Source organism: Streptomyces sp. DH24, assembly GCF_029813775.1.
Lineage (GTDB): Bacteria > Actinomycetota > Actinomycetes > Streptomycetales > Streptomycetaceae > Streptomyces.
The window spans coordinates 1-56,033 of the sequence record NZ_JARVKW010000036.1 but is presented as its reverse complement, the minus strand read 5'-3'; the positions used below and the strand labels follow the sequence as shown (position 1 = coordinate 56,033).

Annotated in this window: 55 protein-coding genes (1 of these 55 running past the window's edge); 34 read left to right on the top strand and 21 right to left on the bottom strand. The window is 72.8% G+C overall.

Annotated features, from left to right (window positions below; all coding sequences use genetic code 11):
* From QC282_RS25160 to QC282_RS25125, 8 genes are all read left to right on the top strand, one after another.
* A protein-coding gene (locus QC282_RS25160) for a DNA translocase FtsK (protein WP_279551835.1) crosses the window boundary here: on the top strand, positions 1-755 show its final stretch. It extends 2,056 nt beyond the left edge of the window; only the last 755 of its 2,811 coding nucleotides appear in the window; the start codon falls outside the window, past its left edge; it ends in the stop codon at positions 753-755.
* A 261-nt stretch (positions 756-1,016) separates the two neighbouring features.
* Positions 1,017-1,856: a helix-turn-helix domain-containing protein gene (locus QC282_RS25155; protein WP_279551834.1), complete on the top strand. Its 840-nt coding sequence runs from the start codon at positions 1,017-1,019 to the stop codon at positions 1,854-1,856.
* Positions 1,857-1,951: 95 nt separating this feature from the next.
* Positions 1,952-3,424, top strand: coding sequence for a 30S ribosomal protein S12 methylthiotransferase RimO (gene rimO, locus QC282_RS25150; RefSeq protein WP_279551833.1), 1,473 nt, complete (start codon positions 1,952-1,954; stop codon positions 3,422-3,424).
* Positions 3,421-4,176, top strand: a complete 756-nt coding sequence (gene pgsA / locus QC282_RS25145) for a CDP-diacylglycerol--glycerol-3-phosphate 3-phosphatidyltransferase (protein ID WP_279551832.1) — start codon at positions 3,421-3,423, stop codon at positions 4,174-4,176. Before rimO ends, pgsA begins: the two co-directional genes overlap by 4 nt.
* Entirely contained in the window at positions 4,173-4,718 is a 546-nt protein-coding gene (locus tag QC282_RS25140) for a CinA family protein (RefSeq protein ID WP_279551831.1), read from the top strand. The genes pgsA and QC282_RS25140 overlap by 4 nt, the downstream gene beginning before the upstream one ends.
* A 109-nt stretch (positions 4,719-4,827) precedes the next feature.
* A complete protein-coding gene (locus QC282_RS25135; protein WP_030616674.1) occupies positions 4,828-5,208 on the top strand; it encodes a helix-turn-helix domain-containing protein in 381 nt (126 codons plus the stop codon).
* A gap of 227 nt (positions 5,209-5,435) precedes the next feature.
* Positions 5,436-5,906, top strand: coding sequence for a DNA starvation/stationary phase protection protein (locus QC282_RS25130; RefSeq protein WP_279551830.1), 471 nt, complete (start codon positions 5,436-5,438; stop codon positions 5,904-5,906).
* Between the two features lie 159 nt (positions 5,907-6,065).
* Entirely contained in the window at positions 6,066-6,359 is a 294-nt protein-coding gene (locus QC282_RS25125; RefSeq protein ID WP_279551842.1) for a hypothetical protein, read from the top strand.
* A gap of 112 nt (positions 6,360-6,471) precedes the next feature.
* Here QC282_RS25125 and QC282_RS25120 read toward each other — a convergent pair whose 3' ends face one another.
* Both QC282_RS25120 and QC282_RS25115 read right to left on the bottom strand, forming a co-directional pair.
* Positions 6,472-7,314 (bottom strand): Fpg/Nei family DNA glycosylase, encoded by an 843-nt coding sequence (locus tag QC282_RS25120; protein ID WP_279551829.1) that lies wholly within the window; start codon positions 7,312-7,314, stop codon positions 6,472-6,474.
* Positions 7,315-7,430: 116 nt separating this feature from the next.
* Positions 7,431-12,443: an ATP-dependent helicase gene (locus QC282_RS25115; protein WP_279551828.1), complete on the bottom strand. Its 5,013-nt coding sequence runs from the start codon at positions 12,441-12,443 to the stop codon at positions 7,431-7,433.
* A gap of 181 nt (positions 12,444-12,624) precedes the next feature.
* Between QC282_RS25115 and QC282_RS25110 the strand changes: the two genes are divergently transcribed.
* Genes QC282_RS25110 through QC282_RS25100 form a run of 3 tightly spaced genes read left to right on the top strand, consistent with a single transcriptional unit; the run spans position 12,625 to position 14,596 of the window.
* A complete protein-coding gene (locus tag QC282_RS25110; RefSeq protein ID WP_279551827.1) occupies positions 12,625-13,509 on the top strand; it encodes an AraC family transcriptional regulator in 885 nt (294 codons plus the stop codon).
* Positions 13,488-14,291 (top strand): AzlC family ABC transporter permease, encoded by an 804-nt coding sequence (locus QC282_RS25105; RefSeq protein WP_279551826.1) that lies wholly within the window; start codon positions 13,488-13,490, stop codon positions 14,289-14,291. The genes QC282_RS25110 and QC282_RS25105 overlap by 22 nt, the downstream gene beginning before the upstream one ends.
* On the top strand, positions 14,288-14,596 hold the full coding sequence (locus QC282_RS25100) for an AzlD domain-containing protein (RefSeq protein WP_279551825.1): 309 nt from the start codon (positions 14,288-14,290) through the stop codon (positions 14,594-14,596). The genes QC282_RS25105 and QC282_RS25100 overlap by 4 nt, the downstream gene beginning before the upstream one ends.
* A 227-nt stretch (positions 14,597-14,823) precedes the next feature.
* On the opposite strand, the gene QC282_RS25095 is transcribed toward QC282_RS25100, so the two are convergent.
* Complete coding sequence (locus QC282_RS25095) at positions 14,824-15,768, bottom strand: hypothetical protein (protein ID WP_279551824.1); 945 nt, start codon at positions 15,766-15,768, stop codon at positions 14,824-14,826.
* A gap of 77 nt (positions 15,769-15,845) precedes the next feature.
* Between QC282_RS25095 and QC282_RS25090 the strand changes: the two genes are divergently transcribed.
* From QC282_RS25090 to recX, 4 genes are all read left to right on the top strand, one after another.
* Positions 15,846-16,040 carry a DUF3046 domain-containing protein gene (locus QC282_RS25090; protein WP_279551823.1) on the top strand — a complete coding sequence of 65 codons (195 nt, stop codon included), beginning with the start codon at positions 15,846-15,848 and terminating at the stop codon, positions 16,038-16,040.
* A 126-nt stretch (positions 16,041-16,166) separates the two neighbouring features.
* On the top strand, positions 16,167-17,465 hold the full coding sequence (locus tag QC282_RS25085; protein ID WP_279551822.1) for an AI-2E family transporter: 1,299 nt from the start codon (positions 16,167-16,169) through the stop codon (positions 17,463-17,465).
* A gap of 224 nt (positions 17,466-17,689) precedes the next feature.
* Positions 17,690-18,814 carry a recombinase RecA gene (gene recA, locus QC282_RS25080; protein WP_279551821.1) on the top strand — a complete coding sequence of 375 codons (1,125 nt, stop codon included), beginning with the start codon at positions 17,690-17,692 and terminating at the stop codon, positions 18,812-18,814.
* A gap of 3 nt (positions 18,815-18,817) precedes the next feature.
* Positions 18,818-19,651 carry a recombination regulator RecX gene (gene recX, locus QC282_RS25075; protein ID WP_279551820.1) on the top strand — a complete coding sequence of 278 codons (834 nt, stop codon included), beginning with the start codon at positions 18,818-18,820 and terminating at the stop codon, positions 19,649-19,651.
* Positions 19,652-19,713: 62 nt separating this feature from the next.
* Here the strand turns inward: recX and QC282_RS25070 are convergent, their stop codons facing one another.
* The 8 genes from QC282_RS25070 to QC282_RS25040 form a co-directional block, all read right to left on the bottom strand.
* A complete protein-coding gene (locus QC282_RS25070; RefSeq protein ID WP_279551841.1) occupies positions 19,714-20,157 on the bottom strand; it encodes a rhodanese-like domain-containing protein in 444 nt (147 codons plus the stop codon).
* A gap of 29 nt (positions 20,158-20,186) precedes the next feature.
* On the bottom strand, positions 20,187-20,720 hold the full coding sequence (locus QC282_RS25065) for a cysteine dioxygenase (RefSeq protein ID WP_279551819.1): 534 nt from the start codon (positions 20,718-20,720) through the stop codon (positions 20,187-20,189).
* Between the two features lie 77 nt (positions 20,721-20,797).
* Complete coding sequence (locus QC282_RS32365) at positions 20,798-20,884, bottom strand: putative leader peptide (RefSeq protein WP_316731559.1); 87 nt, start codon at positions 20,882-20,884, stop codon at positions 20,798-20,800.
* 307 nt (positions 20,885-21,191) lie between these two features.
* A complete protein-coding gene (locus QC282_RS25060) occupies positions 21,192-22,802 on the bottom strand; it encodes an FAD-dependent monooxygenase (RefSeq protein ID WP_279551818.1) in 1,611 nt (536 codons plus the stop codon).
* Positions 22,803-22,977: 175 nt separating this feature from the next.
* Positions 22,978-23,880 (bottom strand): amino acid ABC transporter permease, encoded by a 903-nt coding sequence (locus tag QC282_RS25055; RefSeq protein ID WP_279551817.1) that lies wholly within the window; start codon positions 23,878-23,880, stop codon positions 22,978-22,980.
* Positions 23,877-24,545: an amino acid ABC transporter permease gene (locus tag QC282_RS25050; RefSeq protein WP_279551816.1), complete on the bottom strand. Its 669-nt coding sequence runs from the start codon at positions 24,543-24,545 to the stop codon at positions 23,877-23,879. Before QC282_RS25050 ends, QC282_RS25055 begins: the two co-directional genes overlap by 4 nt.
* Before the next feature lie 130 nt (positions 24,546-24,675).
* Positions 24,676-25,518, bottom strand: coding sequence for a glutamate ABC transporter substrate-binding protein (locus QC282_RS25045; protein WP_279551815.1), 843 nt, complete (start codon positions 25,516-25,518; stop codon positions 24,676-24,678).
* A gap of 59 nt (positions 25,519-25,577) precedes the next feature.
* Positions 25,578-26,354: an amino acid ABC transporter ATP-binding protein gene (locus QC282_RS25040; RefSeq protein ID WP_279551814.1), complete on the bottom strand. Its 777-nt coding sequence runs from the start codon at positions 26,352-26,354 to the stop codon at positions 25,578-25,580.
* A 289-nt stretch (positions 26,355-26,643) separates the two neighbouring features.
* On the opposite strand from QC282_RS25040, the gene QC282_RS25035 reads away from it, so the two are divergent.
* Together QC282_RS25035 and QC282_RS25030 are read left to right on the top strand one after the other, a co-directional pair.
* Positions 26,644-27,330, top strand: a complete 687-nt coding sequence (locus tag QC282_RS25035) for a response regulator transcription factor (RefSeq protein WP_279551813.1) — start codon at positions 26,644-26,646, stop codon at positions 27,328-27,330.
* Positions 27,331-27,339: 9 nt separating this feature from the next.
* Positions 27,340-28,731 carry a HAMP domain-containing sensor histidine kinase gene (locus tag QC282_RS25030; protein ID WP_279551812.1) on the top strand — a complete coding sequence of 464 codons (1,392 nt, stop codon included), beginning with the start codon at positions 27,340-27,342 and terminating at the stop codon, positions 28,729-28,731.
* Between the two features lie 18 nt (positions 28,732-28,749).
* Here QC282_RS25030 and QC282_RS25025 read toward each other — a convergent pair whose 3' ends face one another.
* The 3 genes from QC282_RS25025 to QC282_RS25015 form a co-directional block, all read right to left on the bottom strand.
* Entirely contained in the window at positions 28,750-29,745 is a 996-nt protein-coding gene (locus QC282_RS25025; protein WP_279551811.1) for a TAXI family TRAP transporter solute-binding subunit, read from the bottom strand.
* A gap of 326 nt (positions 29,746-30,071) precedes the next feature.
* Complete coding sequence (locus tag QC282_RS25020; RefSeq protein WP_279551810.1) at positions 30,072-31,292, bottom strand: cation:proton antiporter; 1,221 nt, start codon at positions 31,290-31,292, stop codon at positions 30,072-30,074.
* A gap of 4 nt (positions 31,293-31,296) precedes the next feature.
* The gene (locus QC282_RS25015) at positions 31,297-31,782 is read right to left on the bottom strand and encodes a cation:proton antiporter regulatory subunit (protein WP_279551809.1); all 486 of its coding nucleotides are present in this window, start codon (positions 31,780-31,782) and stop codon (positions 31,297-31,299) included.
* A 227-nt stretch (positions 31,783-32,009) separates the two neighbouring features.
* Here QC282_RS25015 and QC282_RS25010 point away from each other — a divergent pair, with 227 nt between their 5' ends.
* The 4 genes from QC282_RS25010 to QC282_RS24995 all read left to right on the top strand — a co-directional run bounded on the left by QC282_RS25010 (position 32,010) and on the right by QC282_RS24995 (position 36,088).
* Positions 32,010-32,960, top strand: coding sequence for a sensor histidine kinase (locus QC282_RS25010; protein WP_279551840.1), 951 nt, complete (start codon positions 32,010-32,012; stop codon positions 32,958-32,960).
* Positions 32,957-33,610 carry a response regulator transcription factor gene (locus QC282_RS25005; RefSeq protein ID WP_279551808.1) on the top strand — a complete coding sequence of 218 codons (654 nt, stop codon included), beginning with the start codon at positions 32,957-32,959 and terminating at the stop codon, positions 33,608-33,610. The genes QC282_RS25010 and QC282_RS25005 overlap by 4 nt, the downstream gene beginning before the upstream one ends.
* A gap of 56 nt (positions 33,611-33,666) precedes the next feature.
* Positions 33,667-35,187, top strand: a complete 1,521-nt coding sequence (gene miaB / locus QC282_RS25000; RefSeq protein ID WP_279551807.1) for a tRNA (N6-isopentenyl adenosine(37)-C2)-methylthiotransferase MiaB — start codon at positions 33,667-33,669, stop codon at positions 35,185-35,187.
* A gap of 184 nt (positions 35,188-35,371) precedes the next feature.
* Positions 35,372-36,088: a class III extradiol dioxygenase subunit B-like domain-containing protein gene (locus QC282_RS24995; protein WP_279551806.1), complete on the top strand. Its 717-nt coding sequence runs from the start codon at positions 35,372-35,374 to the stop codon at positions 36,086-36,088.
* Positions 36,089-36,248: 160 nt separating this feature from the next.
* Here the strand turns inward: QC282_RS24995 and QC282_RS24990 are convergent, their stop codons facing one another.
* Positions 36,249-36,572 carry an antitoxin gene (locus QC282_RS24990; RefSeq protein WP_279551805.1) on the bottom strand — a complete coding sequence of 108 codons (324 nt, stop codon included), beginning with the start codon at positions 36,570-36,572 and terminating at the stop codon, positions 36,249-36,251.
* 129 nt (positions 36,573-36,701) lie between these two features.
* Between QC282_RS24990 and miaA the strand changes: the two genes are divergently transcribed.
* From miaA to hflX, 6 genes are all read left to right on the top strand, one after another.
* Entirely contained in the window at positions 36,702-37,640 is a 939-nt protein-coding gene (gene miaA, locus QC282_RS24985) for a tRNA (adenosine(37)-N6)-dimethylallyltransferase MiaA (RefSeq protein ID WP_279551804.1), read from the top strand.
* Between the two features lie 107 nt (positions 37,641-37,747).
* Positions 37,748-38,251 (top strand): hypothetical protein, encoded by a 504-nt coding sequence (locus QC282_RS24980; protein WP_279551839.1) that lies wholly within the window; start codon positions 37,748-37,750, stop codon positions 38,249-38,251.
* A 34-nt stretch (positions 38,252-38,285) separates the two neighbouring features.
* Positions 38,286-39,164, top strand: a complete 879-nt coding sequence (dapF, locus tag QC282_RS24975) for a diaminopimelate epimerase (RefSeq protein WP_279551803.1) — start codon at positions 38,286-38,288, stop codon at positions 39,162-39,164.
* 249 nt (positions 39,165-39,413) lie between these two features.
* The gene (locus QC282_RS24970; RefSeq protein WP_279551802.1) at positions 39,414-41,618 is read left to right on the top strand and encodes a bifunctional (p)ppGpp synthetase/guanosine-3',5'-bis(diphosphate) 3'-pyrophosphohydrolase; all 2,205 of its coding nucleotides are present in this window, start codon (positions 39,414-39,416) and stop codon (positions 41,616-41,618) included.
* 160 nt (positions 41,619-41,778) lie between these two features.
* Positions 41,779-43,257, top strand: a complete 1,479-nt coding sequence (locus QC282_RS24965) for a M1 family metallopeptidase (RefSeq protein WP_279551801.1) — start codon at positions 41,779-41,781, stop codon at positions 43,255-43,257.
* Positions 43,258-43,488: 231 nt separating this feature from the next.
* A complete protein-coding gene (gene hflX, locus QC282_RS24960; RefSeq protein ID WP_279551800.1) occupies positions 43,489-44,982 on the top strand; it encodes a GTPase HflX in 1,494 nt (497 codons plus the stop codon).
* A 105-nt stretch (positions 44,983-45,087) separates the two neighbouring features.
* Here the strand turns inward: hflX and QC282_RS24955 are convergent, their stop codons facing one another.
* Positions 45,088-46,293, bottom strand: a complete 1,206-nt coding sequence (locus QC282_RS24955) for a hypothetical protein (protein WP_279551799.1) — start codon at positions 46,291-46,293, stop codon at positions 45,088-45,090.
* Between the two features lie 82 nt (positions 46,294-46,375).
* Entirely contained in the window at positions 46,376-47,596 is a 1,221-nt protein-coding gene (locus QC282_RS24950) for a hypothetical protein (protein ID WP_279551798.1), read from the bottom strand.
* A gap of 456 nt (positions 47,597-48,052) precedes the next feature.
* Here QC282_RS24950 and QC282_RS24945 point away from each other — a divergent pair, with 456 nt between their 5' ends.
* Positions 48,053-48,271 (top strand): MbtH family protein, encoded by a 219-nt coding sequence (locus QC282_RS24945; RefSeq protein WP_279551797.1) that lies wholly within the window; start codon positions 48,053-48,055, stop codon positions 48,269-48,271.
* 7 nt (positions 48,272-48,278) lie between these two features.
* A complete protein-coding gene (locus tag QC282_RS24940; protein ID WP_279551796.1) occupies positions 48,279-49,061 on the top strand; it encodes a thioesterase II family protein in 783 nt (260 codons plus the stop codon).
* Positions 49,062-49,176: 115 nt separating this feature from the next.
* Here QC282_RS24940 and QC282_RS24935 read toward each other — a convergent pair whose 3' ends face one another.
* From QC282_RS24935 to QC282_RS24925, 3 genes are all read right to left on the bottom strand, one after another.
* Positions 49,177-50,058, bottom strand: a complete 882-nt coding sequence (locus QC282_RS24935; RefSeq protein ID WP_279551795.1) for a hypothetical protein — start codon at positions 50,056-50,058, stop codon at positions 49,177-49,179.
* A 147-nt stretch (positions 50,059-50,205) separates the two neighbouring features.
* Complete coding sequence (locus QC282_RS24930; RefSeq protein ID WP_279551794.1) at positions 50,206-51,183, bottom strand: beta-ketoacyl synthase N-terminal-like domain-containing protein; 978 nt, start codon at positions 51,181-51,183, stop codon at positions 50,206-50,208.
* A complete protein-coding gene (locus tag QC282_RS24925; protein ID WP_279551793.1) occupies positions 51,180-52,343 on the bottom strand; it encodes a beta-ketoacyl synthase N-terminal-like domain-containing protein in 1,164 nt (387 codons plus the stop codon). The genes QC282_RS24930 and QC282_RS24925 overlap by 4 nt, the downstream gene beginning before the upstream one ends.
* A gap of 274 nt (positions 52,344-52,617) precedes the next feature.
* Between QC282_RS24925 and QC282_RS24920 the strand changes: the two genes are divergently transcribed.
* The 5 genes from QC282_RS24920 to QC282_RS24900 are packed head-to-tail and all read left to right on the top strand — an operon-like array spanning position 52,618 to position 55,037.
* Positions 52,618-52,869 (top strand): acyl carrier protein, encoded by a 252-nt coding sequence (locus QC282_RS24920; protein WP_279551792.1) that lies wholly within the window; start codon positions 52,618-52,620, stop codon positions 52,867-52,869.
* Positions 52,869-53,228 carry a DsrE family protein gene (locus QC282_RS24915; RefSeq protein WP_279551791.1) on the top strand — a complete coding sequence of 120 codons (360 nt, stop codon included), beginning with the start codon at positions 52,869-52,871 and terminating at the stop codon, positions 53,226-53,228. Before QC282_RS24920 ends, QC282_RS24915 begins: the two co-directional genes overlap by 1 nt.
* Positions 53,228-53,638, top strand: coding sequence for a hypothetical protein (locus QC282_RS24910; RefSeq protein ID WP_279551790.1), 411 nt, complete (start codon positions 53,228-53,230; stop codon positions 53,636-53,638). The genes QC282_RS24915 and QC282_RS24910 overlap by 1 nt, the downstream gene beginning before the upstream one ends.
* Complete coding sequence (locus QC282_RS24905; protein ID WP_279551789.1) at positions 53,638-54,051, top strand: hypothetical protein; 414 nt, start codon at positions 53,638-53,640, stop codon at positions 54,049-54,051. Before QC282_RS24910 ends, QC282_RS24905 begins: the two co-directional genes overlap by 1 nt.
* Entirely contained in the window at positions 54,048-55,037 is a 990-nt protein-coding gene (locus QC282_RS24900; protein ID WP_279551788.1) for a hypothetical protein, read from the top strand. Before QC282_RS24905 ends, QC282_RS24900 begins: the two co-directional genes overlap by 4 nt.
* An 84-nt stretch (positions 55,038-55,121) precedes the next feature.
* Here QC282_RS24900 and QC282_RS24895 read toward each other — a convergent pair whose 3' ends face one another.
* Entirely contained in the window at positions 55,122-55,922 is an 801-nt protein-coding gene (locus tag QC282_RS24895) for a hypothetical protein (RefSeq protein ID WP_279551787.1), read from the bottom strand.
* Positions 55,923-56,033: the final 111 nt, after the last annotated feature.

Genomic DNA, 56,033 nt, shown 5'->3' with positions numbered 1-56,033 from the left:
ACTTCAACCAGGCCGTCCGCTCCGGCAAGGTGAAGGCGCCCGAGGGCAGCGAGCGCGAGCTCCAGCCCTATCCGTACCTGCTGGTCATCGTGGACGAGCTCGCCGACCTGATGATGGTCGCGCCGCGTGACGTCGAGGACGCCATCGTGCGCATCACGCAGCTCGCGCGCGCCGCCGGCATCCACCTGGTGCTCGCCACGCAGCGCCCCTCCGTCGACGTCGTCACGGGCCTGATCAAGGCGAACGTGCCGTCCCGGCTCGCGTTCGCCACCTCCTCGCTCGCCGACTCCCGCGTCATCCTCGACCAGCCCGGCGCCGAGAAGCTGATCGGCAAGGGCGACGGCCTCTTCCTGCCGATGGGCGCGAACAAGCCGACCCGTATGCAGGGCGCCTTCGTGACCGAGGAGGAGGTCGCGGTCGTCGTCCAGCACTGCAAGGACCAGATGGCGCCCGTCTTCCGGGACGACGTCGTCGTCGGCACCAAGCAGAAGAAGGAGATCGACGAGGACATCGGCGACGACCTCGACCTGCTGTGCCAGGCCGCCGAGCTGGTCGTCTCCACCCAGTTCGGCTCGACGTCGATGCTCCAGCGCAAGCTGCGCGTCGGCTTCGCGAAGGCCGGCCGGCTGATGGACCTCATGGAGTCGCGGAACATCGTCGGACCGAGTGAGGGGTCGAAGGCTCGTGACGTTCTTGTGAAGCCTGACGAGCTGGATGGCGTGCTCGCGCTGATCCGGGGGGAGTCTGAAGGGTAGGGAAGCGGTACACGATGACGGCCGTACGTTCTGTACGGCAATCGGGTGTCCGATCGTGACGCATCCGTAAGGGATCATTGAGCAACCGTTTCCCTTTGACGTACGTCAAGTTGAGGGAAGCGCAAGCGACCTGCCCCACCATCGGGATGTCGGGCCATTCCGATGGCGTACAAAGTCCGACCGCCCGGTTGCCCCACCCTTTCGCACCCCCCCTAGACTGAACCCCCAGCACAGGCGGCTACACGCTCGAAAGGCGCCCCCGTGTCCAACGGCAACTCCCCTGAAGACGAGCGTCCGTTCGAAGACGTTTCCGAGGAAGCCCGCCCCTCCATCGGCCGTGCCCTGCAGCAGGCACGCATCGCGGCCGGGCTGACCGTCGACGACGTCAGTACCGCCACCCGCGTTCGCCTCCCCATCGTCCACGCCATCGAGGCGGACGACTTCGCGCCCTGCGGCGGCGACGTCTACGCCCGCGGCCACATCCGCACCCTGGCCAAGGCCGTCCACCTCGACCCGGCGCCGCTGCTCGAGCAGTACGACGCCGATCACGGCGGCCGACCGGCCCCGACCCCGGCCGCACCCCTGTTCGAGGCGGAACGGATCCGTCCCGAGCGGCGCGGGCCCAACTGGACCGCGGCCATGGTCGCCGCGATCGTCGTCGTGATCGGTTTCGTGGGATTCACACTCGTCAACGGCGGCGACGGCGACGACTCCACGGCCCAGGTCGCCGAGGGCGCCACGTCGTCCACCGGCAAGACCGCCTCGCCCACGCCCCGCGACAGCAAGCCCACCGACCCCAAGCCGGAACCCTCCGACAGCGCCATCGCCGCCGCGCCCCAGGACAAGGTGACCGTCCAGGTCAGGGCCACCGACGGCCGCAGCTGGATCTCCGCCAAGGACCACAACGGCCGGCTCCTGTTCGACGGACTGCTCAAGCAGGGCGAGACGAAGACCTTCCAGGACAGCTCCAAGATCAACCTCGTGCTCGGCGACGCCGGCGCGATCCAGCTGTACGTGAACGGCAAGAAGATCAACGACGACTTCCGCCCGGGCGCCGTCGAGCGGCTCACCTACACCAAGGGCGACCCCGAGGTCGGCTAGGCGTTCGGCCGGCGGGAAGCGCACGGACGGGGCGGGCCGGGATCGGCCCGCCCCGTCGACGTGGGGTGTCGGCGGGACGAAGTAGTCTTGAGCCCATGCCTGAACGCCGTACCGTCGCACTTGTCACCCTTGGCTGCGCCCGTAACGAGGTGGACTCGGAGGAGCTCGCAGGCCGTTTGGAGGCGGACGGCTGGCAGCTCGTCGAGGACGCCGAAGAAGCGGACGTCGCCGTCGTCAACACCTGCGGATTCGTCGAGGCCGCCAAGAAGGACTCCGTCGACGCCCTCCTGGAGGCCAACGACCTCAAGGGCCACGGCAGGACCCGGGCCGTCGTCGCCGTGGGCTGCATGGCCGAGCGGTACGGCAAGGAACTCGCCGAGGCCCTCCCCGAGGCCGACGGCGTGCTCGGCTTCGACGACTACGCGGACATCTCCGACCGCCTGCAGACCATCCTGAGCGGCGGCATCCACGCCGCCCACACCCCGCGCGACCGGCGCAAGCTGCTGCCGATCTCCCCGGCCGAGCGGCAGTCGGCGACCGACGTGGCCCTGCCGGGGCACGGCGCGCCCTCGGACCTGCCGGAGGGCCTGGCTCCGCGGTCCGGCCCCCGCGCGCCCCTGCGCCGCCGCCTGGACGGCTCCCCGGTCGCCTCCGTGAAGCTCGCCTCCGGCTGCGACCGGCGCTGCTCCTTCTGCGCCATCCCGTCCTTCCGCGGCTCCTTCATCTCCCGCCGCCCGAGCGACGTGCTCAACGAGACGCGGTGGCTGGCCGAGCAGGGCGTCAAGGAAATCATGCTGGTCTCCGAGAACAACACCTCCTACGGCAAGGACCTCGGCGACATCCGCCTGCTGGAGTCGCTGCTGCCCGAGCTCGCCGAGGTCGACGGCATCGAGCGGGTGCGCGTCAGCTACCTCCAGCCCGCCGAGATGCGGCCCGGTCTCGTCGACGTCCTCACCTCGACGCCGAAGGTCGCGCCCTACTTCGACCTGTCGTTCCAGCACTCCGCGCCCGACGTGCTGCGCGCGATGCGCCGCTTCGGCGACACCGACCGCTTCCTGGAACTGCTCGACACCATCCGCGGCAAGGCGCCCGAGGCGGGTGTGCGCTCCAACTTCATCGTGGGCTTCCCCGGCGAGTCCGAGGCCGACTTCGCCGAGCTGCAGCGGTTCCTGAACCACGCGCGTCTGGACGCCATCGGCGTCTTCGGCTACTCCGACGAGGAGGGCACGGAAGCCGCGACCTACGACAACAAGCTCGCCCAGGACGTCGTCGACGAGCGGCTGGCCGAGGTCTCCCGGCTCGCCGAGGAACTCGTCTCGCAGCGCGCCGAGGAGCGACTCGGCGAGACCGTGCGCGTGCTGGTCGAGTCGGTGGACGAGACGGAGGGCGTGTGCGGCCGTGCGGCGCACCAGGCGCCCGAGACCGACGGCCAGGTGCTGCTCACGAGCGGCGCGGGCCTGAGCGTGGGCCGTATGGTCGAGGCGAAGGTGGTCGGTACGGAGGGTGTCGACCTGGTGGCCGAGCCGCTGCAGGGCTCGCTCGCGTGTGGTGAGGAGGCGGGCACATGACCGGAGCACCGGCGTCCGCGGCGGGCGGCTCCCCCGGCACGCCGAGGGCCGCGGGGAACACGCCCGCGCGGGAAGAGTCCGGTGCCGCCGGTGGACGTGCCGCCGCCGAAAGCGGTGGGGCGCAGCCGGCGCGGGGCGGGAAGCTGGCCGCCGCGGCCGTCAACCAGGCCAGCGTCTGGAACATCGCCAACCTGCTCACGATGCTCCGGCTGATCCTCGTGCCGGCTTTCGTCGCGCTGATGCTCGCCGACGGCGGATACGACCCGGCGTGGCGCTCGCTCGCCTGGGCCGCGTTCGCCGTCGCCATGATCACCGACCTGTTCGACGGTCACCTGGCGCGTGCCTACAACCTCGTCACGGACTTCGGGAAGATCGCCGACCCCATCGCCGACAAGGCGATCATGGGTGCGGCGCTGATCTGCCTGTCGGCGCTCGGCGAGCTGCCCTGGTGGGTGACGGGCGTGATCCTCGGCCGGGAACTCGGCATCACGCTGCTGCGTTTTCTGGTCATTCGCTACGGCGTCATCCCGGCGAGCCGCGGAGGCAAGCTCAAGACCCTCACCCAGGGCGTGGCCGTCGGGATGTACGTGCTGGCACTGACCGGGTGGCTCGCCACCCTGAGGTTCTGGGTGATGGCGGCGGCGGTCGTGCTGACCGTCGTGACCGGGCTGGACTATGTGAGACAGGCCATTGTGCTGCGGCGGCAGGGAATCGCGGAGCGCAAGGCGGCGTTGGAGGAGAAGGAAGCGTGAGTTCCCCGGCCGCTCAGGCGGTGCGACTACTGACGGTGAGGGGCGAGACGCTCGCCGTCGCCGAGTCGCTCACCGGTGGGCTGGTGGCAGCGGAGATCACCTCGATCCCCGGGGCGTCCAAGGTCTTCCGTGGTTCGGTGACCGCCTACGCCACCGAACTGAAGCAGGAACTGCTGGGGGTCGACCCCGCCCTGCTGGCGTCGCACGGAGCGGTGGACGCGCAGGTGGCGGCCCAGATGGCGACCGGAGTGCGCAAGGCGCTCGGCACCGACTGGGGCATCGCGACCACCGGTGTCGCCGGCCCGGAACCCCAGGACGGCAAGCCCGTCGGCACGGTCTTCGTGGCCGTCGACGGTCCCTTCGGCGGAGGTTCGGGCGCCGCCGGTGGCGGGAAAGTGACCTCCCTGCGGTTGAACGGCGACCGCGCGGAAATTCGTATGGAGAGTGTACGGAGCGTACTCGCACTCCTCGTCGGGGAGCTTGCGAGCGAACAGACCGGGAATGAGCGGGCACAGGATACGGAACGGAACGGGGGGTTTTGATGTTTGCAGCCCTGAGTGAACACGACATCGCTCCCCGCACGGCCGCGGCGCGAGGCGGTACGGTGGGGCGAGAAGGATGCGGCTACGCGGTCCGAGGAGGGAGCCACCGATGATTCTGCTCCGTCGCCTGCTGGGTGACGTGCTGCGTCGGCAGCGCCAGCGCCAGGGCCGTACTCTGCGCGAAGTCTCCTCGTCCGCCCGAGTCTCACTCGGCTATCTCTCCGAGGTGGAGCGGGGGCAGAAGGAGGCTTCCTCCGAGCTGCTCTCCGCCATCTGCGACGCGCTGGACGTACGGATGTCCGAGCTCATGCGGGAAGTGAGCGACGAGCTCGCCCTCGCCGAGCTGGCCCAGTCTGCTGCGGCCACCCCCAGCGAGCCCGTGCCCACGCCGGTCCGTCCGATGCTGGGCTCCGTGTCAGTGACCGGTGTGCCACCGGAACGGGTGACCATCAAGGCGCCCAGCGAAGCCGTGGACGTCGTCGCCGCGTGAGCCGCGCCCGCGTGTGCGGGTGACCCGCCTGGCGTCGGCCCACGCCGGCAGAGAAGTCCGAGGCCCCGGCCGGGGTCCTTCCGCAGTGATCCAGCGGTCACACGGTGCGGAGGGCGCGGTCGGGGTTTTCGTTTGCCTGAGCGTGCCGATATCTCCCATTTGCCGGTATCGGTCGTGGCCGTCATCGTGGAGAGGACATCGCGGGGGTTGAGCCGACGGAGGTGCGGATGTACGTCGTGAAGAGCCCGTTGTCCGACGCGAACCTGAAGACCGTGTCCGAGGCGCTGCAGGGCGCCCTCGTGGACCTGGTGGATCTCGGCCTGGTGGCCAAGCAGATCCACTGGAACGTGGTCGGGCCGCGCTTCCGTTCCGTGCATCTCCAACTGGACGAGGTCGTGGGCCTCGCCCGTACGCACTCCGACACCGTCGCCGAGCGCGCCGCGGCCCTGGGTGTATCGCCGGACGGTCGGGCCGCCACCGTGGCCGTCGGCAGCGGCATCGGCGTCACGCCGGAGGGCTGGGTCGACGACACCGCCGCCGTGCGGGCGCTCGTGGACGCGCTGTCGGCGGTGATCGAGCGAATGCGGGCGCGCATCGCGGCGACCGCCGAGCCGGACCCCGTCAGCCAGGACATCTTCATCGGGATCACGGCCGATCTCGAAAAGCAGCATTGGATGTTCCAGGCCGAGAACGGGTGACGGTGAGGGCTGCCGGGCTCGCGGTGCTTGCGTCGCTTGCGGTGCGTGCGGTGGTTCATGTGGTGGCTCGTGTAGTGCTTGCGGTGCGTTCGTGTGCCCTCGGTGCGCCCTTCCGGCGGGTTGCGGCGGCCCTTTAGCGTCGGGCTGGAGGTGGCTGCCATGGCGGGGCGGACGGTGCGCTGGGGGGCCGGGCTCGGAGCCGGGGCGCTGTGGTGGTGGGCCGTGCTGCGGCTTGCGCTGGCGCCCGACGCGGGGGTGGTCGAAGGCGCGGTCGCGGCGGGTGGCTGGGGCCTGAGCCTGCTGCCGGTGCACTGCGTGCCGAAGACGCGGGCGCCGGGGGCGCTGGGCGCGGGGCGGTGGCGTGCGGCTTGGCGTGGGAGCGCGGGGTGGGGTGCTGCTGGTTCCGCCGGTCGTGAGGGTGGTGCGTCAGCTGAGGCAGACGCCGGGCTCTAGGGTGGGCTGCGGGTTACGGGCTGCGGACACTTTCCTCGGGCGGCGCCGTGAGATCAGCGCGGTTGGGGCGGCAGGGCTACGGGGCGCCCGGCCCGGCGTATGAAGCGTGTCGTCAGCGCGGCGGACGTGGGCGGGTGCGGAGTGCCGAGGGGGCCACGGGGCGCGGCGTCGGGCCCGCCTGGCAGGCGGGGCACCAGTACGTGGGGCGCTCGCGCGAGCCGTCGCCCTGGTCGGCCACGCGGACCGGTGTGCCGCAGCGCAGGCAGGGCCGGGGCGCCCGGCCGTACACGAACAAGTCCTGGCCCCGGCGGCCCGTCGTCGCACGGATCGGACGGTCGCGGTTCACCTCAAGGAGCCGTTTCGCCAGCTCCGGGAGGTTCGCCGTCCGCTCGGCGGGCAGCTCGCCGACGGGGAGCCACGGGGTGACGCCGAGCAGGAAGCAGAGCTCGCTCTTGTAGACGTTGCCGATGCCGGCGAGATTGCGCTGGTCGAGCAGCGCCTCGCCGAGGGGCCGGGCCGGGTCCCGCAGGAGGTTGGCCAGGGCTCGCTCGGCGTCCCAGTCGGGGCCCAGCAGGTCCGGGCCGAGATGGCCGACGGCGCGGTGCTCGTCGGTGGTGCGCAGCAGTTCGAGGACGGGGAGGCGGTAGCCGACGGCCGTCCGGTCGGCGGTGCCGAGGATCGCGCGGATCTGGTGCGAAGGGCCGCCGCTCCAGCGCTCGCCGGGGGCGTACACCTTCCACGAGCCGTCCATCCGCAGGTGCGAGTGCAGCGTGATGCCGCCCTCGACGCGGGTGAGGAGGTGCTTGCCGCGCGGGGTGACGTCCAGGACGGTACGGCCCGTGAGGTCGGCCGTGGCGTACTTGGGCACGCGGAGGTCGCTTCGGGTCAGCACCTTGCCCGCGAGGGCGATGTGCAGCCGCCTCGCGGCCTGCCAGACCGTGTCACCTTCGGGCATGGGTCAAGGGTGGCACGGGCACGGCGGAACCCGGTGCGTGTCGTGTGCGGCCGGTCCGGAGCGCTGTCCGGGGTCGGCCACGGTTCGGGCCGGGACGGTCCGCTGGGGGAACACGGTCACGCCCGTAGCCGTAGTCCGCGCGGGGTGGCGATGAAGCCCGCCGCCTCCAGCAGGGTGCCGAGCGGGGACGTCAGGGCCGAGGCGCCGTTGACCCGCTCCACCGTGACCGTGCCGAGGGAACCCGCGCGGGCCGCGGCGGCCAGGGCCTCCGCCGCGGCGTGCAGCCGGGGGTCGTCGGTGGCGTCGCCGTCGGGGTCGGCGAGCCAGGCCAGCAGGGTCTTGCCGCCCCGCTCCATGTAGAGCGTCAGCTCACCGTCGACCACGACGACGAGCGCGCCCGCCTTGCGCCCCGGCTTGTGCCCGGCGCCGGTCGGCGGCTCGGGCCAGGGGAGCGCGGCGCCGTACGCGTTCGCCGGATCGGCGGCGGCGAGGACGACGGCGCGGGTGCCACCGCCGGTGCGGGTACGGCGGTCACCGAACCCGAAGCCGGAGCCGTACGGGCCACCGCCCGGTCCCGACCCGTACGGCCGGCCGGTGCCTCCGCCCCGTGGGCCGCCGGCGCCCGGGGTGTCGAAGTCCCGGGGGGAGACGTAGTCGCCGGGGGCCGGGGGGAAGTCCGGGATGTCGAAGCCGCCGGACGGGTCGAAGGCGGCGAAGGGATCGGCGGAGTCGGTGGAGTCGGTGGAGTCGGTGGGGTCGGCGGGGTCGAAGCCGTCGGGGGAGGTGGACGCCGTGGGACCGAAGGCATCCGTCGGGAGTCCGGACCCTGCGCCGTGGCCGCCGTGGCCGCCGGTGGTCGTGAATGGTGCGGTCGGGCCCGTCTCGCCGCGTTCGCGGGCGTTCGCCACCGCGCGCAGGCGGTCCACCGCGCCGTCCATCGCGAACTGCGCGGCACCGAGGCCCTCGACCACGTAGCCGCGGCGGGCCTGACCGCTGTCCTCGAAGGCGGAGAGGATGCGGTACGTCGCCGAGAAGCCGCCCTCGACACCCTCCGCCGACACGGCACCCCGCGTCACCACGCCGTGCCGGTCGAGGAGCGTGCGGGCGAGGGCGTGGGCGCGCACGGTGGGGTCGGGTTCGCGGTCCGGCAGCAGGGACCAGCGGCCGGCGACGGTCGGCGGGCCGCTGCGGGACGCGGGCCGGGCGGCGGCCGTGAGAGAGCCGTAGCGGCCGCGTGGGACCGCCCGCTTGGCGCGGTGGGCCGTGGAACCGGCGGTGCGGCCCGAGCCCAGCAGGGAGCGCAGCGGGGTGAGCGTGTCGTTCGTGAGCCGTCCCGACCAGGCCAGGTCCCAGACGGCGTCCGCCAGTTGGGGGTCGGTGACGTCGGGGTGGGTGGTGGCGCGGACCTGGTCGGCGATCTGACGGAAGAACAGGCCGTAGCCGCCGGACAGCGCGTCCAAGACGGACTGGTGAAGGGCCGTCAGCTCCAACGGGTGCGGGGGCGGCAGGAGCAGGGGTGCCGCGTCCGCCAGGTACAGGGAGATCCAGCCGTCCTTGCCGGGCAGCGCGCCCGCCCCGGCCCACACCAGCTCCCCGGCCGCGGTGAGCTCGTCGAGCATCGCCGGGGTGTAGTGCGCCACGCGGGACGGCAGGACCAGCTTCTCCAGGGCCGACGCCGGTACGGACGCGCCCTGCAACTGCTCGACGGCACGCACCAGTCCGTCGACGCCCCGCAGAGTGTGCCCCTTGCCGATGTGCTGCCACTGGGGGAGGAACTGGGCGAGCGCCTGTGGTGGCACCGGCTCCAGCTCGTGCCGCAGGGCGGCCAGTGAACGGCGGCGCAGCCGGCGCAGCACCGCCGCGTCGCACCACTCCTGCCCGATGCCGGCCGGGTGGAACTCGCCCTGGACGACCCGGCCCGCCGCCGACAGGCGCTGAAGCGCGCCCTCGGTGACGGCCACGCCCAGGCCGAAGCGGGCCGCCGCCGTGGCCGACGTGAACGGGCCGTGAGTGCGGGCGAAGCGCGCGAGGAGGTCGCCGAGCGGGTCCTTGACCGGCTCCGTGAACGCCTCGGGCACGCCGACCGGCAAGGCCGTGCCGAGCGCGTCGCGCAGCCGTCCCGCGTCCTCGATCGCCGCCCAGTGGTCGGCGCCCGCGACCCGCACGCGGATCGCGCGGCGGGCGGCGGCCAGCTCCCTCGGCCACTGCAGATCGGCGCCCCGCGCGGCGAGTTCGGCGTCGGTGAGCGGGCCCAGCATCCGCAGCAGGTCGGCGACGCCCTCGACGTCCTTGACCCGGCGGTCGTCGGTGAGCCACTGCAGCTCACGCTCCAACTCGGTGAGCACCTCGGCGTCGAGCAGCTCGCGCAGCTCCGCCTGGCCCAGCAGCTCGGCCAGCAGCCGCGAGTCCAGCGACAGGGCGGCGGCGCGGCGCTCGGCGAGCGGCGAGTCGCCCTCGTACAGGAACTGGGCGACGTATCCGAACAGGAGCGAGCGGGCGAACGGGGACGGCTCGGGGGTGGTGACCTCGACGAGGCGCACCTTGCGGGCCTCCAGGTCGCCCATCAGCTCCACGAGCCCGGGGACGTCGAACACGTCCTGGAGGCATTCGCGCACTGCTTCCAGGACGATCGGGAAGGAGCCGAACTCGCTGGCGACCTCCAGGAGCTGGGAGGCGCGCTGGCGCTGCTGCCACAACGGGGTGCGCTTGCCTGGGTTGCGGCGCGGCAGCAGCAGCGCGCGGGCGGCGCACTCGCGGAAGCGGGCCGCGAACAGGGCCGAGCTGCCCACCTGGTCGGTGACGACCTGGTCGACCTCGCCCTTGTCGAAGACGACGTCCGCCGCGCCGACCGGGGCCTGGTCGGCGTCGTACTCCGTGCCGGCCTTCCCGGGCTCCTGATGGAGCAGGTCCAGGCCCATCAGGTCCGCGTCGGGCAGGCGCAGCACGATGCCGTCGTCGGCGTGCATGACCTGGGCGTCCATGCCGTACCGCTCGGAGAGCTTGGCGCCGAGGGCGAGCGCCCACGGGGCGTGCACCTGGGCGCCGAACGGGGAGTGCACGACCACCCGCCAGTCGCCCAGCTCGTCGCGGAACCGTTCGACGACGATCGTGCGGTCGTCCGGAATGTGGCCGCAGGCCTCGCGCTGTTCGGCCAGGTACGACAGGACGTTGTCGGCGGCCCAGGCGTCGAGCCCGGCGGCCAGCAGGCGCAGCCGGGCGTCCTCCTTGGGCAGGGAGCCCACCTCACGCAGGAAGGCGCCCAGCGCGCGGCCGAGTTCGAGCGGGCGGCCCAGCTGGTCGCCCTTCCAGAACGGCAGCCGGCCCGGCACGCCCGGGGCCGGGGAGACCAGGACGCGGTCGCGCGTGATGTCCTCGATGCGCCACGAGCTGGTGCCAAGCGTGAACACGTCCCCGACCCGGGACTCGTACACCATCTCCTCGTCCAGCTCGCCGACCCGGCCGCCGCCCTTCTTCGGGTCGGAGCCGGCGAGGAACACCCCGAACAGGCCGCGGTCGGGGATCGTGCCCCCGGAGGTGACGGCGAGGCGCTGCGCCCCCGGGCGGCCGGTGACCGTGCCGGCCACGCGGTCCCACACCACGCGCGGGCGCAGCTCGGCGAACGCGTCGGACGGGTAGCGGCCGGCGAGCATGTCCAGGACGGCCGTGAACGCCGACTCCGGGAGCGAGGCGAAGGGCGCGGCGCGGCGGACCGTGGCGAGCAGGTCGTCGACCTGCCAGGTGTCCAGCGCCGTCATGGCGACGAGCTGCTGGGCCAGCACGTCCAGCGGGTTGGCCGGGACCTTCAGGGACTCGATGGCGCCGGTGCGCATCCGCTCGGTGACCACCGCCGCCTGCACGAGGTCGCCGCGGTACTTCGGGAAGACCACACCCGTGGAGACCGCGCCGACCTGGTGTCCCGCGCGCCCCACGCGCTGCAGGCCCGAGGCGACGGACGGCGGCGACTCGACCTGGACGACCAGGTCGACCGCGCCCATGTCGATGCCCAGCTCCAGGCTGGAGGTGGCGACCACCGCCGGGAGCCGGCCCGCCTTGAGGTCCTCCTCCACGAGGGCGCGCTGCTCCTTGGAGACCGAGCCGTGGTGCGCGCGGGCGATGACGGGCGGGGCGCCCTGGGCCGCCCCGGAACCGCCCAACAGCTCCGCGGGGGCGTGGTGTTCGTCCAGGGTCTCGCCGGTGGCGCGCTCGTACGCGATCTCGTTGAGCCGGTTGCACAGGCGCTCCGCGAGGCGGCGGGAGTTCGCGAACACGATCGTCGAGCGGTGCGACTGGACGAGGTCGGCGATGCGCTCCTCGACGTGCGGCCAGATCGACGGGCGCTCCTGGCCCTCGGAACCGTCGGCGACCGGGGAGCCGCCCAGCTCGCCGAGGTCCTCCACCGGGACGACGACGGACAGGTCGAACTCCTTGCCCGACTTCGGCTGGACGATCTCCACCTTGCGGCGCGGGGACAGGAAACGGGCGACCTCGTCCACGGGCCGCACCGTCGCCGACAGGCCGATGCGGCGCGCCGGCTTCGGCAGGAGCTCGTCCAGCCGCTCCAGGGACAGCGCGAGGTGCGCGCCGCGCTTGGTGCCCGCCACCGCGTGCACCTCGTCCAGGATCACCGTCTCGACGCCGGTCAGCGCATCGCGCGTGGCGGACGTCAGCATCAGGAACAGCGACTCCGGCGTCGTGATCAGGATGTCCGGCGGACGCGTGGACAGGGCACGGCGCTCGGCGGGCGGGGTGTCCCCGGAGCGGATGCCGACCTTCACCTCCGGCTCGGGCAGGCCCAGGCGCACCGACTCCTGGCGGATGCCGGTCAGCGGGCTGCGGAGGTTGCGCTCGACGTCCACGGCCAGGGCCTTGAGCGGGGAGACGTACAGGACGCGGCAGCGCTTCTTCGGGTCGGCCGGCGGCGGGGTCGACGCGAGCTGGTCCAGGGCGGCGAGGAACGCGGCGAGCGTCTTGCCGGAGCCGGTCGGGGCGACGACCAGCACGTCCGAGCCCTCGCGGATGGCCTGCCACGCGCCCGCCTGGGCAGCGGTGGGCGCGGAGAAGGCCCCCGAGAACCAGCCGCGGGTCGCGGGGGAGAAGCCGTCCAGGGCTCGGTGTGCGGAGCTGACCATGCGTCCATCGTGCACCCGACCACTGACAAAGGGCGTGAGCTGGGCGAACGCCGGGTGATCGGCGGTGGCGGCGGCCGACGGCCGTGGCGCGGCTCGGGTGCGGTCCCGCGGCGCGGCGGCGGTGGACCGCGGGCGGTCGAGCGGCCCGGCGGTGGTGCGGCCGGTGGCGGACAATACGACCATGGCGGGAACCGGCGAGCGGGCGCGGCACTGGCAGTACGCCGACCTGCCCGGCGTCGACCTGCTGCGCGCCCGCTACATCCGCAAGACCTTCGTGCGGCACACCCACGAGCACTTCGTGATCGCCGCCATCGCCGACGGCGTCGAGGTGTTCCACCACGGCGGCGGCGATCAGTACGCCGGGGCCGGTGCGCTCGCGCTGGTCAATCCGGACACCCCGCACACCGGCCGGGCCGGGGTGCCCGAGGGCTGGCGGTACGGGGCGGTCTACCCGTCGCCCGAGGTGGTGGCCGCGATAGCCGCCGAGACGACCACGCTGCGGGGCACGCCCGGTTTCGTGCGGCCGGTGCTGGACGATCCGTACGCGGTGGCGCTGGTGCACCGGGTGCTGCGGGCCACCGACGAGGGCAACGCGCTCGCCGCCGACACCCTGCTGCGGGTCGCCGTGACGCGGCTGCTGCGGCTGAACGGCGGGCCGCTGCCCCAGCGGGAGGTCCGGACGGCCGGGGCCCGGCTCGCCGCACGCGCGCGTGCGGTGCTGGAGGACCGGATGGCCGGCCCGCCCACCCTGGAACAGCTCGCCGCGGACCTCGGCACCAGTCCGTTCGCCCTGCTGCGGGCCTTCCGCGACGCCTACGGAATGCCGCCCCACACCTGGCTGACCGACGCCCGCGTCCGGCACGCGCGTCGGCTGCTCGACGCCGGGACGACGCCCGCGGAGGCCGCCCTCGCCGTCGGGTTCACCGACCAGCCGCACCTGAACCGGCACTTCACCCGCATCGTCGGGGTGCCCCCGGGCGCCTACCGGCGGGAGCGCAAGAACGTACAAGACGCGCGGCGACGGCTCCTCGTATCGTCCGACGCGTGGCAGAACAGACAGCAGTAGCGGACATAGGTGAAGAAAACGGCGGCAAGTCGGACAGGGCTGTCGTGCGGGACGCCCTCGGCGTCGGGGTCGCCGTCGGACTGTCCGGGTTCGCCTTCGGCGTGACCTCGGCCGGCGGCGGGCTCTCGCTGTGGCAGACCTGCGCGCTCAGCCTGCTCGTGTTCACCGGCGCCTCCCAGTTCGCCCTGGTCGGCGCGCTCGCGGCCGGCGGCAGCCCCTTCACGGCGGCCGCCGGGGCCTTCTTCCTGGGCGTGCGCAACGCCTTCTACGGGCTGCGCCTGTCGCAGGTGCTCGCCCTCCCGCGCGCGGTGCGGCCGTTCGCCGCCCAGTGGGTCATCGACGAGACGGCCGCCGTCTCGCTGGCCCAGCCGACCCGCCGTGGCGCCCGGCTCGGGTTCGCCGTGACCGGGCTCAGCCTGTACCTCCTGTGGAACCTCACCACCCTGCTCGGCGCACTGGGCGCCGAGGCCATCGGCGACACGGACGCGTGGGGCCTGGACGCCGCCGGACCCGCCGTCTTCCTGGCGCTGCTCGCGCCGATGCTCAAGAGCGGGACGGAACGGGCCGTCGCCGGGCTCGCCGTCCTGCTGGGGCTTGGCCTGCTGCCCCTGCTGCCCGCCGGAGTGCCCGTCCTGGTGGCAGCCCTCGCCGCCCCGGCCGTCCTGTGGGCGCACGGGCGGCGCGGCGCGCACGACGACCTGTCCGGCGCGCCCCACGCCGTGCCCCAGGCCCCCGACCACCCGTCCGGCCACGCCGGCGACCCGTCCGAGGAAGACCGTTGAACATCTGGATCGCGATCGGCGTCACCGCTCTCGGCTGCTACGCCGTCAAGCTCGCCGGGCTGCTGGTGCCCGCGGGTGCCCTGGAACGACCGCTCGTGCGGCGGCTCGCCGCGCTGCTGCCCGTCGCCCTGCTCGCCGCCCTCACCGCCCAGCAGACCTTCGCCGACGGGCGGACGCTGGTGCTGGACGCGCGTGCCGCGGGGATCGCCGCCGCCGCCGTCGCGCTGGTGCTGCGGGCGCCGTTCCTGGTCGTCGTCGCGGCGGCCGTGATCGTGACCGCGGGGGTGCGGGCGCTGGGCGGGTGAAGGGGCTGTGTGCGGCAGGGCGGAGGGCCGCCCGCGCGCGTACGCCCGGGCGGGGCGAGGCGGGCAGGCAGCGCAGCGCCAGGAGAGGCCGCCCGCGCGCGGACGCGTATGTCCCGTGCCCAGGGACCAGGTGCCGCGCAGCCGCGCGAGCGGGGCCGCCCGCGCGCGTACGCCCGGGCGGGTGGCAGCGGCGCGCGCCCGGGCGGGTGGCTGCGGCGCGACCGCCGTCAGCCGATGTCGCGGCCGTACGCCCGCAGGGTGCGCAGCGCCTCCAGCGTGACCAGAGGGCGCGCTTCCAGGGCGGGGGCCGGTGCCCACTGGCGCCAGCGGACCGGCCAGCCGCCGTCCTCCTCCTGCTCGGCTGCCAGGAAGTCCAGGGAGCGTGCCACCTCGTCGTCCGTGAACCACGCGCGTGCGAGGCTGTCCGGCGTCCGCGCGTAGTCGTGCGGGAAGTGGTGCTCGCGCGGCGCGTAACCGGCGGCCACGGGATACGCGTCCAGGTGGTCCGGGTCCAGGGCGGCGAGGCGCTGCTCGCGCACCAGACGGCCCAGGCGGTCCGCCGCCGCCTCCGCGCGCGTGCGGTCGGGCGCGGAGTCCAGGAAGGCGACGGCGGCCTCGACCTCGTACGGGTGGGACCTCTCCAGCGACTCGACCGCCTGCCAGCAGAAGTCCGTGGCCCGGAACAGCCAGGCGTGCCACACCTCGTTCCGGTGCAGCAGCCCCACCACCGGCCCGGTGGCGAGCAGGGCGCCGGGCGGGTCGTCCACGACCGGCACGAAGGGCGCCGCCGGGTAGCCGCGCTGGCTGGGATGGATCGCCGGAAGGGCGCCGTCCGCCGTGGAGACGGACGTCAGATAGCGGCACACGCGCTCGACGCGCAGACCGCCGCAGCGCCCCACGGCGTCCAGCACGCGCAGGGCGTGGGCGGCGTGCAGGGGCTGGCTGACGGGGCCGCGCAGATCCGGCTCCAGCCCGTGGCCGTATCCGCCGTCGTCGTTGCGGTATGCGTCCAGCGCGGTCTCCACCGGGTCGGCGGGGCCGTCCCGGAAGTGGTGGGCGAAGAGGTGCTGCTCCAGCACGCGCGCGGTGAGCCACACGAAGCGTTCGGCGCGCGCGAGCGGGGACCGCGCCGGGGGCGTCGGGGGGAGTGCGGAAGCTCCTGTTTCGGCCATGCGTCAGACCGTAGGCGGAAAGCGGCGCCGGTGAGCGGTCCCGCCGTAGGCTCCCCCGGGGGCGGGATACTGATGGCATGCGGTTGACGGTCTTCTGGGAGCGGATGGCGGATCACTTCGGTCCGGGCTACGCCGAAATGTTCGCGCGCGACCACGTGATGTCGGAGCTCGGCGGGCGCACGGTGCACGAGGCGCTGGCCGCCGGCTGGGAGGCCAAGGACGTGTGGCGGGTGGTCTGCGCGGTGATGGACGTGCCGCGGGAGAAGCGCTGAGCCGCGAAGACCGCGGAGCGGGGGCGGCGCCGGGTGGCGACGTTCGCGCGGCGGCGGCAGTCCTGATGCGCGAAGTTCGCCGGGCCGGGGCAGCGGGCTGTCGGCGGCGTGGGCGAGACTTGCACCGTGGCACCCACTGACGAGACCGGGCAGGCGACCCGGCACGCGACCCCGATCGGCCCGACGCCGCCGCCCGGCCCCCCGCCGGCGCCGGCGAACGGTGCCCGTATGCCGCGCTGGCTGCCGCGCGCGATGGTCCTCGCCCTCGCCCTCATCGCCGTGTTCCAGCTCGGCAGTTGGGCCTTCCACCAGCTCACCGGCCTGCTGATCAACGTCGTCATCGCGTTCTTCCTGGCGCTCGCCGTCGAACCCGCGGTGAGCTGGATGGCCTCACGCGGACTGCGCCGAGGGCTGGCCACCGCCGTGGTCTTCCTCGCCGTGACCGTCGTGGCCGCCGGGTTCGTCACCCTGCTCGGCTCCATGCTCGCCGGCCAGCTGATCAAGATGGTCGAGGGCTTCCCCGACTACATCGACTCCGTCATCAACTGGATCAACACGCACTTCCACACCGAGCTCAGACGCGTGGACGTCCAGGAGGGCCTGCTGCGCTCCGACTGGCTGCGCAACTACGTGCAGAACAGCGCCACCGGCGTTCTCGACGTGTCCGCCCAGGTCCTCGGCGGTCTCTTCCAGCTGCTGACGATCACCCTGTTCTCGTTCTACTTCGCCGCCGACGGCCCCCGGCTGCGCCGCGCCCTGTGCTCCGTGCTGCCGCCCGCGCGGCAGGCCGAGGTGCTGCGCGCCTGGGAGATCGCCGTGATCAAGACCGGCGGCTACCTGTACTCGCGCGGCCTGATGGCCCTCATCTCGGGCCTGGCGCACTTCGTTCTGCTCGAGTTCCTGAACGTGCCCTACGCGCCCGTGCTCGCCGTGTGGGTGGGCCTGGTGTCGCAGTTCATCCCCACCATCGGCACGTACCTCGCGGGCGCCCTGCCCATGCTGATCGCCTTCACGGTCAATCCCTGGTACGCGCTGTGGGTGCTGATCTTCGTCGTGCTCTACCAGCAGTTCGAGAACTACGTGCTGCAGCCCAAGCTGACCGCGAAGACCGTCGACATCCACCCGGCCGTCGCCTTCGGCTCGGTCGTCGCCGGCACGGCCCTCCTCGGCGCGGTCGGCGCCCTGATCGCCATCCCCGCCGTCGCCACGCTCCAGGCGTTCCTGGGCGCGTACGTGAAGCGGTACGCCGTCACGGACGACCCGCGCGTCCACGGTCACCGGCGCGGTTCCGCCGGCCCCCGGGCGCTCACCCGCGCGTGGCGCGCGCGGGCGGGACGACCGGGTGGGTCCCGGCCGGGGGCGGAAGGGCCGGCGGAGGGGCCGACGGAGGGTTCCGGGGAAGGGTCCGGGGGCGGGACTTCCTGACGGACGGACCCCGGCCGGGGCCCGCGTGGTGCGCTTGACACGAAAATCGAACATCCATTCTTATGGAGGCTCCGGCGAGGCTCTGGATGGGTACTTCGCCCCGTTTTCAATGGAGATGTGCCCGAGTTATCCACAGGCCGGACGTGCGTCGGGGCGCATTGTCAGTGGCAGGCGTTAGCGTCTTTGACGTGAAGCGATCGACTCAAGCAAATCGGGTGGAACCCATGGCAGGAACCGACCGCGAGAAGGCTCTGGACGCCGCGCTCGCACAGATTGAACGGCAATTCGGCAAGGGCGCGGTCATGCGCATGGGCGAGCGGTCGATGGAGCCCATCGAGGTCATCCCGACCGGGTCGACCGCCCTCGACGTGGCCCTCGGCGTCGGCGGTCTGCCGCGCGGCCGCGTCGTGGAGATCTACGGACCGGAGTCCTCCGGCAAGACCACGCTGACGCTGCACGCCGTGGCCAACGCGCAGAAGGCCGGAGGCCAGGTCGCGTTCGTGGACGCGGAGCACGCCCTCGACCCCGAGTACGCGAAGAAGCTCGGCGTCGACATCGACAACCTGATCCTCTCCCAGCCCGACAACGGCGAGCAGGCCCTGGAGATCGTGGACATGCTGGTCCGCTCCGGTGCCCTCGACCTGATCGTCATCGACTCCGTCGCCGCGCTCGTCCCGCGCGCGGAGATCGAGGGCGAGATGGGCGACAGCCACGTCGGTCTGCAGGCCCGCCTGATGAGCCAGGCCCTGCGGAAGATCACCAGCGCGCTCAACCAGTCCAAGACCACCGCCATCTTCATCAACCAGCTCCGCGAGAAGATCGGCGTGATGTTCGGCTCCCCGGAGACCACGACCGGTGGCCGGGCGCTGAAGTTCTACGCCTCGGTGCGCATCGACATCCGCCGCATCGAGACCCTGAAGGACGGCACGGAGGCGGTCGGCAACCGCACCCGCTGCAAGGTCGTCAAGAACAAGGTCGCGCCGCCCTTCAAGCAGGCCGAGTTCGACATCCTCTACGGCCACGGCATCAGCCGCGAGGGCGGCCTGATCGACATGGGCGTGGAGCACGGCTTCGTCCGCAAGGCCGGCGCCTGGTACACGTACGAGGGCGACCAGCTCGGTCAGGGCAAGGAGAACGCGCGCAACTTCCTGAAGGACAACCCCGACCTGGCCAACGAGATCGAGAAGAAGATCAAGGAGAAGCTGGGCGTCGGCGTGCGTCCCGCAGAGCCGGCCGCGGAACCGGGTGCGGACGCCGCGGCCACGGCAGCCCCGGCCGACGCCGCCACGGCGGTGCCCGCCCCCGCGGCCAAGGTGACCAAGTCCAAGGCCGCGGCAGCCAAGAGCTGATCCGTGACACGACGAACCGACTGGGCCGAGTACGGGGGCTCCGCCGGGACGGGCGGTGACGCGTACGGGGGGTACGGGGAGCACGCCGGCCACGGCACGGACGGGGGACACGACGGCACGGTGCCGTACGGGACGGGGGAGCCGTACGGCGACGGGCCGGGTCGCGAGGAGTGGCCGGACGGTGCCGGCGCTCCCGGTGGCAGACGCCGGGGCGGGGCACGGGGGGCCCGCGGCGCGGGCGGCTCACGGGGGAGCCGCCGGCGGGGCCGCGGGGAGCCGTCCGGCGAGGACGGGGGTGCCTCTTTCTCGTCGAGGGCCGAGAAGGGGGAGCCTCCTGGGGACCCGGTGGAGCAGGCACGGGCGATCTGCCTGCGCCTGCTCACCGGGACCCCGCGCACGCGGAAGCAGCTCGCGGACGCCCTGCGCAAGCGGGAGATCCCGGACGAGGCCGCGGAGGAGGTGCTGTCGCGGTTCGAGGAGGTCGGACTGATCAACGACAGCGCGTTCGCCGACGCGTGGGTCGAGTCCCGGCACCACGGCCGAGGCCTGGCCCGCCGTGCGCTCGCCCGGGAACTGCGCACCAAGGGCGTCGACTCCACGCTGATCGACGCGGCCGTCTCCCAGCTCGACTCCGAACAGGAGGAGGCGACGGCGCGCGAACTCGTGGACCGCAAGCTGCGCGCCACCCGCGGCCTCGACCGCGACAAGCGTCTGCGCCGTCTCGCCGGCATGCTCGCGCGCAAGGGCTACCCCGAGGGCATGGCCCTGCGAGTGGTCCGCCAGGCGCTGGAGGAAGAGGGCGAGGACACGGAGTTCCTGCCGGAGGAGGGATTCTGACGGAACGTCGGATTGGGGTCACCGCTGGCCCACTGCCACTGCCGGGGCTGGGCCGGGCAGGCTCAGCGGTCGGCACCGGGGAAGGGCGCCGGCCCCGCCACCGTCACCGGCAACCCCGCCGTCCGCCACGCCTGGAAGCCGCCCGCCAGATCGGTGGCCCGGTGCAGTCCCAGTCGGTGCAGGGACTCCGCGGCCAGGGTGGAGGCGTAGCCCTCGTTGCAGATCACGACGATCCGCAGATCGTGGCCCGTCGCTTCGGGGGCGCGGTGGCTGCCGCGGGGGTCGAGACGCCACTCCAGTTCGTTGCGCTCGACGACCAGGGCGCCCGGGATCAGCCCGTCCCGCTCGCGCAGGGCCGCGTACCGGATGTCCACCAGCAGCGCGTCCCCGGCGCGCGCGGCCTCGTAGGCCTCCCGGGGTCCGACGCGTTCGTAGCCGTCCCGCACCCGCTCCAGCAACTCGTCGATGCCGGGCGGCAGTTGACCCGTGCTGCCCGTCGCCGCCACCGGCTGCTCCGTCCGTCCGCTTCCCGTCGTCACTGCCAGTCCTCCGGTCGCTCGATCTGCTCCAGCCGCAGTACCTGGCCGACGCGGCTGTAGCGGCGGATGCGGGGCAGGGGCGGGTAGTAGGCGTGGACGGAGACCGCGTGGTGGTCGGGGGAGTCGTTGAGGACCTCGTGCACGTGGTGGCGTCCGAAGGCGCGGCCCTGCCCGGCCGTCAGCCGGCGCTCGCGGTCCACACCGTCGGTGAGCTCCAGGGTCTTCCAGCCGTCGGTGGGCAGCCGGGCGGCGAGTGAGTGCTCCCGCAGTTCGCCGGACGCGGTGAAGAAGGCGCCGACCGAGTCGGCGTGGTCGTGCCAGCCGGTGCCCGTGCCGGGCGGCCATCCGATCAGCCAGGCCTCGCTGCCGCCGGGCCCGTCGAGCCGCAGCCAGGTGCGGCCCTCGGGGTCGAGGGGGAGGGAGGCGATCAGTTCGGTGTCGGCGGCGGTCCGCCGTACGAAGTCGAGCAGGTCGGCCTGCGTGGGCGCGGGGCCGGCGGTGGTCGGCACGGAGGCCGGGGAGACAGACATGGACCGTCCTGAAGAGGGTTCGCGGAGACGCGCGCGGCCGACGGACGGCACTGCGCGCGGGGGAGAGGAAGGCGAATTCAGCAGGACGGACGACACACGCAGCCCGCGTAGCGGACGAGGTCCATGTGGACCCTCCGCCACAGGCGCGTCGAGGTGTCGGTCACGGTCCGGAGTACACCATGGCCGTCCGGACCGGTCAACCGGCCGTCACCATGCGGACGTACGGTGACGGCGGGCTCGTTCGTGTCAGTGTGAGCCGGTCGGTGTGTCCGTCTCCGGGCGTGACCATGCGGGCGTGCGGTGGTGGCGGGCTCGTTGGCACCGGTGGGAGGCGGCCGGTGTCTCCGTCTCCGGGCGTGACCATGCGGACGTACCGTGATGGCGGGCGCGTCCGTGTCAGTGTGAGCCGGTCGGTCGTCTCCGTCTCAGGCCGTCACCATGCGGGCATACGGTGACGGCGGGCGCGTGGCGTCAGTGGGAAACGGCCGGTGCCTCCGCCTCGGCCTCCGCGTCGGCCGCACCGCCCAGCGCGGCCTCGGCGGCCGCGTACAGGTCGGCCGGGCGCACTCCGCTCAACGCGGTGACGAGGTGGCCGTCGGGACGGACGAGGAGCACCGTGTGGGCGCCCGCGCCCGGATAGCTCTCGGCCACGAGGAGTTCGGCGGTGTGCGGCAGCGCGCTCACCGCGGCCATCAGCCGGGGCATGATGCCGGCGGTCACCCAGTGCTTGCGCTCCCACACGCCCGTGCCCGGCGCGACGAGCACCACGAGCAGCGCGCCGCGCCCGAGCCGGTCCCGCAGCCGTACGAAGGAGCCGTCCTCCGCCGTCACCAGGACGTCGGTGACCTGCGCTCCGGGCGGTGTGCCGACGGGCACCTCCCCTTCGAGGTGCCCGGGTGCGAGAGGCGAGTCGGCGTACGTGCCGGGCGCGCCCAGTGCTCCGCGCCCCAGATGACCGTCCGTGAGCAGCGCGTCGTGGCCGCGGGCCGCGCCGGGCACGTAGGAGCGCAGGCCCCCCGAGCCGCCGCGCAGTATCGGCAGCGACTGGTCGGCCGCGCGCAGCCGGGCGGCGACGGCGCCGCGCCGCTCCTCCTGGTAGCTGTCGAGGAGCGCCTCGTGCGGGCCGTGGTGCCAGGCCAGCGCCAGTTTCCAGGCGAGGTTGTCGGCGTCCCTGAGGCCCTCGTCGAGGCCGTGGGTGCCGAGCGCGCCGAGCAGATGCGCCGCGTCCCCGGCGAGGAAGACGCGGCCGACCCGCCAGCGCCGGGCCAGCCGGTGGTGGACGGTGTGGACACCGGTGTCGAGCAGCTCGTACGGGGGTGTGGAGCCGCCGGTCCAGCCGGCCAGCGTCTCCCGGACGCGGGTGACCAGCAGTTCGGGGGTGACGAGGTCCTTGCCCGGCGGGAGCAGCCAGTCCAGCCGCCACACCCCGCCGGGCAGCGGGCGGGCGGTGATCTCGCCGGCGGACGGGCCGGTCGTGCGCCACGGCGGCAGGCGGTGCAGCAGCGCCTCGCCGGGCCAGGGGAGTTCGGTGCGCAGGGCGGCGACGGCGTGCCGTTCCACCGCCGTACGGCCCGGGAAGCGGATGTCCTGGAGCTTGCGGACCGTGGAGCGGGGACCGTCGCAGCCGGCCAGATAACTGCCGCGCCACCATGTGCCCTTCGGGCCGCGGGTGTGGACCGTGACGCCGGAGGCCTCCTGCTCCACGCCGTCGACCCTGCTGTCCACGGCGATCCTCACCCGTGACTCGCGGGCGAGGGCGGCGCGCAGGGCGCCGGTCAGCACGTGCTGCGCGATGTGCAGCGGGGCGGGTTCGGCCTCGTCGAAAAAGACCTCGCGCATCACCTGCTTGCGCCGCATCGACCGCCATCCGGCCCAGTGGGCGCCGGCCTGCGCGAGCGGCACACCGGTCAGCCGTTCCAGCAGGGCGGCGGTGTCCTCGCGCAGCACGACGGTGCGCGCGGGACGGGGTTCGTCCTTGCCCGGTCCCTCGTCCAGGACGACGCAGGGCACGTCCTGACGCGCCAGACCCAGGGCGAGCGTGAGCCCGACGGGCCCCGCTCCGACGACGATCACCGGGTCCACGGCGCGGCGCCCCCTGCCCGCAGTGGTGACCTGAGAGACGTAGGTGAACAGGACGTTGGAGCAGGGTGCACGATCACAGAACGTATGCAACCCATTGCCGCTGCTTGCGTCAAGCGACGGAGGCAGTGGCGATCATGCCACTGCCTCCGTGCGGGTCAAACGGGTTGAGGGAGCGTCAGGGAGCGCCGCGGGTCTTCTGCGGGGCGCCGATCTCGGCCGCGTTCAGCTCCTCGACCTCTTCGGCGCCGACGACCGCGCCCGTGCTCCGCTTGCTCTTGCGCAGCCTGCCCTCCAGCCAGGAGGCGAAGGAGGTGAGGATGAAGTTGAGCACGATGTAGACGACGGCCACCACGATGAAGCTCGGGATGACGTTGGCGTAGTTGGCCGCGAGGGTGCTGCGCGCATTCAGCAGCTCGGTGAAGTTGAGCAGCACACCACCGAGGGCGGTGTCCTTCACGATGACGACGAGCTGGCTGACGATGGCCGGCAGCATCGCCGTGACGGCCTGCGGCAGCAGGATGGTCTGCATCGTCTGGCCCTTGCGCAGACCGATGGCGTAGGCCGCCTCGGCCTGGCCCTTGGGCAGGGAGAGGATGCCGGCCCGGACGACCTCTGCGAGCACCGAGGCGTTGTACAGCACCAGGCCGGTGACGACCGCGTAGAGGGGCCGGTCCTCGCTGGAGATGCCCGTGTACTCCACGTACACCTCGTTGGCGAACAGCATCAGCAGCAGCACCGGGATGGCCCGGAAGAACTCGACGACGACGCCGGCGGGGCCCCGTACCCAACGGTGGTCGGAGAGACGGGCGATGCCGAGGACCGCGCCCAGCGGAAGGGCGATGACCATGGCCAGTGCCGCGGCCTTGAGGGTGTTGCCGAGTCCTGGCACCAGGTACGTCGTCCAGGCCGCGGAGGTCGTGAACGGCTCCCACAGGGCCCACTGCAGCTGGCCCTTGTCGTCCATCGTCCGCCAGATCCACCACAGGAAGAGGGCGAGCAGGACGAAGAAGACGACGGAGAAGAGCACGTTGCGCCGCTTGGCGCGGGGGCCCGGAGCGTCGTAGAGGACGGAACTCATCGCTTCACCGCCAGTCGCTTGCTGAGCCAGCCGAAGAACAGGCCCGTGGGAAGAGTCAGCACCACGAAACCGAGGGCGAAGATCGCGCCGATGGCCAGCACCTGGGCCTCGTTCTCGATCATTTCCTTCATCAGGAGTGCGGCCTCGGCGACGCCGATGGCGGCGGCCACGGTGGTGTTCTTGGTCAGGGCGATCAGGACGTTGGCCAGCGGGCCGATGACCGAGCGGAAGGCCTGCGGAAGCACGATCAGCCGCAGGGTCTGACTGAAGCTCAGTCCGATCGCGCGGGCCGCCTCGGCCTGGCCGAGGGGCACGGTGTTGATGCCGGAGCGGATCGCCTCGCACACGAAGGCCGCGGTGTAGGCGGCCAGGCTGAACACGGCGAGCCGGAAGCCCAGGAGGTCGAAGTCGTCGGGGACGCCCATCGTCATGCCGAAGATGTCGGCGAGGCCGAGGGAGGAGAAGACGATGATGACCGTGAGGGGGATGTTCCGGACGATGTTGACGTAGGCGGTGCCGAACCCGCGCATCAGCGGGACGGGACTGACCCGCATGGCGGCCAGCACTGTGCCCAGGATCAGGGAGCCGACGGCGGAGAAGACGGTGAGTTGCACCGTCGTCCAGAACGCCCCTAGGACGTCGTAGCCTTCAAGAAAGTCGAACACGATCTCCCGCGCTTCCGGGTGTGTGGCGTACGTGGAGGGCGTGGCGCGCCGCCGCGGGGAGGCGTGGGCGGCGGCGCGCCTGCGGAACCCTGCGTTACCTGCCGGATTCCTGCGTCAGCGGAGTTCCGCGTTACTTGACGATCTGGCCGATCTTCGGGGCCGGCTCGTTCTTGTAGTTGGCCGGGCCGAAGTTGTCCTTGACGGCCTTCTCCCACGAACCGTCGGAGACCATCTTCTCCAGCGCCTTGTTGATCTTGTCCACGGTCGCGGAGTCGCCCTTCTTGACGCCGATGCCGTAGTTCTCGTTGCTCAGCTTGAGGCCGGCGAGCTTGAACTGACCCTGGTACTTGTCCTGGGCGGCGAAGCCCGCGAGGATCGAGTCGTCCGTGGTCAGTGCGTCGACGGCACCGCTCTGCAGACCGGCGAGGCACTCCGAGTAGCCGCTGTACTCACGCAGCTGGGCCTTCGGGGCGATGGTGTCCTTGACGTTCTGCGCCGAGGTGGAGCCGGTCACCGAGCAGAGCTTCTTGCCGTTGAGGTCGGTGGCCTTGCTGATGTCGGAGTCGGCCTTGACCAGCAGGTCCTGGTGGGCCAGCAGGTACGGGCCGGCGAAGTCGACCTTCTGCTTGCGCTCGTCGGTGATCGAGTACGTGGCGGCGATGAACTTCACGTCACCGCGGGCCAGCGCGTTCTCGCGGTCGGCGCTCTTGGTCTCGACCCACTCGATCTGGTCTTCCTTGTAACCGAGCTCCTTGGCGACGTACGCGGCGACGTCCACGTCGAAGCCGGAGAAGGAACCGTCCGGCTGCTTCAGGCCCAGACCGGGCTGGTCGTACTTGATACCGATCTTGATCTTGTCGCCGCCCGAGCCGCTGCCCGAGTCGCTGTCCTTGTCGTCACCGCCACACGCGGTGGCGGTCAGGGCGAGCGTGAGCGCCACGGCCGAAGCGGCGGTGAACTTGCGGAGCTTCATGGTGGATCCTTTGGTGTGAGGAACGGATGCGGACCGTCCGTGACGGTACGGTGCGGTGATCAGTGGTGCAGGATCTTCGACAGGAAATCCTTGGCGCGGTCGCTGCGCGGGTTGCTGAAGAATTGGTCGGGCGCAGCCTCCTCGACAATCCGGCCGTCCGCCATGAACACCACGCGGTTTGCCGCCGATCGTGCGAAACCCATCTCGTGGGTGACGACGATCATGGTCATGCCGTCGCGGGCGAGCTGCTGCATGACCTCCAGGACCTCGTTGATCATTTCCGGGTCCAGGGCCGAGGTCGGCTCGTCGAAGAGCATCACCTTCGGGTCCATGGCCAGGGCCCGCGCGATGGCGACGCGCTGCTGCTGGCCTCCGGAGAGCTGCGCCGGGTACTTGTCGGCCTGGGTGGCCACGCCGACCCGGTCGAGCAACTGACGGGCCTTCTCCTCGGCCTTCTTCCGGTCGGCCTTGCGGACCTTGATCTGGCCCAGCATCACGTTCTCGAGCACCGTCTTGTGCGCGAAGAGGTTGAAGGACTGGAAGACCATGCCGACGTCGGCGCGCAGCCGGGCCAGTTCCTTGCCCTCCTGCGGCAGCGGCTTGCCGTCGATCGCGATCGCGCCGGAGTCGATGGTCTCCAGGCGGTTGATGGTGCGGCACAGCGTGGACTTACCGGACCCGGAGGGTCCGATGACCACGACGACCTCGCCGCGGGCGATTGTCAGATCGATGTCCTGGAGTACGTGCAACGCGCCGAAGTGCTTGTTGACGCTCTTCAGGACGACCAGTTCGCCGGTTGCGGCCACGTCTTCCTTGGCCACCGATACTTCGGTCATCGCTCTCAGGCTCCGTCCTCCTCGGTTTCGGAGGACAGTAGTGACCCTCCACGACCAGCGTCATTACATCTGAGGGGAATCTGAGCATCACGATCCGATAGCAATCAGACACGTGTCGTAGCACTTGTGAGCAGGGCGCATATCGGCCGCGTAACGGTAGGGGCCCGCAACCGGAACCCTCTTGACGCCGTCCTCGTCCATCGGCGTCACTTCACAGACGCACGCGCGCGTGTGCCTGTGCTGTTCTACACATCAAAATGGTACGGCCGATGAACCGAAAGGGGCCCGGATGAGACTGCTGCTCGTCGAGGACGACAACCACGTCGCCGCAGCTCTGTCCGCGATCCTGGCCCGGCACGGCTTCGACGTCACGCACGCGCGCAGCGGCGAAGAGGCCCTCCAGGCGCTCGTCCCCGAAGGCGACGGCTTCGGCGTCGTCCTCCTCGACCTCGGCCTGCCCGACCAGGACGGCTACGAGGTGTGCAGCAAGATCCGCAAGCGCACCGCCACGCCGGTCATCATGGTGACCGCGCGCTCCGACGTGCGCTCCCGTATCCACGGCCTGAACCTCGGCGCCGACGACTACGTCGTGAAGCCCTACGACACCGGGGAACTCCTCGCCCGCATCCACGCCGTCAGCCGGCGCAGCGCGCACGAGGACACCTCCAGCGGCATCGAGACGGCCGTACGCCTCGGCCCCGTACGCATCGAGCTGCCCACCCGGCAGGTCAGCGTGGACGGCGCGGTCGTCCAGCTCACCCGCAAGGAGTTCGACCTGCTCGCCCTGCTCGCGCAGCGGCCCGGCGTCGTCTTCCGCCGCGAGCAGATCATCAGCGAGGTGTGGCGGACCAGCTGGGAGGGGACCGGACGCACCCTGGAGGTGCACGTGGCGTCCCTGCGCGCCAAGCTGCGCATGCCGGCGCTCATCGAGACCGTACGCGGCGTGGGCTACCGGCTCGTCGCCCCGGGTTCGTAGCGGGCCGGGGTGCGCACACGACTCCTGCCGCTGCTGATCGTCCTGATGGCGGCCGTGCTGCTGGCCCTCGGCATCCCGCTCGCCGTCAGCGTCGCCGCGGCCCAGCAGCAGAACGTCGTCGTCGACCGCATAGACGACACCGCGCGCTTCGCGGCCCTCGCCCAGTTCGTCGCCGACGACCCCACGGCCAAGGACGAGCGCCTGGAGACCCTCAGCCGCGAACTGCGCAGCTACCACCGGGTCTACGGCATCCGCGCCGGCGTCTTCTACCGCACCGACACCCCGATGGCACACGCCCCGGCCACGTGGTTCCTGCCCCGTTCCGGGGAGGTGCGCGACGCCTTCGAGGAGGCGCTGCTCAGCCGCCGCAGCCACGACCCGGAGCAGGTCTGGCCCTGGGAGCGGCACAGCCTCGTCGTCGCCTCGCCCGTCATCCGGGACGGCGACGTCGTCGCGGTCGTCGTCATCGACTCGCCCACCGGGTCCATGCGTTCGCGCATCCTGCACGGCTGGCTGATCATCGGCGCGGGCGAGATCACCGCGATGCTGCTGGCGGTCGGCGCGGCGCTGCGGCTGACCGGCTGGGTGCTCAGACCCGTACGCATCCTCGACGCCACCACCCACGACATCGCCACCGGACGCCTGAAGTCGCGGGTCGCGGCCACCGGAGGGCCGCCGGAACTCCAGCGTCTGGCCCGGTCGTTCAACGAGATGGCGGACAACGTCGAGAACGTGCTGGAGCAGCAGCGCGCCTTCGTCGCCGACGCCTCCCACCAGCTGCGCAACCCGCTCTCGGCCCTGCTGCTGCGCATCGAACTGCTCGCCCTGGAGCTCCCCGAGGGCAACGAGGAGATCGCGTCCGTGCAGGCCGAGGGCAAGCGGCTGGCGCGGGTCCTGGACGACCTGCTCGACCTGGCGCTCGCCGAGCATTCCAAGGTCGAGCTGAAGGTCACCGACATCGGCGCGCTGACCGCCGAGCGTGTCGCCGCCTGGGCGCCGACCGCCGAGGCCAAGGGCGTGCGGCTGGTGGGCGACTGCCCGGCCACCACCGCCTGGGCCGACCCGGTCACACTGTCCAGCGCCCTGGACGCGGTCATCGACAACGCGGTGAAGTTCACGCCGGGCGGTGAGACCGTGCGGGTCACCGTCTCCTCCGTCGCCGAGAGTTCGAGCATCGTCGTCGCCGACCACGGACCCGGCCTGACCGACGAGGAACTCGCCCGGGTCGGCGACCGCTTCTGGCGCAGCGGCCGCCACCAGAACGTCAAAGGTTCCGGCCTCGGGCTGTCCATCTCGCGCGCGCTGCTCGCGGCGGGCGGCGGCACCATCACGTACGACCACCACGAACCGCACGGCCTGGAGGTCACGGTGACCGTGCCGCGGACGGGTCCGGTGCCGTGAGCGCCGGCGCACTCCGCGCTACGGCTTGACCGAGCGGTAGTAGCGGCGGGCGCCCTCGTGCAGGGCGAGGGGGTCGGTGTAGATCGCGGTGCGCAGGTCCACGAGCTGGGCGGAGTGCACGTGCCGGCCGATGCCGTCCCGGCTCTGGATCACGGTCCGGGTCACCCACTCGATGAGCCGGGGATCCAGGTCCGCGCGCGTGATCAGCACGTTGGACACCGCCATCGTCGGCACGGAGGTGCCGTTCTGGATGACGGGATACGCGGACTCCGGCATGTTCCGCGCGCGGTAGTAGCGCGTGGCGCCGCCCTGCCGGTGCAGCTCGGCGACGAGCTCGTCCTCGATCGGCACGAACCGCAGCGCGGACTCCTCCGCCAGCCTGTTCAGGCCGTCCGTCGGCAGCCCGCCCGACCAGAAGAACGCGTCGAGGCCCTTGCCGAGCCGCTCCGGGCCGGTGTCGATGCCGTCGGCGCGGGGCGAGATGTCCTCCTCCGGGTCGATGCCCGCCGCGCGCAGCACCCGGTCGGCGATCAGGCGCACGCCCGAGTTGGGCGGGCCTATCGCCACGCGCTTGCCGCGCAGGTCCGCGACCGAGCGGACGTCCGAGCCCGGCGGCACCACGAGCTGCACGTAGTCGTCGTACAGCCGGGCCACGCCGCGCAGCGACTCGGCGCCCGGCAGGCCGAGCAGCCGGTACGTCTCCACCGCGTCGGCCGCCGCGATCGCGAAGTCCGCCTGACCGGTCGCCACGCGCTTGACGTTCTGCTGGGAACCGGCGCTGGTCAGCAGCCGCACCCTCAGATCCGGCATGTCCTCGTCCAGCTCGGCCCGCAGCAGCGCGCCGTACTTCTGGTAGACCCCGGCGCGCGTGCCGGTGCTCAGCGTCATCGTCCCGCTCGGCGGAGCGTCGCCCAGCGGCAGCAGCCACCACAGCAGCAGCCCGAGCGCGACGACACCGGCCACCGCGGCCTGCAGGGCGCGACGGCCGGCGAAACGGGACACGACGTTGGACATGCGGGCGATCCTGCCAGCCGGGACGCCGAGCTGACCAGCGTGGGGGTGCACACGTCCGGGGCCCGCCGACCGCGGCCCGCCGACCGGGGCCGCGCGTGGAATGGCGGCCGGGGCTCCGGCGGGCGGAGGGGCGGCCGGGGCTCCGGCGTGGCACTGGTGGTCGGGAGCCCACTGGACGTGGCGGTCGGGCCCGCGTGGCGTCGCGGGCGGGCCCCTCCCGGCGGCGTTGCGATCCGACCCTCGTGCGCGCGTGCGCGCGTGCGCGCGGTGGCCGGGGCCGTAGGGGCGTTGCGGTCGGAGCCGGTCCGGCCCGGTGGCCCGCTCCCTCAGTCCCGGGCCGACGTGCCCGCCGCCTGGGGTGTGCCGGAGGCGTTCGCGGGGTCGTCGCCGTCGCGCCGGTGGGACCACCACGTCGCCAGGGGTTCCGTGTAGCGGGCCGTGAGCGGGCCCAGTACGACCAGGATCAGGACGTACGCCGTGGCCAGCGGGCCGAGGGACGGCTCGATGCCCGCCGAGACGGCGAGGCCGGCGATCACGATGGAGAACTCGCCGCGCGCCACCAGCGCCCCGCCCGCGCGCCAGCGTCCCTTGACGGAGATCCCGGCGCGCCGCGCGGCCCAGTACCCGGTGGCGATCTTCGTGGCCGCCGTCACCAGCGCCAGCGCGAGCGCGGGCAGCAGCACCGGCGGGATGCTCGCCGGGTCGGTGTGCAGACCGAAGAAGACGAAGAACACCGCGGCGAACAGGTCCCGCAGCGGACTCAGCAGCGTGTGCGCGCCCTCCGCGACCTCCCCGGACAGCGCGATGCCCACCAGGAACGCGCCCACCGCCGCCGACACCTGCAACTGCTGTGCCACACCCGCGACCAGGATCGTCAGGCCCAGCACGACCAGCAGCAGCTTCTCCGGGTCGTCGCTGGAGACGAACCGCGAGATGACCCGCCCGTAGCGCAGCGCCACGAACAGCACGGCGCCCGCCGCTGCCAGCGCGACGGCGAGGGTCACGCTGCCCGCCAGCAGCCCGGCGCCGGCCACGAGCGCGGTGACGATCGGCAGGTACACCGCCATCGCCAGGTCCTCCAGCACCAGCACGCTCAGGATCACCGGCGTCTCCCGGTTGCCGACCCGGCCCAGGTCGCCGAGGACCTTCGCGATGACCCCGGACGACGAGATCCACGTGACGCCCGCAAGCACCACGGCCGCCACCGGGCCCCAGCCCAGCAGCAGGGCCGCCGCCGCGCCCGGCACGGCGTTCAGCGCGCAGTCGACGAGGCCGGACGGATAGTGCGCCTTGAGGTTGGAGACCAGATCGCTCGCCGTGTACTCCAGGCCCAGCATGAGGAGCAGCAGGATGACGCCGATCTCGGCGCCGGTGGCGATGAACTCCTCGCTCGCGCCGAGCGGCAGCAGCCCGCCCTCCCCGAACGCCAGACCGGCGAGCAGGTACAGCGGTATGGGGGACAGCCGGTAGCGGCCGGCGAACCGGCCGAGCAGGCCCAGGCCGAGAATGATGGAACCGAACTCGATCAGCAGAACCGCGGAGTGCACCGGCTCACTCCCGACCGAGGATCGCCGCGGCCGCGTCGACACCCTCGCGCGTGCCGATGACGATGACCGTGTCGCCCCCGGCCAGCCGGAAGTCCGGCGCCGGCGACGGGATCGCCTCGGCCCGGCGCAGCACCGCCACGACGGAGGCGCCGGTCTCCGTCCGCATCCGGGTGTCGCCGAGCACGCGCCCGTTCCAGTGCGAGGTGGCGGCGACCTCGATCCGCTCGGCCACCAGCCCGAGGTCGGTGGTGTAGAGCAGGCTCGGACTGTGGTGGGACGGCATCAGCGCGTCGGTGAGCGAACTCGCCTCGGCGGCCGTCAGGTGCAGCGACTGGGCGCAGGAGTCCGGGTCGTCGGCCCGGTACAGGTTCACCGTGCGGGTGCCGTCGCGGTGCGCCACCACCGACAGATGGCGGCGTTCCCGGGTGACGAGGTCGTACTGGACCCCGATGCCCGGCAGCGGCGTCGTCCTCAGGCGTGGAGCGGACACGTTTCTTCTCCTCGTTCGTCGGCCGTTGTCGGCACTTCCGCCAGGTCGGGGACCCGTCCCGCGGTCCCGCGCGGCCCCGTCATGCTGTCACCCGCCCGTACGGTGGCGACATGGGTGTTGTCACGGATATACGTCACCGGCGGACCGGGGGCAGACTGGAGACGGCGCGGTCGGGCGCGACCGCCGTACCGGACGGGGACGGGACGGGAAGGGGCGGCAGCGGGACCTTGTCGCTGTTCTGGCGGATCTTCTCCCTCAACGCCACCGGTCTGGTCGTCGCCACCGCGCTGCTGCTCGGCCCGGTCACCGTGTCGACGCCCGTCCTGCCGGGCGAGGCACTCGTCGTCCTCGCCGGACTCGCCGTGCTGCTGACCGGCAACGCGGTCGTGCTGCGCGTCGGACTCGCCCCGCTCAAACGCCTGGGCCGGGCCATGGCCACCGCCGACCTGCTGCGGCCGGGCGCGCCCGCGGTCGCCGCGGGACCCGCCGAAACGGCCGAGCTGATCACCACGTACAACACGATGCTCGACCGGCTGCGATCCGAACGCGCCGCGGGTGCCGCACGCGCGCTGCACGCGCAGGAACGCGAACGCCACCGCGTCGCCCGGGAACTCCACGACGAGGTCGGCCAGACCCTCACCGCCGTGCTCCTCCAGCTCAAGCGGGTCGCCGACCTGGTGCCGGGGGAGCTGCGCGAGGAGGTCGGGCAGGCGCAGGAGGCCACCCGCGCTGGCCTGGACGAGGTCCGCCGGATCGCTCGCCGGCTGCGCCCCGGCGTCCTGGAGGAGCTCGGCCTGGTCAGCGCGCTGCGGTCGCTGGCGACGGAGTTCACCGGACCCGGCCTGACCGTGCGCCACGAGGTGACCGCCGGTCTGCCGCCGCTGACCGCGGAGGCCGAACTGGTCGTGTACCGCGTCGCCCAGGAGGCCCTGACGAACACCGCCCGGCACGCCGCCGCCGGCCACGCCGAAGTCCGGCTCCGCCCGGTCCCCGGCGGTGTCGAACTCCTCGTCCGCGACGACGGCTCCGGCCTCGGCGCGGCACCCGAGGGGGCCGGGATCCGCGGCATGCGCGAACGGGCCCTCCTGACCGGTGCCACCCTCACCCTTCAACCGGCCCCCGAGCGGGGCACCGACGTACGCCTGCGCGTACCGGCACCGTCCGGAGGCCCTCGATGACGGCACCGATCCGCGTCCTGCTCGCCGACGACCACACCCTCGTACGCCGCGGAGTGCGCCTCATCCTGGACGGCGAGCCGGACCTGACGGTCGTCGCCGAGGCCGGGGACGGCGCCGACGCGGTCGCCCGCGCCCGGGAGACGGAGGTGGACCTGGCCGTCCTGGACATCGCCATGCCTCGCATGACCGGCCTCCAGGCCGCCCGCGAACTGTCCCGCCGGCAGCCGGACCTGCGCATCCTCGTCCTCACGATGTACGACAACGAGCAGTACTTCTTCGAGGCGCTGCGCGCCGGCGCCTCGGGCTACGTCCTGAAGTCCGTCGCCGACCGTGACCTGGTGGAGGCCTGCCGGGCCGCCGTGCGCGACGAACCGTTCATCTACCCGGGCGCCGAGCGGGCCCTCGTCCGCTCCTACCTGGACCGGCTGCACCGGGGCGACGGAGTGCCCGAGCGGGCGGTCACCGAGCGCGAGGAGGAGATCCTCAAGCTCGTCGCCGAGGGCCACACCTCGAAGGAGATCGGCGAACTGCTGTTCATCAGCGCGAAGACGGTCGAGCGCCACCGCGCCAACCTCCTGCGCAAACTCGGCATGCGCGACCGCCTGGAACTCACCCGCTACGCGATACGCGCGGGCCTCATCGAGCCCTGAGCGAGGTTGTCCACAGGCGGCCGGACCACTGACGGGGACCGCCTACTCTTGTCTCCATGAGCAGCATCGACCGGAGCCAGTCAGTGGGCGGCACACGCACATACGAGGTACGCACCTACGGGTGCCAGATGAACGTCCACGACTCAGAGCGATTGGCCGGTCTGCTGGAGGACGCGGGTTACGTCCGTGCCCCCGAGGGCGCCGACGGCGAGGCCGACGTCGTCGTCTTCAACACGTGCGCCGTCCGGGAGAACGCCGACAACAAGCTGTACGGCAACCTCGGCCACCTCGCCCCGAAGAAGGCGAAGCGCCCCGGCATGCAGATCGCGGTCGGCGGCTGCCTGGCACAGAAGGACCGCGACACCATCGTCAAGCGCGCCCCCTGGGTGGACGTCGTCTTCGGCACGCACAACATCGGCAGGCTGCCGGTCCTGCTGGAGCGCGCCCGCGTCCAGGAGGAGGCGCAGGTCGAGATCGCCGAGTCCCTGGAGGCGTTCCCGTCGACGCTGCCGACCCGGCGCGAGAGCGCCTACGCGGCCTGGGTCTCCATCTCCGTCGGCTGCAACAACACGTGCACGTTCTGCATCGTCCCGGCGCTGCGCGGCAAGGAGAAGGACCGCCGGCCCGGCGACATCCTCGCCGAGGTCGAGGCCCTGGTCGCCGAGGGCGTCAGCGAGATCACCCTCCTCGGCCAGAACGTGAACGCGTACGGGTCGGACATCGGCGACCGCGAGGCCTTCAGCAAGCTGCTGCGCGCCTGCGGGAGGATCGACGGCCTGGAGCGCGTCCGCTTCACCTCCCCGCACCCGCGCGACTTCACGGACGACGTCATCGCCGCCATGGCCGAGACGCCGAACGTGATGCCGCAGCTGCACATGCCGCTCCAGTCCGGCTCGGACACGGTCCTGAAGGCGATGCGCCGCTCGTACCGCCAGGAGCGCTACCTCGGGATCATCGAGAAGGTGCGGGCCGCCATCCCGCACGCGGCGATCACCACGGACATCATCGTGGGCTTCCCCGGCGAGACCGAGGAGGACTTCGAGCAGACCCTGCACGTCGTGCGGGAGGCCCGCTTCGCGCAGGCGTTCACCTTCCAGTACTCCAAGCGGCCCGGCACGCCCGCCGCCGAAATGGACGGCCAGATCCCCAAGAAGGTCGTCCAGGAGCGGTACGAGCGGCTGGTCGCCCTCCAGGAGGAGATCTCCTGGGAGGAGAACAAGAAGCAGGTCGGCCGCACCCTTGAGCTGATGGTCGCCGAGGGCGAGGGCCGCAAGGACGACACCACCCACCGCCTGTCCGGCCGCGCCCCCGACAACCGCCTGGTGCACTTCACCAAGCCCGGCCAGGACGTCCGCCCCGGCGACGTGGTCACCGTCGAGATCACCTACGCCGCCCCGCACCACCTGCTCGCCGAGGGCGCCGTCCTCGACGTGCGCCGCACGCGCGCGGGCGACGCCTGGGAGAAGCGGAACGCCGCGCAGGCGGCCAAGCCGCAGGGCGTGCTGCTGGGCCTGCCGAAGGTGGGCGCTCCGGCCCCGCTGCCGGTCGCCACGGGCAGCGGCTGCGGCTGCGACTGACCGGAGACGCGAGGCCCGAGCGCGCCGACGCCGTGCCGAGCGGCGGGTGACGCCGTCGTGGGAGCGGCCCGGCATCGGGGCTGTGGGCGGTGCCCGGTGCCGGCGCGGCATCGGGGCCGGCCCCGCGTCCGTGAGCGGTGCCCGCGCCGCGCACGCCGGCGGCGCCGGCGTTACGCTGCCGATCATGCTTGTCGCCGCCGCAGTCTGTCCCTGCCCGCCGCTGCTCGTGCCCGAGATCGCCGCGGGCGCCGCTTTCGAGCTGGACGCCGCGCGTGCCGCGTGCTCGGACGCGCTCGGCGTGCTCGCCGCCGCCCGGCCCGACCGGCTCGTGGTCGTCGCTCCCGCCCCGGGCGACGGGACCGAGCACCACCCGGAGGGCACGCCCGGCTCGTTCCGGGGCTTCGGCGTGGACCTCGGTGTACGGCTGGGGCAGGGCGGCGGGCCGGACGACGAGCGCGAGTTGCCGGTGTCGCTCGCCGTGGCGGCGTGGCTGCTGGAGCGGTCGTCGGGGTGGCCGGACGTACCCGTAGAGGGCATCGGCGTGGGCGACACGCTCGCGGCCGGGCGGTGCCTGGACCTGGGACGGGAGGTCGCCGCCGGCGCCGGGCGGGTCGCACTGCTCGTCATGGGCGACGGCAGCGCCTGCCGCACGCTGAAGGCCCCCGGGTACCTCGACGAGCGGGCGGCGCCCTACGACGCGGGGATCGCGCGTGCGCTCGGTGCCGCCGACACCGGCGCCCTCGCCGCGCTGGACCCCGCCCTCGCCCGCGAGCTGCGGGTCGCGGGCCGGGCGCCCTGGCAGGTCCTGGCCGGCGCGGCCGAGGGCGCGCGACTCGGCGGGGCGCTGCTGTACGAGGACGCGCCGTACGGGGTGGGGTACTTCGTGGCGGCCTGGTCGTAGGTCCGCCCCCGGCCCGGCCCCAGCCGTGACGGGTCGCCGGCACCAGTCGTGCACAACGGCGGACGGCCGGAGCGTCCGCGCCCCGGCCGTCCGCCGTTGTGCCAGTCGTTTCAGCCGTCTCGGACGTTCTGTCGGCCGGTCGTCCCAGAAGAGAGACAGGTCAGGAAGTGGGCGGGGGCCCGGCCGGCGGCGTCGTGCCGCCCGTGCCGCCTGTCCCGCTCGTGCCGCCCGTCCCGCCCGGCTCGCCGGGTCCGCCCGTGCCGCCCTGGGGGCCGTCCTTGTGGGCGAGGCGGTCCATGGCCTCCTTGGCCTTGCCGGAACCCGACTGGATGCCCTTGCTGTACTTGCCCTTGGTCCGCTCGTCCACGGCCTTCGCGGCCTTGTCGATGCCGTGCTGGATCTTGCCGCCGTGCTGCTGCGCCAGCCCGGAGACCTTGCCCTTGGCCGGGCCCAGCTTGCCCTTCAGATTGTCCAGGAGACCCATCGTTCACCTTTCACCGGGGGCAGTCGTGAGCGAAAAGCCCACTTCTCTCGCAACGCTACCTCCGTCCGGAAAGTGCCGCGTCTCCCAACTCGTTCGAGCGTGGGTGCCCGGGTTTGCGAGACTGGGGCCGTGAGCAGCGCAGCCCCCGCCCCCCGAGTCATCGCCGTCGTCGGACCCACCGCGGCCGGAAAGTCCGATCTGGCCGTTTTCCTGGCCCAACGGCTCGGCGGCGAGGTCATCAACGCCGACTCCATGCAGCTCTACCGGGGCATGGACATCGGCACCGCCAAGCTGACACCGGAGGAGCGCGGCGGCGTACCGCACCACCTGCTGGACATCTGGGACGTGACGGTGACGGCGTCCGTCGCCGAGTACCAGCGGCTCGCGCGGGAGCGGATCGACGCGCTGCTCGCCGAGGGCCGCTGGCCCGTCCTGGTCGGCGGCTCCGGACTGTACGTGCGCGGCGCCGTCGACAACCTGGAGTTCCCCGGCACCGACCCCGAGGTCCGGGCCCGGCTGGAGGCGGAGCTCGTGCTGCGCGGCTCCGGGGCGCTGCACGCCCGCCTGGCCGCCGCCGACCCCGAGGCGGCGCGCGCGATCCTGCCCAGCAACGGCCGCCGCGTCGTCCGCGCCCTCGAAGTGATCGAGATCACCGGCCGCCCCTTCACCGCCAACCTCCCCGGCCACGACGCCGTGTACGACACCCTCCAGATCGGCGTCGACGTGGCCCGCCCCGAGCTCGACGAGCGCATCGCCCGCCGGGTCGACCGGATGTGGGACGCGGGCCTCGTGGACGAGGTGCGCGCACTGGAGGCGCGGGGGCTGCGCGAGGGGCGTACGGCGTCCCGCGCCCTCGGCTACCAGCAGGTCCTCGCGGCGTTCGCCGGGGAGTGCACGATGGACGAGGCGCGGGCCGAGACCGTCCGTGCCACCAAGCGCTTCGCGCGCCGGCAGGATTCCTGGTTCAGGCGCGATCCGCGGGTGCACTGGCTGAGCGGGGCGGCGTCGGACGGCACGGAGCTTCCGCGGCTCGCGCTGTCCTTGGTCGAACGACCGGTTACAGCCTGATCACGTGATGGCATCGGGACGCCCCGGCCGTCATCCCGGCCTCCGGGGCCGTGCCATCATCGAGCTTCGATCGACCAGGTGGAGCCAAGTTGGGAGGGCGCGTGGCGATGGAGGCCGGCCCTCGCGACACCGCACAGGAAACCGAGCACCTCACCGCTGACCAGGGTGAACCGGAACCGGACGGGGCACGTCTGAGCCCCGACGGACCCGACGACGCCCCCGGCGGTGTGACCGACGACGGCCCCGCCGCCGACGAGATGTACGCGGGCGGCGACGAGGTCGAGGTCGAGCTGCGCCCGCAGCGCCGGCTGCGGATCTGGCAGCTCGCGCCCATCGTGGGCCTGGCCGCCGTCGGCTCGCTGATGTTCGCCTTCCCGCTGGCCTTCGACTTCGGCGACAGCGGCGCCGTGATCGCCATGCTGGGCCTGCTGATCTGCTCCTGCGCGGCCGGCTGGGGCATGACGGCCGCCCGCCGCGTCGGCCACACCTGGCCCGGCCTGCCGCAGCGCGGCTCGGGGCGCCGTCCGGACTGGCGGATCGTCCTCACGTACGCGGTGGTCGTCGCCGCGGTGGTCGTCCTCGCCGTGTGGCGCGTGGCCCGGCTGCGCTGAACGCCGCGCCCCCGCCACCCCGTACGATCGAGGAATGAGCACGCGGATCGCCTTCCTCAAGGGGCACGGCACCGAGAACGACTTCGTGATCGTCCCGGACCCCGAGAACGCCGTCGACCTGTCGCCCGCCGCCGTCGCCGCCCTGTGCGACCGTCGCGCGGGCATCGGCGGTGACGGCCTGCTGCACGTGGTGCGGTCCGCCGCGCACCCGGAGGCCGCGGAGATGGCCGGCGAGGCCGAGTGGTTCATGGACTACCGCAACGGCGACGGCTCGGTCGCCGAGATGTGCGGCAACGGCGTGCGCGTGTTCGCCCGTTACCTCCAGCGCGCCGGTCACGTGGCCGAGGGCGACCTCGCGGTCGCCACGCGCGGCGGCGTGAAGAAGGTGCACATCGCCAAGGAGGGCGACATCACCGTCGGCATGGGGCGCGCGCTCCTGCCGGAGGGCGACGTCACGGTGAGTGTCGGCGAGCGCAGCTGGCCCGCCCGGAACGTGAACATGGGCAACCCGCACGCGGTCGCCTTCGTGGCCGACCTCGCCGACGCCGGGGACCTGTACGCGCCGCCCCCGTTCAGCCCGGCCTCCGCCTACCCGGACGGCGTCAACGTGGAGTTCGTCGTCGACCGCGGCCCGAAGCACGTCGCGCTGCGGGTGCACGAGCGGGGCTCGGGCGAGACCCGGTCGTGCGGCACGGGCGCGTGCGCGGCCGCCGTGGCAACCGCCCGCCGGGACGGCGCCGACCCGGCCCTGACGGGGACGCCGGTCACGTACACCGTCGACGTCCCCGGCGGCACCCTGGTGATCACCGAACACCCCGACGGCGAGATCGAGATGACCGGCCCGGCGGTGATCGTCGCCGAGGGCGGGATCGACGCCGAGTGGCTGGCGCGGGCCACCGGGAGCGAGACCTGACCGGGACCGGCCGGTCCGGCGGCGCCGACGCGGGCCCCCTCGGCATTCCCGGCACGCCGGACCAAACCGTGTCCCCGGGGGCCTTCGCTCGAATGGGTGATCCGTTTCACGCTCGACGAGAGGCGGTCAGTCGCACGTGGTGGGCTCGATAGCATCAAGCACCGGCCCGGACGGGGGACCGACGCCGCCCCCTGAGCCGTGTCCGCCCTGGGGCACCCCGTCCGCCGGTCCACGCAGCCGGAGGTGCCCATGAACGCGGAGGCCGCGAATCCCGCGAGCCCAGGCCCGGTGACGCCGACCGCCGTCGGCGCCGTCACACCCACGGCGCCGCGCAGAAAGGCCCGCCCCCGGATCGACCTGCGCCGCCTCGGCCGGGCCGCGCTGCTCGGCTCCGCCACCCGCGACCGGCTGCCCGACGCCATCAGCCACGTCGTCGAGGCGCACCGCGCCCACCATCCCGACGCCGACCTCGAACCCCTGCGCCGCGCCTACGTGCTGGCCGAGTCCTCGCACCGCGGGCAGATGCGCAAGAGCGGCGAGCCGTACATCACGCACCCCCTCGCGGTCACCCTCATCCTCGCCGAACTCGGCGCCGAGACCACGACGTTGACCGCGTCCCTGCTCCACGACACCGTCGAGGACACGGACGTAACGCTGGATCAGGTCGGGGAGGAGTTCGGCGAGGAGGTCCGCTATCTCGTCGACGGCGTCACCAAGCTGGAGAAGGTGGACTACGGCGCCGCCGCCGAGCCCGAGACGTTCCGCAAGATGCTCGTCGCCACTGGCAACGACGTCCGCGTGATGTCGATCAAACTCGCCGACCGGCTGCACAACATGCGCACCCTCGGCGTGATGCGCCCCGAGAAACAGGCCCGCATCGCCAAGGTCACCCGTGACGTCCTCATCCCGCTCGCCGAACGGCTCGGCGTGCAGGCCCTCAAGACCGAACTGGAAGACCTGGTCTTCGCGATCCTGCACCCCGAGGACTACCGCCGCACACGGGAGTTGATCGTCGGCAACGCCTCCCGCACCGACGACCCCCTCGCCGAGGCCGCCGACGAGGTGCGCGGTGTGCTGCGCGAGGCCGACATCGCCGCCGAAGTCCTCATCAGGCCCCGGCACTTCGTGTCCGTGCACCGCGTCGCCCGCAAACGCGGCCGGCTGCGCGGCACGGACTTCGGGCGGCTGCTGGTGCTGGTGAACGAGGACGCCGACTGCTACGGCGTGCTCGGTGAGCTGCACACCTGTCTGACGCCCGTCGTCTCGGAGTTCAAGGACTTCATCGCCGTACCGAAGTTCAACCTGTACCAGTCGCTGCACACCGCGATCGCCCTCCCCCGTTCTCGAACGGACTCGAACGGGGGGACCGCCACGGACGGACAGGTCGTCGAGGTCCTCATCCGCACCCACCAGATGCACAGGGTCGCCGAGGCCGGCGTCGTGGCCCTCGGCAACCCCTACGCCCCGCCGCCGTCGGAGGAGCAGGACGACGGCGAGCGCGCCGACCCCACCCGGCCCGGCTGGCTCTCCCGCCTCCTCGACTGGCAGCGGGGCGCGACCGACCCCGACACCTTCTGGTCGACCCTGCGCGAGGACCTCGCCCAGGACCGCGAGATCACCGTCTTCCGCCCCGACGGCGGCACGCTCGGCCTGCCCGAGGGCGCGACCTGCGTGGACGCGGCCTACGCGCAGTACGGCGAGGACGCGCACGCGTGCATCGGCGCCCGGGTCAACGGCCGTCTGGCGACCCTGAGCACGGTGCTGACCGACGGGGACACCGTGCAGCTCCTCATGGGGCAGGACCCGGCGTCCGAGCCCTCCCGGGAGTGGCTGGAGCACGCCCACACGCCCGCCGCGCGGATCGCCATCCAGCGCTGGCTCGCGGCCCACCCGACGGCCGGAGACGGCGAGGCCGAACCCGAGCGGGCGCCCGGCGCCCACCGGCCCGCGTCCGACGGACCCGCCGCCCGGCCGGTCCCCGAGGGTCCCGCCGCCCGACCAGCGGCCAGCGCGGTCGTGGACCGGCCCGGCGCGACCGTCCGGCTCGCCGGATGCTGTACGCCCGTACCGCCCGACGAGGTCACCGGCTTCGCCGTCCGCGGCGGAGCGGTCACCGTGCACCGCGTCGAGTGCGCCGCCGTGGCCCGTATGACGGCCGCGGGGCGCGCGGAGGTCGGCGTGCGCTGGGGCGACACCGCGGACTGCCGGGTCACGCTGGTCGCCGAATCGTTCGTCCGGCCCCATCTGCTCGCCGACCTCACCGAGGCCATGGCCGTCGAGGGCGCCGAGATCGTCTCCGCGACCGTCGAACCGCCGAGCCAGCAGCGGGTGCGCCACACCTACACCGTGCAGCTCCCGGACGCGGCGCAGTTGCCCACCCTGATGCGCGCCATGCGCAACGTCCCCGGGGTCTACGACGTGACCCGGGCCCAGCCGCAGACGACGGGGAGCTGAGCCGGACCCGGGCGCGCACGGGCGTGAGCCGGCCCGCGTTCGGCCCCGGCGGACGCGAGCGGGGCCGGTGCGGCCCGGCCGGCGCCCCCGGGCTACCCGTTCGAGTGGGGTGGTCGCGCGCCGCCGACGCCACGCGCGCGTGCGCTGATAGCGGTGGGGCATGCTGCTCACCCCCCGCCACCAGGCTCCGCGCTCCCGCCGCCGGCGGACGTCCGCGGCGCTGCTCGCCTCCGCCGTCGCCGTCTGCCTCGTCGCCGCGAGCGCCCCCGCCGAACCGCTGGGCGTCGGCGACCGCCTCTTCCCGCACCTGGGCAACCCGGGCTACGACGTGGCGTCGTACGACCTGGCCCTGACGTACTCCGGCGCCAACGACAAGCCGCTGAAGGCCGTCACCACCATCGACGCCTGGACGACGACCGCGCTGAACCGCGTGAACCTCGACTTCGCGCACAGTGAGGTGGAGTCCGTCGAGGTCGACGGCGAGCCCGCCACGTTCGCCACCGCCGGCGAGGACCTCGTCGTCACGCCGCACGACCCGCTGCCGCAGGGCAGCTGGACGCGGATCACCGTGCGGCACACCAGCGACCCCGTCTACGGCTCGGGGCGCGAGGGCGGCTGGCTGCGCACCAAGGACGGCCTGGCCATGGCCAACCAGGCCGACGTCGCCCACCTGGTCTTCCCGTGCAACGACCACCCCTCCGACAAGGCGATGTTCACCTTCCGGATCACCGCGCCCGACGGCTACACGGCCGTCGCCAACGGCCTGCCGGCCGGCGCGGACCGCTCGCGCGGGTCGACCACGTGGACCTACCGCACCCGGCACCCCATGGCCACCGAGCTCGCGCAGGTCTCCATCGGCCGCTCCACGGTGCTGCACCGCACCGGCCCGCACGGGCTGCCCCTCCGGGACGTCGTGCCCACGAAGCACCGCGAGGCGCTGGAGCCGTGGCTGGAGAAGACCCCGGACCAGATCTCCTGGATGGAGAGCAAGGTCGGGCGCTACCCCTTCGAGACGTACGGCCTGCTCATGGCGGACGTCTCCACCGGCTTCGAGCTCGAGACACAGACCCTGTCCCTGTTCGAGCGCGAGCTGTTCACCCAGCCCGCCTACCCCAAGTGGTACGTCGAGTCGATCATGGTGCACGAGCTGGCCCACCAGTGGTTCGGCAACAGCGTCAGCCCGCGCAGATGGTCCGACCTGTGGCTCAACGAGGGCCACGCCACCTGGTACGAGGCGCTGTACGCGCAGGAGAAGGCGGACCGGCCCGTCGCCGAGCGGATGAAGGCCGCCTACGGCGCATCCGACCGCTGGCGCGCCGCCGGAGGCCCGCCCGCCGCGCCCAAGGCGCCCGACCCCGGCCGGAAGACCAGCATCTTCCGCCCGAACGTCTACGACGGCGCCGCGCTCGTGCTGTACGCGCTGCGCCAGGAGATCGGCCGCCCCGCCTTCGAACGCCTGGAGCGGGTCTGGGTCACCGCGCACAAGGACGGCACCGCGAGCACCGCCGACTTCGTCCGGCTGGCCTCGGACATCGCCGGACGCGACCTGCACGGCTTCTTCCAGGGCTGGCTGTACGGCGAGAAGACCCCGCCCATGCCCGGCCACCCCGACTGGAAGAGCGCCGCGCCCACCCGGTGACGGCACGGCGTCGCACCGCCTGACGACAGCACCGGCGGAGAGCCGGTCACCGGGCGCGACGCGGCGCGCAGACCGGGAAACGCCCGGCGGATAACACGGTGACGAGACGGGCCGTTCCGTGCGACCATCGTCAGGTCGCGGCGCGGCCCGGACCGCGCCTCACGGGTCGCGGGAATCTCCCCGGGTACTCGTGCGTTGTGACGTGTAGAGCCCCATCGACGTAAGGACCCAATGACCTCCTCTTCTTCCCCTTCCCAGGACACCAAGCGCTTCGCGCACGACTATCCCGAAGGTCTTCGGGCCGATGCCCTGATGGAAGAGGACGTCGCCTGGAGCCACGAGATCGACGGAGAGCGGGACGGCGACCAGCTCGACCGCTCCGAGCGCGCGGCTCTGCGCCGCGTGGCGGGCCTCTCCACCGAGCTCGAGGACGTCACCGAGGTCGAGTACCGCCAGCTCCGTTTGGAGCGGGTCGTGCTCGTCGGCGTCTGGACCACGGGAACCGCGCGCGACGCCGACAACTCCCTCGCGGAGCTCGCCGCCCTCGCGGAGACCGCGGGCGCCCTCGTGCTCGACGGCGTGATCCAGCGGCGCAGCGAGCCCGACGCGGCGACCTACATCGGCTCCGGCAAGGCCGTCGAGCTGCGCGACATCGTGATCGAGACGGGCGCGGACACCGTCATCTGCGACGGTGAGCTGAGCCCGGGCCAGCTGATCCACCTCGAGGACGTCGTCAAGGTCAAGGTCATCGACCGTACGGCCCTGATCCTGGACATCTTCGCCCAGCACGCCAAGTCCCGGGAGGGCAAGGCGCAGGTGGCGCTCGCGCAGATGCAGTACATGCTGCCGAGGCTGCGCGGCTGGGGTCAGTCGCTGTCCCGGCAGATGGGCGGCGGCAAGGGCGGCGGCCTCGCCACCCGTGGCCCCGGTGAGACCAAGATCGAGACGGACCGGCGCCGGATCCGCGAGAAGATGGCGAAGATGCGCCGGGAGATCGCGGACATGAAGACCGGCCGCGACATCAAGCGCCAGGAGCGCCGTCGCAACAAGGTGCCGTCGGTGGCCATCGCCGGCTACACCAACGCGGGCAAGTCCTCGCTGCTCAACCGCCTCACGGGCGCGGGCGTCCTGGTCGAGAACGCCCTGTTCGCGACCCTGGACCCGACCGTGCGCCGGGCCGAGACGCCGAGCGGACGGCTCTACACGCTGGCCGACACCGTCGGCTTCGTCCGCCATCTGCCGCACCACCTGGTCGAGGCGTTCCGCTCCACGATGGAGGAGGTCGGCGACTCCGACCTGATCCTGCACGTGGTGGACGGTTCGCACCCCGACCCGGAGGAGCAGCTGGCCGCCGTGCGCGAGGTGATCACGGACGTCGGCGCCACCGGCGTTCCCGAGATCGTCGTGATCAACAAGGCCGACGCGGCCGACCCGCTGACGCTCCAGCGGCTGATGCGGATCGAGAAGCGCTCGATCGCGGTGTCGGCCCGCACCGGCCAGGGCATCGAGGAACTGCTCGCCCTGATCGACAACGAGCTGCCGCGCCCGTCGGTCGAGATCGAGGCCCTCGTGCCGTACACGCACGGCAAGCTGGTCGCGCGCGCCCACGACGAGGGCGAGGTGATCTCCGAGGAGCACACCCCGGAGGGCACCCTGCTCAAGGCGCGGGTGCACGAGGAGCTGGCGGCGGACCTCACGCCGTACGCTCCGGCGCCGCTGGCCTGACCGGCCGGACCCACCGGACGACGAGAAGGCCCGCCCCCTGCCGAGCGCAGGGAGCGGGCCTTCTCGCGTGCCGCGGTCACGGCCGCCGCGGACGGTGCCGGGCGGTCACCGGCCGCCGTAGGTCTTGCTCATGTTCTGGTACAACGACTCCGCGTCGCGGCCCAGTTGGGGGCCGGCGAGCCAGGTGTTGTCGGCCGGGCCGATCGACGTGTTGGAGACCAGCCTGGTCTCGCCGTCCACCACCCGGAACCAGCCGCCGCCGGACGAGCCGCCGGTCATCGAGCAGCCGATGCGGTACATCGTCGGCAGGCTCGGGCTCAGCGAGAATCGACCGGGCCGGTCGATGCACTTGAACATCTTCAGACCGTTGTACGGCGGCGCGGCCGGGTAGCCCCACGCGCCCATCTGCCCGGACTCGGTGGCCGACGGGGCGGTGAAGTCGACGTCCAGCGCGGCGCCGACCGTCTCCTCCAGGGACTTGGCGCCCTGCTCCGGCTTCACGTGCAGCACGGCATAGTCGTAGGCGGCACCCGCGCCGCCCGTCTCCGAACCGCCCTTGATCCAGCCGTTCGACGTGGAGGCCCAGTCCGCCCACCAGTTGCCGTACGGGGCGATCTCGACGGAGTTCGCGTTGCCGAGCTCCGCCTCGGACTTGCCGAGGTCGTTGTACGCCGGCACGAAGACGATGTTGCGGTACCAGCCGCCGTCGCCACCGGCGTGCACGCAGTGGCCGGCCGTCCACACCAGGTTGGACCTGCCCGGGTGGTTGACGTCCTTGACGACCGTGCCGGAGCAGACCATCGCGCCCTGCGGGCCGTCGAAGAACACCTTGCCGACGGCGGCCGCGTGGTCGTGGTACGGCGTCTTCTCGGCGGTGGCCTCGACGGGCGCCGGGTCCGGGTCGCTGACACCCTGGTCCGCCGAGGCGTCCTTCGTGGAGATCGTCTTGTCGGCCTCCTTCGCGGACTTCATCCTCTCGGGCTTCCACAGGCCCTCGATCACCGGGTTGACGAAGTCCTTGGCCTCACTGAGCCACTTGTCCTTGTCCCAGTCCTTCCAGCCGCCGTCCTTCCACTGCTCGGCGTCGATCCCGTGCTCCTTGAGCCGGTCGGCGAGACCGGCCGGGACCTCGGCCTTGCCGTCACCGGTGTCGGCGGCCTGCGAGGTGGTGGCGTCGGGCCTGTCGCTCGCCGAGTCCTGCGAGCCGCCGCAGGCGGTCGCGGTGAGCGCCAGGGCCGCGACGAGCCCGGTGGCGGCGAGGACGGAGCGCCGCCCGCGCCCGGTGGCGACGGACGTACGTGTGGAACGCATCGTGAGATGACCCCCGTTGGAGCGTGCGTGATTGCTGTGGTTGGTGCGGTGGTGGTTGGCCCGGCGCCGGCCGGGCGGGCGCCTACCGGCCGGCGAACTTCTCGCTGACCGAGTCGAACACGCCCTTCGCCTCGTCGCCGAGCCGCGGGCCGGCCAGCCAGCCGGCGGTCACCGGGCCGATCGAGGTGTTGGACACCAGCGCCGGCTTGCCGTCCGGGCCGGTGCCGACCCAGCCGCCGCCGGACGAACCGGCGGTCATGGTGCAGCCGATGCGGTACATCGTCGGGTCGGAGGCGTTCAGCGACAGCCGGCCCGGCGTGTCCTGGCACTGGTACATCTTCTGGCCGTCGTACGGCGGCGCCGCCGGGTAGCCGGTCGCCGTCAGGCTCTCGATCTCCGGGACGGCCGGGGCCCCGAAGTCCACCGGGAGGGCCGAACCGACCGTCTCCTCAAGCGACTTGCCACCGCTGCCCTTCTCCGGCGTCACGTGGATGACCGCGAAGTCGTACGGGGCGCCGTCCCCGCCGGTCGCGCCGCCCTGCTCGATCCACTGGTCGGAGGTCTGCGCCCAGTCGCCCCACCAGACGCCGTAGGGAGCGACCTCCTCCTTGGTGGCGTCCTGCTGTTCCTGCGCCGACCTGCCCGCGTCGTTGTACGACGGTACGAAGGCGATGTTGCGGTACCAGCCGCCCTTCTTGCCGGCGTGCACGCAGTGTCCGGCCGTCCACACCATGTTGGACTTGCCGGGGTTGGCCGGGTCGGCGACGACGGTCGCGGAGCAGACCATCGTGCCCTCGGGGGAGTCGAAGAACACCTTGCCCGCGGTGGGGGCACTCGCGTGGTACGACGGCTGGACGGCCCGCGCCCGCACCGGCTTCGGCTCGGGGTCGGTGACCCCCTGGTCGCCGGAGAGGTCACCGTCGTCGACGCTCTGGTCCGGTTCCTCGGCGTCCCGCATGCGGTCCGGGTCCCACAGGTCCTCGATGATGGGGTTGACGTAGTCCTGCGCCTCGCGCAGCCAGTCGTCCTTGTCCCAGTTCTTCCAGGCGCCGTCCCTCCACTTGTCGAGGTCGATGCCGTGTTCCTTGAGACGGTCCCGCAGATCGTCCGGGATCTTGATCTTCCCGTCGTCGGCGGCGGCGGAAGCCGTGGCCGGGCCGCCGGCGTCGGCGTCGCCCGACTCGCAGGCCGTGGCGGTGAGCACGAGAGCCGAGGCGAGGGCGAGCGCGCCCAGGACGGGAGAGGTCCGGCGGCGACCGCCGCTTCCCCGGGGTGGTGCGAAGGACGGCCGTATGGAACGCATGGTGCTGACTCCCCCTGATGTGGAACGGAACGGCCCACACACTATGCGGTCGCTGTGGGGGACTTCCGATGGAACGGCAACGGTTCGGCTACAGGCCGCGACAGGTGACGGCCCCCGTGTGCCGTGCAGGTTGCTGAAAGCCCTGGGGGAGGGCGACTTGAGGGTCGGTAGCGTGCGTGGTACGGCGGTTTTGTGGTCGGGTTCTGCCGTGGAATGACCACACGTGGGGGCAGGATGCACAAGCGCGAGTTCCGGCATTTGTTGTGATCGCGGAAACCGGGCGAATGGACGTCGCGGCGCGGAAACCGGGGTACTCCCGGTCCGCCATTGCCGAGGGGTGAAGCGTCCGGACGAATTCCTCGGTTTCACAGGGAAAACACTGCCCGTGGTCGGGCAGTACAGCGCCTGACGACGCCGGTCAGGGAACGAAAAGCGACCTTGCTTGGAGAGTGGACGATGAGCACCAATCCTTTCGAGGACAACGACGCCCAGTACCGTGTGCTGGTCAACGACGAGGGCCAGCACTCGCTGTGGCCGGCGTTCGCCGAGGTCCCGGCGGGCTGGACCGTGGTGTACGGCGAGGACAGCAGGCAGGCCTGCCTGGACTACGTCAACGAGCACTGGACCGACATGCGTCCGCTCAGCCTGGTCCGCCAGATGGAAGGCGCCAAGTAGGCCGGTGATGAGGGCGACGATGGTACAGACGGAGGCCGGTGCCGCCGTGCACCGGCCGCGGCCGCGGCCGCACGCCGAGCGGGTACTGGTGTGCCTGAGCTACTGCGGTGGCGGCACGGCGCCGTTCCGGCAGTGGGCGGACGTCCTGCCGGACGACACGGAACTGGCGCTGATCTGCTACCCCGGCCGGGAGTCCCGGTTCAACACCCCGTTCGCCCGCGACTGGACCGACCTGCGCGACGACGTGGTGCGGGCGGCCGTCCGGTGCCTCGCCGACCGTCCGTACATCCTGTTCGGTCACAGCATGGGGTCGTGGGTGGCCTTCGAGACGGCCGCGGAGCTCGAACGTCTCGGCCTCGCCGTGCCGTCGGCGCTGGTCGTGTCGGGCGGCGTGGCGCCGGGCAAGCGCCACGAGGTGCGCACCACCGTCCCGCGCTCCGACGACAGCGAGGAAGCTCTCGTGCGGTGGATGCGCGACCTCGGGCAGATGTCCGCGGTGGTCGCCAACGAACCGGAGCTCGTCAAGATCGCGGTGGATCTGCTGCGCGCCGACCTCGCGGTGTCGGAGTCCTACCGGTTCGCCGAGGGCTCGCGGGTGTCGATGCCGCTGCGGGTGCTGTACGGGACCGAGGACGCCGCGCCCTTCGCCGATGTCGAGCGGCACTGGCGGCCCCTGACGGAGGGCGCGTTCCAGGCGGTCGAGCTGCCCGGCGGGCACTTCTACACGCCCGACGTGTGGTCCAGGCTGCCCCAGTGGTGCACCCTGCCCGTTCCCGGCGCGGCCCCCTGAGGCCGTTCGCGCGTACCAACGGCACCGCCGTGCGATCGCCTCCGCGTCCTGGGGGGAGGCAACCGCACGGCGGTGCCGCGTTGTCGGGTCCTGTCCGGGTGCGCCCGGAGGCGGGTCAGTCCTGGCCGCGCAGGGCGCGCCTGCGGTCGTGCAGGACCAGCAGGAGCGTCGTGCCCATCAGCACGCCGAGGACCGCGCTGACGTCCCGGGCCAGTGCTCCCATGATGGGGAGTTCGGGGGAGGGCTGCTGCATGTCGGTCAGGGTGAGCAGGTTGTAGACGCTGTACGAGAACAGCATCCCGGACGCCACCCACGCCGCGGCCATCGGCGGCAGGAACCTGCGCGCGCCGCGCTGCGCGGTGAGGACGAGGATGCCCCACGCGCCGGCGAGGGCCCACACGGCCGTGCTCGCCGACAGCATGTGCCACCACAGGTCGCGGCGGTCCAGCTCACCGGAGTCCAGGCCGAGGGTGCCGCCCGCGGCCCAGAAGATCTTGAGGCAGGCGAGCAGGACGCAGCCGACCGCGGCCATCCTCGCCAGCGTCGTCTGCAACTGACGGGTGCCGCCCACCGGTTCGGCGCACTCCAGCGGACCGCCCAGCGCCTCCGGCCAGCGCGCCCTGGCGTAGCCCGCCAGGGCGACCGGCAGACCGACCCCGACGCCGACCAGCGAGATCATCACGAGGATCTGCTCGTAGATCCAGAAGTCCGGGGAGCCGGCGTCCTGGTCGCGGTTCATGGCGGCCGGGCCGAGCACCGGCGCCAGCAGCAGCATCGGCACGAGCAGTCCGGTGCCCACCCACACGGGCAGGGCCACCAGCCAGGCGGGCAGGCGTTCCCCCCAGGGCCTGGAGAACGCCATGGCCAGCACGATGCCGACGGCGGCGAGGAACGCGGTCGCCGCGTTGATCGCACGCCAGTCCGCCCCGCCCATTTCCTCGGTCGGAATGAAGAAACCGAAAGTCCAGACGATTTTGATGAGCAGGTACGGTGTCACTGCTATAGCGGCGCCGAGCCCGCCGATTCTGCGGAATCGGGTCAATCGGTCGATCGGCTGTTCTGCCCTGACTGTCATGCCGGGAACGATATCGGGGCGCTGCTGGACGGGTCAAAGTGCTCCGGGTATCGCTGCGGATATCCGCACTCAGATGAATTCCGGCCCAACAGGATCACCCAGGCCTATTGCGGTGAGATGCCCGGTTTCCGATACCGATATCACCAGCGCGGGCCCGCCGGCGCGGGCCGCGTCGATCAGTTCCAGCAGCCCGGACACCGCGCAGTGCCGGGCCTCCCGGATCTCCCCGGCCGGGTGCCGCACGGCGGCCCCGGCGTCGGCGAGGGCCTTGGCGGTGGCCTCGCCGCCCGCGCCGGCGAGCGGTGCGGCGCCGGCCGGGCCGCCGATCACCAGCCGCACGGTGTCCGTGGCGCGGGCCAGGGCGGCGATCCGCGTCCCGGCCGCGGTGAGCGCGGCGGGGTCGGGGCCACCGGCGGGACCCGGCGGGAGGAACCGGGAGAGCCCGCCGGTGACCGCGGCGAGGGGGCGGGGGCCGTCGGCCGCGCCGTGCCCCGCGGACAGGACGACGGCCGCGGCGGCGTCGTACTCACCGCTGCCCCCGTGGTCCCGCGGGGCCTGGTCGGTCGCCGCGGCCACCACCCGGTCGGCGCGGCCGGTGCGCAGCGCGGTGACCGCGAACTGCACGGCCTCCAGACCGGCCGTCACCGGGTTGGTGAGCGTGACCGAGAAGGCGCGGGCGCCGGTGCTGATGGCGAGCTGGCTGCCGGGCGTGTTCATCGAGAACCCGGGCACCTCGGCCGGGCTGATGCCGTGCACGCCCTCGGTGGTCAGCACCGTGTCCATGCGCCGGTGCACCCGCGTGATCGCGTACTGGGTGCCGGTGACCACGCCGAACCGCTCGGCGGCGGCACCGTCCAGCGGCGGGTCGTCGTGCCGTCGGCCCAGTGCCTGGTTGCCGGCGGCCAGCAGGTACCGGGTGGCCGGGCTGAAGTACTTCCACCCGCGCCGGCCGAGGTGGGCGGCGGGGTCGAACCAGTGCGGGGCGTCGGCGGCGGTGGGCGCGGGCTCCTCGGTGACGGCGGCGGCCGCCGTGATCAGGACGGTCATGCGGCGGCCCGCCAGGCGAGCACGGCGTTGTTGCCGCCGAAACCGGTGCCGCTGACCAGCACCGACGGCCGGGCCAGCGCGACGGGACCGGCCAGCGGAACCGTCAGCGGGCAGTCCGGGTCGAGGGTGGCGACATGGGCGTTGGGAGGGACCAGACCGTGGCGCAGGATGAGCGCGGCGATCACGCAGCCGAACACCCCGGCCGCGCCGGCCGTGTGCCCCGTGACCGCCTTCGGCGCGTAGCCGAGCACCTCGCCGCCGTCACCGCAGGCGGCGGCCACGGCCGCGCTGATCGCGGTGGCCTCCACGGAGTCGTTGCCCGCCACCCCGGCGCGGTGCAGCACGGCGGCGCCCGGCGCCTCGGCCGCGCCGGCGAGGGCCTGGGCGGCCGAGCGGCGCAGCTGTTCGCCGGACGGCTCCGGGGCCATCGGATGGTGGGCGTCGCAGGTCCAGCCCTGCCCGGCGAGTTCGGCGATGGCGGGCCTGCCGCGCCGCCGGGCGGAGTCGGCGGACTCCAGCACCAGGGCGGCGGCCCCCTCGCCGGTGACCATGCCGGCGCGGTCGGTGTCGAAGGGGCGGCAGCACTCGCCGTCCAGCAGCCCGAACCGCTGGAGGGTGCCGACCGCGACGCGCGAGAAGGCGTCCCCGCCGCACGCGACGACGATGTCGGCCTGGCCCGTCTCGATCAGTTCGACGGCCCAGCCGACGGCGTAGGCGCCCGCGGAGCACGCGGTGGAGAGGGTCTGGCCGGGACCACCGATGCCGAACCGGGCGGCGACCGAGGCGGCGACGTGGTGGGTGGCCGGCTGCGGGCCCGCCGCCCCGGGACGCTCGGCCAGGTCGATGTCGCCCAGCGAGGTCCCCACCGACAGCCCGGCGTCGAACAGGTCGTCGCCGGTCAGCCCGGCCTCCGCCACGGCCTCCGCGACCGCGGCCGTCACCAGCGCGCTGGTCCGGCCCGTCGGCGTCGTGCCGGGGACCGCCGGGCTCGCCTGACCGGCGTCGCCCGACACCCCGTACAGGTGCGGCCGGGTCGGCAGACCGCACATCTCGGGCGCGGGCTCCGGGCGCCGGTCCGCGCGCAGCAGCCCCTCCCACAGGGCGTCGGTTCCGCTGCCGAAGCAACTCACCGCGCCCAGCCCCGTGACCACCACCGCCACCTGTGCACCTCGCTGTTCGCTCTTTCCGGTCGCGCGGCACAATGGCCGACGCCTTTCAGGATGCATTCCTGAAAGAACGGGCCTGCGGCGCTTGCAAGTACCTGCAGCAAACAGCCGGGCGCCTCGTCACGTTCCCGGCGCTGACCTAGCATCGCCGAAGCTCAAGGGTTTCATGTGGGCTCAAGAGTTTCAGGTGTTTTTCGGAGACCCGACAACGAGTGTCTCCGAAGGCTCGAACAAATCGCGCGAATTGGCCCGAGGAAAGGGAATTCCGGTGAGTGCCGAAACCACGCTGGATGTGTCGGAACTTCGGGAGCTGGTGGCGGACACGCTGGACGTCGAGCTGTCGGCGCTGACCGACGACGTTCTCCTCATCGAGGAACTCGGCGTCGACTCCGTCGTCGCCCTGGAGCTCGCGGTCACGCTGGAGCAGCGCTTCGGGATCAAGATCCCCGAGGAGGAGCTCGGCACGGTCCGCCGCTTCCCCGACATCCTCGACCTGCTGAGCCGGAAGCTGGGCGGTTGATGACCGCGCCGGCGCCCCGCGGCACGGCCTCCCGCCTCTCCTACCTCATGATCGAGAGCAAGGGGAACTGGGCGGGCCCCAACGCGGGCACGTTTCTCCTGGACGCCGCGACGCTCGCGGAAGCCGGCCACCGCGTGCGGGTCTTCCTCGTGGAGGACGGCGTACTGACCGCCGTGGGCACCGCGTCCCCCGAGATCGAGCGGCTGGCCGCGGCCGGCGCCGAGATCCTCGTGGACGACTTCTCGGCGGCGCAGCGGGCGCTGTCCGCCACCACGCTGTCCCCGCACGCCAAGGTCGTCGGCATGGACGCCGTCGCCGCGGCGCTCGCCGAGGACGACTGCCGGGGGGTGTGGCACTGATGGCCGCCATGGAACGCCGGATGTGGGACCTGCTGCTGATCCTGACGGCCGCCCCGCACTCCAGCGACGTGGTCACCTCGGCGCTGCGCCTGTCCCAGGCGATGCTCGACCGGGGCGGCTCGGTACGGGTCTGGGCGTGCGGCTACGCGACGATGCTGACCCAGAACACGTTCGGGGACACCAAGCTCCCCAACACGCGTGACCCGGAAGGCCACTACCCGTCCCCGTCCGCCATCGTCCAGCGGATGATCGCCGACGGCGGGGGCCGCTTCGCCTGGATCGGCTGCACGGCGTGCACCGAAGAGCGCGGCGCCGTGCACCACGTCCCGCAGGTACGGCACCGCTCCCCGCTGCGGCTGGCGGCGACCATCGCCGGTGCCCGGCAGACCCTTTACCTCGGAGGGGCCTGATGACCACCACCGCCCGCACCCGGCAGGGCCCGCCCGTCCTGTGCGTCCTGGACCGCGCCTACCGGGGCGCGGTCGAGGCGCAGTTCTTCCACGCCCTGTACGGACTGCTCGACCTGCACGACCAGTTCGAGCGGGTGGACGTCGCGCTGCGCGGCGCGGCGGTCACGATGGCCGTCGAGGAGAACGTCTACCGGCCGTCGGTGCGGCTGGGCACCATGGAGCTCGACACGCTGCCGGACTACCGCGGTTCCGTGCGCGACCTGATCGCCGAGGGCTTCACCGTCTACGTGGACCGGGCCGCGCTGACGGAGCTGGGCTTCGCCCCGGAGCAGCTCGTGCCGGGGACCGTCTGCCTCGACCGGGCCGAACTGGCGCTGCGCTGGCCCGAGTACGACCAGGTGTGGTTCGTATGACCGGCGGCGCCCCCGTACCGCAGGGCGGGCGGCCCGCGACCGGGCCGCGCACCTTCGCGGCGCCGCTGCGCGCGGTGGACCGGATGGAGGCGCGCTCCGACGGACCCGAGCTGCGCTTCGCGCTGTACAAGACCGTCAACCCCGAAGACCCGTACATGGCGGGGCACTTCCCGGGGCTCACCCTGCTGCCCGCCGTGTTCGTCCTGGAGGCGCTGCGCCAGGCGACCAGCACGCTGGTCGGCGGGGACGAGCCGCTGAACCTGCTCGACGTGCGCTCCGGGCGCTGGCTGGCACCGATGCAGGGCGGCGACGAGATCCGCCTGGAGGTCACCGCGGCCCCCGACGGCCCGGGACGCTGGAAGGTGACCGCCGACGGCACCCGCCAGGACGGCACGCCCGTCGCGGCGGTCAAGGTGACGCTCGGCGACCGGGACGCGGTCCTCGCCGCCGGTCCGTCCGCCGACGAGGCGCGCCCCGGGCCCGCCGGTGAGGCCGGGCCCGCCGGGGGAACCGGGCCCGACTACACCGGCATCCTGGACCTGCTGCCGGTGCGGCACCCCATGCTCCTGGTGGACCGGGTGGAGGCCCTCGACCCCGGCCGGCGGATCACCGTCGCCAAGGCGGTCTCCGGCTCCGAGCCCTGCTACCAGGGCCTGGCCGACGGACTGCCGCTGTCGCGCTACATGTACCCGAGGTCCCTGATGCTGGAGTCCTTCGGCCAGGCCTCGGTACTGCTGTGGCTGTCCACCGGCACCGCCGAGGGCGTGCCCGTCGCCGCCGCCTTCCGCGACTGCCGCTTCTTCGGCGAGGTGCGCCCCGGCGCCGTACTGCGCCACGAGTCGCGGATCGACCGGCTGATGGCCGACAACGTCTTCGTGTCGGGGCGGACCTGGGACGGCGACCGGTGCGTGATGACGGTCGGCGCCCTCATCGGTTCGAGCCGGCCGCGCGAGCGGGTCGACCGCACGATGACCGTCAAAACCTGACCGGACCCGGACCCGCCGGAGCCCCGGCCCCCGCCCACCTCCCGGCGGGGGCCGGACCTGTACGCGGGGGCGTCACCCACCCGCTCAGGACGCCACGTACGTGCCGATGATCTCGTTGACCACCGCGGCCACCCGGCCGTCGCGCAGCATGTCGGCGTGCTCCACGTCGACGTCGACGTTCCGGCCGGCCAGCGCCGCGCCCTCGGACGGGGTCCGGGAGCTCACCGCGATGCCGGCGCGCCAGGTGACGGACGGGTCGATCTGCCGGGCGGCGTTCAGGTAGGAGACGTACGAGCGGAACACCGCGGCGAACTCGTCCAGCAGCTCGGTGTCCAGCTCCTCCCGGGCGAAGGCCGCGCCGGCCCGCTCCATGAAGATCCGGACGAGGACGTCGCCGTAGCCGCCGAAGTCGACGGCGTCCACGCGTGCCGCGTCCGCCTCCTCCTGGGCCGCGGTGACCTCGTCGGGCGACAGCACCGAGGCGAACTGGTCCATCATGGCGGCGAAGTCCCGGTACAGGCCGGCCGGGGCGGGCACCTCCGGCTCGAACAGCACCAGGCGGGGCGCCTCGCCCTGCCGGGCGGCGATCCGCGCGGCGAGCTCGCCGGCGAACACGCTGCCGGCGCAGTAGCCGAGCACGGCCCGCACCGTACGGCCGCTGCTCGCGGCCTGGCCGTCCCACAGCGCGAGGTAGTCCTCGGCCGACAGGCCGGTGGCGCCGGGCGGCTGCCGGGTCTCCCAGACGGCGAGCGCCGCATCGAGACGCGGGGCGAGGTCCAGGAAGCCCGAGTCGGACCGTCCCGTGGTGGCGAAGTCGACGGCGAGCACCAGGTCACCGCCCTGGCCGCCGGGGTTGAGTACTTTCCATCCGCTGAGCTGTGTCATGTGGGCTGTCCACTCCGGTCGGTGCCGACGAGGGTCGGTGCGGGGACGAAGGTCGGTGCGGGACGGGCGCGGGAAGGCGCCCGGGCGGTCAACGGCCGCGGGTCCGGCACC

Excerpts from the sequence above, each read along its gene's own strand:
- rimO (WP_279551833.1), top strand. The coding sequence starts at position 1,952 with ATGCCTGAACGCCGTACCGTCGCACTTGTCACCCTTGGCTGCGCCCGT.
- pgsA (WP_279551832.1), top strand. The coding sequence starts at position 3,421 with ATGACCGGAGCACCGGCGTCCGCGGCGGGCGGCTCCCCCGGCACGCCG.
- QC282_RS25135 (WP_030616674.1), top strand. The coding sequence starts at position 4,828 with ATGATTCTGCTCCGTCGCCTGCTGGGTGACGTGCTGCGTCGGCAGCGC.
- QC282_RS25130 (WP_279551830.1), top strand. The coding sequence starts at position 5,436 with ATGTACGTCGTGAAGAGCCCGTTGTCCGACGCGAACCTGAAGACCGTG.
- QC282_RS25125 (WP_279551842.1), top strand. The coding sequence starts at position 6,066 with ATGGCGGGGCGGACGGTGCGCTGGGGGGCCGGGCTCGGAGCCGGGGCG.
- QC282_RS25120 (WP_279551829.1), bottom strand. The coding sequence starts at position 7,314 with ATGCCCGAAGGTGACACGGTCTGGCAGGCCGCGAGGCGGCTGCACATC.
- QC282_RS25115 (WP_279551828.1), bottom strand. The coding sequence starts at position 12,443 with ATGGTCAGCTCCGCACACCGAGCCCTGGACGGCTTCTCCCCCGCGACC.
- QC282_RS25110 (WP_279551827.1), top strand. The coding sequence starts at position 12,625 with ATGGCGGGAACCGGCGAGCGGGCGCGGCACTGGCAGTACGCCGACCTG.
- QC282_RS25095 (WP_279551824.1), bottom strand. The coding sequence starts at position 15,768 with ATGGCCGAAACAGGAGCTTCCGCACTCCCCCCGACGCCCCCGGCGCGG.
- QC282_RS25090 (WP_279551823.1), top strand. The coding sequence starts at position 15,846 with ATGCGGTTGACGGTCTTCTGGGAGCGGATGGCGGATCACTTCGGTCCG.
- recA (WP_279551821.1), top strand. The coding sequence starts at position 17,690 with ATGGCAGGAACCGACCGCGAGAAGGCTCTGGACGCCGCGCTCGCACAG.
- QC282_RS25065 (WP_279551819.1), bottom strand. The coding sequence starts at position 20,720 with ATGTCTGTCTCCCCGGCCTCCGTGCCGACCACCGCCGGCCCCGCGCCC.
- QC282_RS25055 (WP_279551817.1), bottom strand. The coding sequence starts at position 23,880 with ATGAGTTCCGTCCTCTACGACGCTCCGGGCCCCCGCGCCAAGCGGCGC.
- QC282_RS25045 (WP_279551815.1), bottom strand. The coding sequence starts at position 25,518 with ATGAAGCTCCGCAAGTTCACCGCCGCTTCGGCCGTGGCGCTCACGCTC.
- QC282_RS25040 (WP_279551814.1), bottom strand. The coding sequence starts at position 26,354 with ATGACCGAAGTATCGGTGGCCAAGGAAGACGTGGCCGCAACCGGCGAA.
- QC282_RS25035 (WP_279551813.1), top strand. The coding sequence starts at position 26,644 with ATGAGACTGCTGCTCGTCGAGGACGACAACCACGTCGCCGCAGCTCTG.
- QC282_RS25025 (WP_279551811.1), bottom strand. The coding sequence starts at position 29,745 with ATGTCCAACGTCGTGTCCCGTTTCGCCGGCCGTCGCGCCCTGCAGGCC.
- QC282_RS25005 (WP_279551808.1), top strand. The coding sequence starts at position 32,957 with ATGACGGCACCGATCCGCGTCCTGCTCGCCGACGACCACACCCTCGTA.
- miaB (WP_279551807.1), top strand. The coding sequence starts at position 33,667 with ATGAGCAGCATCGACCGGAGCCAGTCAGTGGGCGGCACACGCACATAC.
- QC282_RS24995 (WP_279551806.1), top strand. The coding sequence starts at position 35,372 with ATGCTTGTCGCCGCCGCAGTCTGTCCCTGCCCGCCGCTGCTCGTGCCC.
- QC282_RS24990 (WP_279551805.1), bottom strand. The coding sequence starts at position 36,572 with ATGGGTCTCCTGGACAATCTGAAGGGCAAGCTGGGCCCGGCCAAGGGC.
- QC282_RS24980 (WP_279551839.1), top strand. The coding sequence starts at position 37,748 with ATGGAGGCCGGCCCTCGCGACACCGCACAGGAAACCGAGCACCTCACC.
- dapF (WP_279551803.1), top strand. The coding sequence starts at position 38,286 with ATGAGCACGCGGATCGCCTTCCTCAAGGGGCACGGCACCGAGAACGAC.
- QC282_RS24970 (WP_279551802.1), top strand. The coding sequence starts at position 39,414 with ATGAACGCGGAGGCCGCGAATCCCGCGAGCCCAGGCCCGGTGACGCCG.
- QC282_RS24965 (WP_279551801.1), top strand. The coding sequence starts at position 41,779 with ATGCTGCTCACCCCCCGCCACCAGGCTCCGCGCTCCCGCCGCCGGCGG.
- hflX (WP_279551800.1), top strand. The coding sequence starts at position 43,489 with ATGACCTCCTCTTCTTCCCCTTCCCAGGACACCAAGCGCTTCGCGCAC.
- QC282_RS24955 (WP_279551799.1), bottom strand. The coding sequence starts at position 46,293 with ATGCGTTCCACACGTACGTCCGTCGCCACCGGGCGCGGGCGGCGCTCC.
- QC282_RS24950 (WP_279551798.1), bottom strand. The coding sequence starts at position 47,596 with ATGCGTTCCATACGGCCGTCCTTCGCACCACCCCGGGGAAGCGGCGGT.
- QC282_RS24945 (WP_279551797.1), top strand. The coding sequence starts at position 48,053 with ATGAGCACCAATCCTTTCGAGGACAACGACGCCCAGTACCGTGTGCTG.
- QC282_RS24940 (WP_279551796.1), top strand. The coding sequence starts at position 48,279 with ATGAGGGCGACGATGGTACAGACGGAGGCCGGTGCCGCCGTGCACCGG.
- QC282_RS24930 (WP_279551794.1), bottom strand. The coding sequence starts at position 51,183 with ATGACCGTCCTGATCACGGCGGCCGCCGCCGTCACCGAGGAGCCCGCG.
- QC282_RS24915 (WP_279551791.1), top strand. The coding sequence starts at position 52,869 with ATGACCGCGCCGGCGCCCCGCGGCACGGCCTCCCGCCTCTCCTACCTC.
- QC282_RS24910 (WP_279551790.1), top strand. The coding sequence starts at position 53,228 with ATGGCCGCCATGGAACGCCGGATGTGGGACCTGCTGCTGATCCTGACG.
- QC282_RS24905 (WP_279551789.1), top strand. The coding sequence starts at position 53,638 with ATGACCACCACCGCCCGCACCCGGCAGGGCCCGCCCGTCCTGTGCGTC.
- QC282_RS24900 (WP_279551788.1), top strand. The coding sequence starts at position 54,048 with ATGACCGGCGGCGCCCCCGTACCGCAGGGCGGGCGGCCCGCGACCGGG.
- QC282_RS24895 (WP_279551787.1), bottom strand. The coding sequence starts at position 55,922 with ATGACACAGCTCAGCGGATGGAAAGTACTCAACCCCGGCGGCCAGGGC.